44 protein-coding genes (1 of these 44 running past the window's edge) are annotated in these 42,000 nt (G+C 63.4%); 22 read left to right on the top strand and 22 right to left on the bottom strand.

Annotation, left to right across the window (positions count from 1 at the left end):
• The first annotated feature begins 339 nt into the window (after positions 1–339).
• Together INR99_RS07995 and INR99_RS07990 are read left to right on the top strand one after the other, a co-directional pair.
• Entirely contained in the window at positions 340–888 is a 549-nt protein-coding gene (locus INR99_RS07995; RefSeq protein WP_194115792.1) for a YbhB/YbcL family Raf kinase inhibitor-like protein, read from the top strand.
• 3 nt (positions 889–891) lie between these two features.
• Positions 892–1,713, top strand: a complete 822-nt coding sequence (locus INR99_RS07990; protein ID WP_194115791.1) for a helix-turn-helix transcriptional regulator — start codon at positions 892–894, stop codon at positions 1,711–1,713.
• 68 nt (positions 1,714–1,781) lie between these two features.
• Here INR99_RS07990 and INR99_RS07985 read toward each other — a convergent pair whose 3' ends face one another.
• Entirely contained in the window at positions 1,782–2,159 is a 378-nt protein-coding gene (locus INR99_RS07985; protein WP_194115790.1) for a cystatin domain-containing protein, read from the bottom strand.
• Positions 2,160–2,290: 131 nt separating this feature from the next.
• A complete protein-coding gene (locus INR99_RS07980) occupies positions 2,291–3,028 on the bottom strand; it encodes a hypothetical protein (RefSeq protein ID WP_194115789.1) in 738 nt (245 codons plus the stop codon).
• Positions 3,029–3,181: 153 nt separating this feature from the next.
• On the opposite strand from INR99_RS07980, the gene INR99_RS07975 reads away from it, so the two are divergent.
• Positions 3,182–3,694 carry an SRPBCC domain-containing protein gene (locus INR99_RS07975; RefSeq protein ID WP_194115788.1) on the top strand — a complete coding sequence of 171 codons (513 nt, stop codon included), beginning with the start codon at positions 3,182–3,184 and terminating at the stop codon, positions 3,692–3,694.
• A 72-nt stretch (positions 3,695–3,766) separates the two neighbouring features.
• Here the strand turns inward: INR99_RS07975 and INR99_RS07970 are convergent, their stop codons facing one another.
• The 5 genes from INR99_RS07970 to INR99_RS07950 all read right to left on the bottom strand — a co-directional run bounded on the left by INR99_RS07970 (position 3,767) and on the right by INR99_RS07950 (position 7,605).
• Complete coding sequence (locus tag INR99_RS07970; RefSeq protein WP_194115787.1) at positions 3,767–5,080, bottom strand: glycosyltransferase family 4 protein; 1,314 nt, start codon at positions 5,078–5,080, stop codon at positions 3,767–3,769.
• An 89-nt stretch (positions 5,081–5,169) separates the two neighbouring features.
• Complete coding sequence (locus INR99_RS07965; RefSeq protein ID WP_194115786.1) at positions 5,170–5,499, bottom strand: cupin domain-containing protein; 330 nt, start codon at positions 5,497–5,499, stop codon at positions 5,170–5,172.
• A 42-nt stretch (positions 5,500–5,541) separates the two neighbouring features.
• On the bottom strand, positions 5,542–6,231 hold the full coding sequence (locus INR99_RS07960; RefSeq protein ID WP_194115785.1) for a helix-turn-helix transcriptional regulator: 690 nt from the start codon (positions 6,229–6,231) through the stop codon (positions 5,542–5,544).
• Between the two features lie 55 nt (positions 6,232–6,286).
• Complete coding sequence (locus tag INR99_RS07955; RefSeq protein ID WP_194115784.1) at positions 6,287–6,649, bottom strand: VOC family protein; 363 nt, start codon at positions 6,647–6,649, stop codon at positions 6,287–6,289.
• A 95-nt stretch (positions 6,650–6,744) separates the two neighbouring features.
• Entirely contained in the window at positions 6,745–7,605 is an 861-nt protein-coding gene (locus INR99_RS07950) for a c-type cytochrome (protein WP_194115783.1), read from the bottom strand.
• A 128-nt stretch (positions 7,606–7,733) separates the two neighbouring features.
• On the opposite strand from INR99_RS07950, the gene INR99_RS07945 reads away from it, so the two are divergent.
• Entirely contained in the window at positions 7,734–9,146 is a 1,413-nt protein-coding gene (locus INR99_RS07945; protein ID WP_194115782.1) for a DUF2252 domain-containing protein, read from the top strand.
• An 88-nt stretch (positions 9,147–9,234) separates the two neighbouring features.
• On the opposite strand, the gene INR99_RS07940 is transcribed toward INR99_RS07945, so the two are convergent.
• Positions 9,235–10,848: an EAL domain-containing protein gene (locus tag INR99_RS07940; RefSeq protein ID WP_194115781.1), complete on the bottom strand. Its 1,614-nt coding sequence runs from the start codon at positions 10,846–10,848 to the stop codon at positions 9,235–9,237.
• Between the two features lie 133 nt (positions 10,849–10,981).
• On the opposite strand from INR99_RS07940, the gene INR99_RS07935 reads away from it, so the two are divergent.
• Both INR99_RS07935 and INR99_RS07930 read left to right on the top strand, forming a co-directional pair.
• Positions 10,982–11,725, top strand: a complete 744-nt coding sequence (locus INR99_RS07935) for a TFIIB-type zinc ribbon-containing protein (RefSeq protein ID WP_194115780.1) — start codon at positions 10,982–10,984, stop codon at positions 11,723–11,725.
• A gap of 80 nt (positions 11,726–11,805) precedes the next feature.
• Positions 11,806–12,510, top strand: a complete 705-nt coding sequence (locus tag INR99_RS07930) for a TFIIB-type zinc ribbon-containing protein (RefSeq protein ID WP_194115779.1) — start codon at positions 11,806–11,808, stop codon at positions 12,508–12,510.
• On the opposite strand, the gene INR99_RS07925 is transcribed toward INR99_RS07930, so the two are convergent.
• From INR99_RS07925 to INR99_RS07915, 3 genes are all read right to left on the bottom strand, one after another.
• On the bottom strand, positions 12,507–13,454 hold the full coding sequence (locus INR99_RS07925; RefSeq protein ID WP_194115778.1) for a ChbG/HpnK family deacetylase: 948 nt from the start codon (positions 13,452–13,454) through the stop codon (positions 12,507–12,509). The genes INR99_RS07930 and INR99_RS07925 overlap by 4 nt on opposite strands.
• Before the next feature lie 144 nt (positions 13,455–13,598).
• Positions 13,599–13,961: a hypothetical protein gene (locus INR99_RS07920; RefSeq protein ID WP_194115777.1), complete on the bottom strand. Its 363-nt coding sequence runs from the start codon at positions 13,959–13,961 to the stop codon at positions 13,599–13,601.
• A gap of 195 nt (positions 13,962–14,156) precedes the next feature.
• Complete coding sequence (locus tag INR99_RS07915; RefSeq protein ID WP_194115776.1) at positions 14,157–14,954, bottom strand: hypothetical protein; 798 nt, start codon at positions 14,952–14,954, stop codon at positions 14,157–14,159.
• 121 nt (positions 14,955–15,075) lie between these two features.
• Here INR99_RS07915 and INR99_RS07910 point away from each other — a divergent pair, with 121 nt between their 5' ends.
• Complete coding sequence (locus INR99_RS07910) at positions 15,076–15,387, top strand: DUF8200 family protein (protein WP_194115775.1); 312 nt, start codon at positions 15,076–15,078, stop codon at positions 15,385–15,387.
• Positions 15,388–15,608: 221 nt separating this feature from the next.
• Here the strand turns inward: INR99_RS07910 and INR99_RS07905 are convergent, their stop codons facing one another.
• Complete coding sequence (locus tag INR99_RS07905; RefSeq protein ID WP_194115774.1) at positions 15,609–16,409, bottom strand: hypothetical protein; 801 nt, start codon at positions 16,407–16,409, stop codon at positions 15,609–15,611.
• A 170-nt stretch (positions 16,410–16,579) separates the two neighbouring features.
• On the opposite strand from INR99_RS07905, the gene INR99_RS07900 reads away from it, so the two are divergent.
• Positions 16,580–17,386 carry a hypothetical protein gene (locus tag INR99_RS07900; RefSeq protein ID WP_194115773.1) on the top strand — a complete coding sequence of 269 codons (807 nt, stop codon included), beginning with the start codon at positions 16,580–16,582 and terminating at the stop codon, positions 17,384–17,386.
• A gap of 63 nt (positions 17,387–17,449) precedes the next feature.
• Here INR99_RS07900 and INR99_RS07895 read toward each other — a convergent pair whose 3' ends face one another.
• Both INR99_RS07895 and INR99_RS07890 read right to left on the bottom strand, forming a co-directional pair.
• Positions 17,450–17,815, bottom strand: a complete 366-nt coding sequence (locus INR99_RS07895; protein WP_194115772.1) for a hypothetical protein — start codon at positions 17,813–17,815, stop codon at positions 17,450–17,452.
• An 18-nt stretch (positions 17,816–17,833) separates the two neighbouring features.
• Entirely contained in the window at positions 17,834–18,928 is a 1,095-nt protein-coding gene (locus tag INR99_RS07890) for a hypothetical protein (protein WP_194115771.1), read from the bottom strand.
• A gap of 287 nt (positions 18,929–19,215) precedes the next feature.
• On the opposite strand from INR99_RS07890, the gene INR99_RS07885 reads away from it, so the two are divergent.
• From INR99_RS07885 to INR99_RS07870, 4 genes are all read left to right on the top strand, one after another.
• Positions 19,216–21,447, top strand: a complete 2,232-nt coding sequence (locus INR99_RS07885; protein ID WP_194115770.1) for an FdhF/YdeP family oxidoreductase — start codon at positions 19,216–19,218, stop codon at positions 21,445–21,447.
• A 489-nt stretch (positions 21,448–21,936) separates the two neighbouring features.
• A complete protein-coding gene (gene fdhD / locus INR99_RS07880; RefSeq protein ID WP_194115769.1) occupies positions 21,937–22,752 on the top strand; it encodes a formate dehydrogenase accessory sulfurtransferase FdhD in 816 nt (271 codons plus the stop codon).
• Positions 22,753–22,957: 205 nt separating this feature from the next.
• Positions 22,958–23,812 carry an SDR family NAD(P)-dependent oxidoreductase gene (locus INR99_RS07875; protein WP_194115768.1) on the top strand — a complete coding sequence of 285 codons (855 nt, stop codon included), beginning with the start codon at positions 22,958–22,960 and terminating at the stop codon, positions 23,810–23,812.
• Positions 23,752–25,362, top strand: a complete 1,611-nt coding sequence (locus tag INR99_RS07870) for an AMP-binding protein (protein ID WP_194115767.1) — start codon at positions 23,752–23,754, stop codon at positions 25,360–25,362. The genes INR99_RS07875 and INR99_RS07870 overlap by 61 nt, the downstream gene beginning before the upstream one ends.
• A 9-nt stretch (positions 25,363–25,371) precedes the next feature.
• Here INR99_RS07870 and INR99_RS07865 read toward each other — a convergent pair whose 3' ends face one another.
• Positions 25,372–26,646, bottom strand: a complete 1,275-nt coding sequence (locus INR99_RS07865; RefSeq protein WP_194115766.1) for a glycosyltransferase — start codon at positions 26,644–26,646, stop codon at positions 25,372–25,374.
• Positions 26,647–26,769: 123 nt separating this feature from the next.
• Here INR99_RS07865 and INR99_RS07860 point away from each other — a divergent pair, with 123 nt between their 5' ends.
• Complete coding sequence (locus INR99_RS07860) at positions 26,770–27,093, top strand: helix-turn-helix transcriptional regulator (protein ID WP_194115765.1); 324 nt, start codon at positions 26,770–26,772, stop codon at positions 27,091–27,093.
• On the opposite strand, the gene INR99_RS07855 is transcribed toward INR99_RS07860, so the two are convergent.
• The gene (locus INR99_RS07855; RefSeq protein ID WP_194115764.1) at positions 27,094–27,861 is read right to left on the bottom strand and encodes a sporulation protein; all 768 of its coding nucleotides are present in this window, start codon (positions 27,859–27,861) and stop codon (positions 27,094–27,096) included.
• A 211-nt stretch (positions 27,862–28,072) separates the two neighbouring features.
• On the opposite strand from INR99_RS07855, the gene INR99_RS07850 reads away from it, so the two are divergent.
• The 3 genes from INR99_RS07850 to INR99_RS07840 all read left to right on the top strand — a co-directional run bounded on the left by INR99_RS07850 (position 28,073) and on the right by INR99_RS07840 (position 29,977).
• On the top strand, positions 28,073–29,041 hold the full coding sequence (locus tag INR99_RS07850; protein ID WP_194115763.1) for a sodium-dependent bicarbonate transport family permease: 969 nt from the start codon (positions 28,073–28,075) through the stop codon (positions 29,039–29,041).
• A 3-nt stretch (positions 29,042–29,044) separates the two neighbouring features.
• On the top strand, positions 29,045–29,347 hold the full coding sequence (locus tag INR99_RS07845) for a P-II family nitrogen regulator (RefSeq protein ID WP_194115762.1): 303 nt from the start codon (positions 29,045–29,047) through the stop codon (positions 29,345–29,347).
• Positions 29,348–29,497: 150 nt separating this feature from the next.
• Positions 29,498–29,977: a universal stress protein gene (locus INR99_RS07840; RefSeq protein ID WP_194115761.1), complete on the top strand. Its 480-nt coding sequence runs from the start codon at positions 29,498–29,500 to the stop codon at positions 29,975–29,977.
• A 66-nt stretch (positions 29,978–30,043) separates the two neighbouring features.
• Here the strand turns inward: INR99_RS07840 and INR99_RS07835 are convergent, their stop codons facing one another.
• Positions 30,044–30,796 carry a DedA family protein gene (locus tag INR99_RS07835; RefSeq protein WP_194115760.1) on the bottom strand — a complete coding sequence of 251 codons (753 nt, stop codon included), beginning with the start codon at positions 30,794–30,796 and terminating at the stop codon, positions 30,044–30,046.
• A 153-nt stretch (positions 30,797–30,949) separates the two neighbouring features.
• Positions 30,950–32,305, bottom strand: coding sequence for an esterase-like activity of phytase family protein (locus INR99_RS07830; RefSeq protein WP_194115759.1), 1,356 nt, complete (start codon positions 32,303–32,305; stop codon positions 30,950–30,952).
• A gap of 251 nt (positions 32,306–32,556) precedes the next feature.
• On the opposite strand from INR99_RS07830, the gene INR99_RS07825 reads away from it, so the two are divergent.
• On the top strand, positions 32,557–33,774 hold the full coding sequence (locus tag INR99_RS07825) for a branched-chain amino acid ABC transporter substrate-binding protein (protein WP_194115758.1): 1,218 nt from the start codon (positions 32,557–32,559) through the stop codon (positions 33,772–33,774).
• 60 nt (positions 33,775–33,834) lie between these two features.
• Here INR99_RS07825 and INR99_RS07820 read toward each other — a convergent pair whose 3' ends face one another.
• The gene (locus INR99_RS07820) at positions 33,835–34,653 is read right to left on the bottom strand and encodes a response regulator (RefSeq protein ID WP_194115757.1); all 819 of its coding nucleotides are present in this window, start codon (positions 34,651–34,653) and stop codon (positions 33,835–33,837) included.
• A gap of 104 nt (positions 34,654–34,757) precedes the next feature.
• Between INR99_RS07820 and INR99_RS07815 the strand changes: the two genes are divergently transcribed.
• Entirely contained in the window at positions 34,758–35,363 is a 606-nt protein-coding gene (locus INR99_RS07815) for a phosphorylase family protein (protein ID WP_194115756.1), read from the top strand.
• A 102-nt stretch (positions 35,364–35,465) separates the two neighbouring features.
• Entirely contained in the window at positions 35,466–37,064 is a 1,599-nt protein-coding gene (locus tag INR99_RS07810) for a GGDEF domain-containing protein (RefSeq protein ID WP_194115755.1), read from the top strand.
• Between the two features lie 61 nt (positions 37,065–37,125).
• Here INR99_RS07810 and INR99_RS07805 read toward each other — a convergent pair whose 3' ends face one another.
• Positions 37,126–38,424 carry a tryptophan--tRNA ligase gene (locus INR99_RS07805; protein WP_194115817.1) on the bottom strand — a complete coding sequence of 433 codons (1,299 nt, stop codon included), beginning with the start codon at positions 38,422–38,424 and terminating at the stop codon, positions 37,126–37,128.
• 81 nt (positions 38,425–38,505) lie between these two features.
• Entirely contained in the window at positions 38,506–39,240 is a 735-nt protein-coding gene (locus INR99_RS07800) for a substrate-binding periplasmic protein (protein ID WP_194115754.1), read from the bottom strand.
• Between the two features lie 82 nt (positions 39,241–39,322).
• On the opposite strand from INR99_RS07800, the gene INR99_RS07795 reads away from it, so the two are divergent.
• The 3 genes from INR99_RS07795 to INR99_RS07785 all read left to right on the top strand — a co-directional run bounded on the left by INR99_RS07795 (position 39,323) and on the right by INR99_RS07785 (position 41,669).
• The gene (locus INR99_RS07795) at positions 39,323–39,679 is read left to right on the top strand and encodes a cysteine-rich CWC family protein (protein ID WP_194115753.1); all 357 of its coding nucleotides are present in this window, start codon (positions 39,323–39,325) and stop codon (positions 39,677–39,679) included.
• Between the two features lie 93 nt (positions 39,680–39,772).
• Positions 39,773–40,642, top strand: coding sequence for a DUF2167 domain-containing protein (locus INR99_RS07790; protein ID WP_194115752.1), 870 nt, complete (start codon positions 39,773–39,775; stop codon positions 40,640–40,642).
• Positions 40,643–40,709: 67 nt separating this feature from the next.
• Positions 40,710–41,669, top strand: a complete 960-nt coding sequence (locus INR99_RS07785; protein ID WP_194115751.1) for a class I SAM-dependent methyltransferase — start codon at positions 40,710–40,712, stop codon at positions 41,667–41,669.
• Positions 41,670–41,752: 83 nt separating this feature from the next.
• On the opposite strand, the gene INR99_RS07780 is transcribed toward INR99_RS07785, so the two are convergent.
• Positions 41,753–42,000, bottom strand: the 3' portion of a protein-coding gene (locus INR99_RS07780) for a chitinase (protein ID WP_228098144.1). Its footprint extends 1,453 nt past the window's final position; 248 of the gene's 1,701 nt are visible here — the last part of the coding sequence; its start codon lies beyond the right edge, outside the window; the stop codon is at positions 41,753–41,755.

Raw genomic sequence — 42,000 nt, 5'->3', positions numbered from 1 at the left:
CCATCCCGAACAGGACGGTGAAACGCCTCAGCGCCGATGATAGTGCAGATTGCCTGTGTGAAAGTAGGACATCGCCAGACTCCCCAAAGAGAAAGCCCCGATCAGCAATGGTCGGGGCTTTTGCTTTATGCGCGGCGGAAATGGATACCCATTGGGATAAAGCAATACGGCCCTTCTGCCCGGCCGCAGGCCCGGCGCAAGCGCAAGAAGAAAACCTAGGCTTGCGTGCACAAACGCTCGTGGCTGAGCGTTTGTGCACGCAAATCGAGCGTTCACGCACAGTCTGCGGTGTGCTGCGCGCCTAGACTGGTGGCTCCTCATATGCACCGGAGTTACCTCATGTCCCGCACTCGTCTTGTTACTCTTTCGCTGTTGGCCGGCCTGTTGAGCGGTGCCGCGCTGGCTGGCGGCTTCACCCTCGGCAGCCCGACGCTGCAAGCCGGCAAGCCCATGCCCGCGCTGCACGAGTTCAACGGGTTTGGCTGCAAGGGTGACAATCAGGCACCGGTGCTGCAGTGGCAGGGCGCGCCGGCTGGCACCCGCAGCTTTGCCGTTACCGTGTACGATCCCGATGCGCCGACCGGTAGCGGCTGGTGGCACTGGCTGGTGGTGAATCTGCCGGACAATGCCACGCAAGTCGATGCCCGTGCGCTGCCGGCCGGTGCGCTGCAGACACGCACCGACTACGGCAGCAGCGGCTTTGGCGGTGCCTGCCCGCCGCAAGGTGATGCGCCGCACCGCTACCAGTTCACCGTGTGGGCACTGGATACGCCCACGCTGCCGCTGGATGCCAATGCCAGCGGTGCGCTGGTAGGCTATATGTTGCGCCAGCATGCGCTGGGCAAGGCCGAGCTCACCGCCACTTACCAACGTCCCCGGAGCGAGTAAAGCATGAGTGAATCATCCGTCCAGACTGCCGCAGTGCAACTGCGGGTGGTGCAGCAGGGCACCATCACGGCCAGCGCGCCCCAGCATCTGCGGCGGGTCATGTGCTGGCAGCCGTTGCTGATGCGCGTGCGCCGCGGGCGGAAGGTTCTCTACGATGGGGATGCCAGCCAGTCGGCCGGAGTTGGCCAGCTGATCGCGGTGCCGGCCGGCATGGAGCTGGAGCTGCTGAACCAGCCCGAGGGGGGGCAGTATGTCTGCGAAGTGCTGCAGCTGGCGCCGGCCTTGCTGGCGCACTGCCGCGACAGCCATCCGGAGGTATTCGGCACGCTGCTTGCTCAGACAGCACCGGCGCTGATCGCCCCGCTGGATGCGCTACCGGCGCGGCTGTGGGATGAAGTGTTCGGCGCAGCGGCGCAGCACGAGCCCGATGCCTTGCTGCAGCACCGCGCCGAAGGGCTGCTGCTGGCACTGGCTCTGGGCGGTCATGGTGCCAGCCTGTTCGTTGACCGGACCGCGCCGCTGACCCGCCGCGTGCAGCAACTGCTGCAGCTGCAGCCCGGGCGCAACTGGTCGGTGGATGAGCTGGCCGGTGCGCTGGGAGTTGGCGCCTCGACGCTGCGGCGACAACTGGCACAGGAGGGCTGCGGTTTTCGCGAGCTGCTTGAGCAGGTGCGGCTGAATATCGCGCTGGGGTTGCTGCAGGGCTCGAGCCAACCGGTCGCGCGCATCGCCGAGCAATGCGGCTATGCGTCGCCCTCGCGCTTTGCGGTACGTTTTCGCAGCCGTTTCGGCATGAGCCCGCAGGCCTTGCGCGCCAGCTGTTGATGTCAGATACCCTTGTTGGTATTTGACTTTGGGCTGGGTTATTTGGGGCGCAGGGGCTGATACCCCGCTTATTGCTTGCCGGGGCAGAAGGGCGATACCGGCGCCTTGCTGGCCCGCTGGGTGACCTGATAGTGGCCGTCGAGCTTGCGCCAGACGACGGCATGCCAGACTTCGCCGTTATCCAGCTGGAACTTCACCGCGTAATTGGTGCCGGCCACAACCTGCGTGCGCACCTCCAGGATCTTCTGCAGTGTTGCGGTTGTGTTCAGTTGCTGCAGGGCTGCCTGCACAGCTTCGCGCGCCTCGGTGCTGACGGTCTGCTGCTGGCTATAGCCGCCCACACCTGCGGAAGGCGGGCAGCTGGCGGGCGGACTGGCCGGTGGGGTGGCCTGCGCGCAGGCAGCGAGGAAGGTGGCACTGAACAGCATGGCCAGGATACGGTGCATGATGGATTCTCCTTGCTGGTAGTTGCGGGGCTGGTACTGCATCAGCCGATACCAACAGCATACCAGCCGGGGCAGACTGGCCAGAAGGTAAAATTACACCCCAGTAAGCTTTATTCCTGCCTGGCCCTGCTTCAGCCGCCGAAGAGCACGGCATCCGGAATCGTGTAGCGTTCCTTGCCGATGCTCACGCGTGTTTCATCGCCGTGATGCGTAGCCTTGAACGGCGTGTGCCGGTCGGCCTGGCTCTGGTCATAGCCCGTGGCCTTGCCTTGCTCGAAGAAAATCACGCGCTGGCCGCCATCGGGCCGGGTGACGGTAAGCGTGCCGCTGCCTTTGCCCTGGCGTTCCACGCCGAAAGTACAGCTGGCGGCCTTGCCTGCAATCTCGCAAGGTACCGGGCCGGTGGCGTGATAGGGCGTTCCGCTAACCTTGGCATCGTGGCTCACGGCGGGCTGGCTGCCAGTGATGGCGACCTTGAGGGTGAAGTTCGCGCTTTCATTGCGGCGGGCGGCGCTGCGCATCAGGTAGACCCGGACGGTGTATTCCCCGTCGTCGGGCAGCAGTTGGCTGGCCGTGTTGCCGCTGGTCGAGCTATTGAACAGCGCGACGTCGCTGCTACCGGGGGGCAGAATATTGAAGTAGTTCGCGCCATGATTGCTCTTGAGCTCGACCTGCATCTGCTGGCCGGCTTTGGCTGTCAGCCTGTAGTCGATGTACTGGTAACCCTTGATCGAGTCCTTGAGCACCGCCCCGGTGCTGCCCTTGGCAAAGTGGACGGGTTTCACCAGCGGATCCTGTGCCAGCACGGCAGGTGCGCTCAGGGTCAGAAACAGGCCGGTCAGAATGGTAACGAGCAGACGGGAAGACATGACGATGGACTCGCAGCAAGGGATGTGCTGATTCTAGTCCAGCCGGTTCCCGCCGCCAGCGGTGATAGGTCACAGGCATGGTGTGAATTTCGCACAGCCGGCCCGCCGCCGCGCCCTGTGCTAGAACTCAGTCACCCCCTTCAGGAGATCGCCATGCCGCACCCCCTTGTTTCTGCCGATCCTGCACTGGATCTGCTTTTCAGTCGCGACGTGCCGCTGACCCCGGACGAGATCTGGGCCGGCTGGACACAGGCCGAGCATCTGCTGCACTGGTTTACCCCGGCGCCCTGGCAGACGGTCGAGTGTGTCATCGAGCCTCGCGCGGGCGGGCGCTTTTTTTCCGTGATGCGCTCGCCCGAAGGGGAAACGTTTCCGGCCGAGGGCTGCGTGCTGGCCGCAGATCCCGGGCGGCAGCTGGTGTGGACCAATACCCTGCAGGCGGGCTACCGCCCGGCGCAACTGGGCAACGGTCTGGATTGCAATACCTTCCCGTTTACGGTGACCCTAGCTCTGCAGGCCTGCGCCACCGGCACCCACTATCGCGCGCTGGTGCAGCACCGTGATGCGGCCGGGCGGGAGCAGCATGCCGCGATGGGGTTTCAGGAAGGCTGGGGCAAGGCACTCGACCAGCTGGTGGCCTACATGCTGGCCCGGCGCGAAGGCTAGAGCCGGGGGGTGATGGTATTTGTCTGGGCTCCTTGATAATTGCTGCTCTCAGGTCAATACACGGTTATGTATTTAGCTGGCGGCACTGGCGGCAAGCAGCGTGGCCGGGCTTGGCCGGCTGGATTGCAGGACACTGGCAAACGCCTGCTCGTGGGCTGCCAGAATCACGCGCCAGTCGAATTCCTCCTGCGCCCGCTGCCGGCCGCGGGCGACCAGCCGTGCCGCCAGTGCCGGATCGGTGCGCAGACGGCGGAACTGGCGCAACAGATCTTCCGCATCGTCGCTGGCAAACAGCAGGCCGTTGTCGTCGTCGCGGATCACGCTGGGAATGCCGCCGCTGCGGCTGGCCAGCACCGGCACGCCCGCGGCATTGGCTTCGCACAGCACCCGCCCCATGGTTTCGGCATCAGCTAGCCCGCTGATGCGATTAACGCTGATGCGGCTGGCAAGAATGAAGACGTCACAGGCGGCGAAATAGTGCTGGATCGCATGCTGCGGCACGCGGCCGGCGAAGGTGACCGCGTGGTCCAGATGCAATGCGCTGACCTGCTGCTCGCAGCGCCGGCGCTCGCGGCCGTCACCCACCACCAGCAGATGCAGGCGTGGTTCGACGGTGCGCAGTGCGGGTAGCTGCGCGATCAGGAAATCGATGCCTTTCTTGGCGACCAGCCGGCAGGCCGTCAGCAGGATGACCGCATCCTGCGGCAATCCCAGTGTTGCGCGCAGCGCCGGCGAGGCCGTCGCAAAGCGGGCGCAATCGACCCCCCCGGGCACGACGCGGATCCGCGGGGCATCGGCGCCGGTGGCGAGCAGGAGCTCGCGGGTGTAATCGCTGTTGGCCAGCAGCAGCCGGTTGGCCCGGGCGCTGCGCCGCATCAGCTGCTGGCGCGCCCGGCGCAGCAGTGCTTCCAGCCATTCCGGGGTGTTGCAGCGGCGGTAAAGGCGGTGCAGCGGGCCTTCCAGGCGCGGGTGGCTGACAATGCCGCTGCCCAGCCGGTAGGGGTAGGCAATCCATGGCCGCTGTACGTCGTTGCCGACCGAGCGACAGATGACCGGCACGCCCAGGCGCTCGCCAAGCAGGCCGTAATACACATTGGCAGCGTAGATCAGTGCCGGAGCCTGTCTGCCCAGCTCGCGCTGCAGCAGGCGCAGGTTGTGCCAGAAGCCGATGCGGCTGAGCACCCGGTGCACCGGATAGCCGCAGCCGGCATCGAACTGCGCTGCCGCGGCCTGCTGTTCCGGCAGGTCCGGCCGGTAGGTGTACACCACCAGCGACCAGCCGCGCTGCAGCAGGTGTGCGGCGAGTGCTTCCGCGTGGGTCTGCATGCCGCCAAAGGCCGGCGGAAATTCGGTGAGGATCAGGGCCAGACGCGGTGGCTGGGACATCGGGTCTCCGCAGGTGGGTATCGCTTGGCAGGCTTACATAATCGGCAGCTTTAAGGTCATACGCAATGATGTATGGAGAAACTGTCGCATCAGCTGGTGCTGTTGGCGCAGGCCGGATACAGATGCACGGCCAGCCACAGGGCTCCGTCACTGGCGGATTCGACCCTGTGCGGCGTACCGGCGGGCAGGAACAGATAGTCGCCGCCGCGCAGCGTGCGCCGCTCGCCGGCGACCTGCAGCTGTGCTTCCCCGGCGAGCAGCACCACCCATTCATCCTGCTGCTGGCAGTATTCCTGCTGCACGATGCGCGGCGAACTGACAATGCGCTCGATCAGCAGCGGGCCGTGCGCCAGCAGCGTGTCAAAGCGCTCGCCAGACGCTGGCGCGGCGCGATTGTGAAAGAGATTGCCATTGGGCATGTGCGGGCTCCTGTTTATCCCAGTCAAGCCGATGCCTGCGCTTCAGTCCAGCCGGTCCGGCCGGATGCCTTCGCGGTGCAGATAGTCGGCCAGATTGCGCCCGGGCGTCACGGCGAAATGCCGGCCGGTCAGCTGCAGCTGGCGGATGCGGTCGAGGCGGAAATGGCGGTAGTCATCACGCAGCCGGCACCAGCCGACCATGGTCCAGCCGCTTTCCCAGTAGAACAGCCCCAGCGGCTCGATGTCACGGCGGCTGCCCGTGCCATCGGCGCGGGTATAGGCGAAATGCACCACCTCGCGCGTGCGGATGGCTTCGCGCAACAGTCCCAGTGCTTCCAGCGTGCCGTTGCAACGGATGGGGGGAACATATAACGCGGTATCGTGCAGTGGCTGCCCCGTGTCGCGCAGCGCCGTCTCGATGCGCGCAAGCGCCTGCCGGGCGGCCAGTGCCAGAGCCGCGTCCCCGCGCTGGCTGACCAGCCGGCAGCCCAGCCGCAAGGCGTCCAGTTCGGCGATGCCGAAGCTTAACGGTGGCAGCTCGTTGCGCGTTTTCAGCCGGTAGCCGACGCCGGCTTCGCCCTCGATATCCAGCCCGGTGCACATCAGGTCGGCAATATCGCGGTAGATGGTGCGCTCGGACACATGCAGCGCCTGCGCCAGCCAGCGCGCAGTGGTCAGCGGGCGGCTGCGCAGGAACAGCGTGATCTGGTAGAGGCGGTCGGCGCGGCGCATGGTGTTTCCGGTCGGCAGGATGCGGCACAGTATGCCGCATCCACGCCTGCCCGGATCAGGGTTCCTGGTGCAGGCCGATGCGATTGCCCTCGCTATCGATGAAAATCGCGATGTGGCCGATTTCCGGCGAGATTTCGGTCTTGGGCAGGGTGATGGATGCGCCCAGCGTCTGCAGTCGGCCCAGCAGCGTATCCAGCCCGTCCTTCGCATTCAGATAAGGCAGCACGCCGCTGGCGGCCGGGCTTATGCTGTCGGATTGCACCAGCCCGCCACCGACGCCACCTTCCTGATAGGGGAAGATGGCCATGCCACCACCGCAGTCGGTTCGCTGCAACGGGGTGGCAAACAGTGTTTCGTAAAAACGGATGGCGCGGTCCAGATCGAGGACGGGAATTTCGAACCAGTTGATGGCATGCATACGATTACTCCTTTGCGTGGTGTGACTGCCAGTTGCAGTAAGGCCAGCATGCCACCGGGCTACTGACACCATTGTGTCAGCAGCCGCGTTGGAGTTCAGGGCTTGTGGCCCGGTTGCGGTTTCAGGCTGCGCAGGTAGGCAATCAGCGCCTGCATGTCGGATTCGCTGATGTTGGCGTAGAAGGGGAAGCCCATCGGCGGCTTCAGCGGCCAGCCCTGATTATCCTTGCCGCTGCGAATCGCGGTGGCGATGTCGGCGTCGCGCCAGTCTTTCAGACCGTTGGCGTGCGGGGTGAGATTGGGTGCAACGCTCACGCCCCAGGGGCCCTTGAATTCCTGCCCGCCGGCACCCAGCTGGCTGAAATTCAGCATGCCCTTGGCATCACGCGGGGTGTGGCATTCCATGCAGTGGGCAATGGTGGCCAGATATTCGCCATACTGCGCCGACTTGCCGGCAGGTGGTGCCTTGACCTTGCCGACTGGCGGGCCGTAGTTCGGCGGCAGCGGCATGCGGTATTCCGATTTCGGCACCACATTCACCACCGGCGGCTGGGCGCGCAGGTAGGCGACGATGGCCTCCAGATCGGCGTCGGACAGTTTGCGGTAAAAGCCGATCGGCATCGGCGGGCCGATCAGTGAACCATCGGGGCGAATGCCTTCACGGATCGCTTTCTTCAGTTGTGCATCCGTCCATTTGCCGATGCCGGTGGCTGCGTCGGGCGTGATGTTGCTGGCGTAGGCCTTGAACGGCGCTTCATCAAAGAGCATGCCGCCCGAGAGCCCCTTGTCCGGCAGTGGTGCGCCCTGCGCATCGCGGGCCATGTGGCAGTTGCCGCAGGCGACCGGGCCTTCCATCAGGTATTTGCCGCGGGCGAGTCTGGCGGGGTCGGTCGCCGCGCTGGCCGTGGCCGAGCCGGCCAGCGCAAGGCCGGCCAGCAGTGTGAGGGTGCTGTTCATTGCTTATCTCCAGTCATGTCATCAGCCTTCTGCGGGCTGTGCCTTGTTATAGGTAGACCAGATGCAATTCACCACCCGCATGCGACGGGAATGGCTAGACTGCAGCATCACCCTTGCCGGTCACCGCCATGCCGCAACTTGCCCCCGATCTGCTTGCCCGCGCCCGCCTGCGGCGTGCCGAGGTGCCGCCCGCCAGCCACTCGGCCGTGGGGGCGGTGGAGCGTGATCCCCTGCCGCTGCTGCACGCCAGTAGCGGCGGGCGCATTGCCCGGCTGGTGCCGCTGCGCTACGGGCGCATGCGCAGCTCGCCATTCGCGTTTTTCCGCGGCTCGGCGATGCTGCAGGCGCATGATCTGGCGGCCACGCCCTACAGTGGCATCATCCAGCAGCTCTGCGGTGATGCTCATCTGGCCAATTTCGGCGGCTTTGCATCACCAGAGCGGACGCTGCTGTTTGACCTGAACGATTTCGACGAAACCCATCCCGGCCCGTGGGAGTGGGATCTGAAGCGGCTGGCGGCGAGCTTCGTGCTGGCCGCGCGCTACCGCAGCGTCAGCCGTGGCCGCATCGATGACATTCTCGACCGGCTGGGGCGCAGCTACCGCGAGCACATGCGCGAATACGCCGGCATGAGCGCGCTGGATGTCTGGTATGACCGCATCAGCTACGAACGCCTGCTGGAACGCATCGATGACGCGGATGCGCACGAGCTGGTGAAGAAATCGATGAAAAAGGCCAGCAAGCGTACCCACGAGCGGCTGTTGCCGAAGATCGCCGGCAAGGTCGATGGTGGCTGGCGCATCAATGACGAGCTGCCCAGCCTCTTTCACATCTTCGAGGCGCAGACGCTGTTCAGCGAAGAAGAGCGTCGCGTGTTGCTGGGCAGCCGGCTGGCATTGCGCCAGAAGCTGTTCGACGAATACCTGCAGACCATTTCGATCAGTCACCGCGAGCTGCTGCAGCGCTTCAGCATGCAGGATCTGGTGTGCAAGGTGGTCGGGGTCGGCAGTGTCGGCACGCGCTGCATGGTGCTGCTGCTGACCGACGCGCAGGAGCAGCCGCTGTTCCTGCAGATCAAGGAAGCCCGCCCCTCGGTGCTGGCCCCCTATGTGCCGCAGGGACGCTCGGAGTATGCCAACGAAGGCCAGCGCGTCGTCGTCGGCAAGCGGCTGATGCAGGCCTACAGCGACATCTTTCTCGGCTGGTCGCATGCCGGCGAGCACCACTTCTATTTCCGCCAGTTGCGCGACATGAAAATTTCGCTCGACATCGACAACTTTACCGCGCCGCTGCTGGAGGAATACGCCGGGCTGTGCGGCTGGGTGCTGGCGCGGGCGCATGCGCGCAGCGGCGGGCTGGCCGGCGAGATTGCCGCCTATCTGGGCGGTGACGATGCCATGGTCGATGCGCTGCGGCAGTATGCCCTGGCCTACGCCGATCAGGCCGAGCGCGACTATGCGGTCTTTGATGCCGCCTGCTGCCGTGGCGAATTCGTCGCGCTGGATGATGGCGAGTTCAGCGAGGTCTTGCGTCGGTCTTGATGGGTATTAATCTGCAAGTTCCGTGAATGATGACTTGCAGGGCAATACCTGTTGATGTATCTGACGGAGCTGCCGCGCGCAGCGGCCCTCAAGCCGCGCCGTTCTTGCGCAGCAGGGTGAGGAAATCCGCCAGTGGCATCGGTTTTCCGAACCAGTAGCCCTGGGCATATTCCACGCCCAGGGCGGCGAGCTTGTCTGCCTGCTGCCGGTTCTCCACGCCTTCGGCGATGATGGCCGCATCGACGGCATGCGCGATGGCGACAATTTCCGGAATCAGGCTGGCGCGCAGCGCATCGTCTTCCATGTCATGCACGAAGGAGCGGTCGATTTTCAGGAAATCTGGTGCCAGCCGTTTGACCGTCCCCAGATTCGAGTAACCGGTGCCGAAATCATCGACCGAAATCAGATAGCCCTCGCTGCGCAGGCGTGCCACGTCCGTGAACAGATCCGCATTCATCCCGTATTCGGTGACCTCGACATTGATGGCCAGATCATCCCGGCGCAGCGGCTGCAGCAAGCCCTGCAGGCGCTCGGCCCGGATATTGTCGGGGAAGAAATTCAATGCCACCTTGAAGGGGCGCGGTACATCGACCAGAGCCAGGCCGCTGGCCAGCTCCTGCAGGGCCTTGCGGCTGACCGCACTGTCGAGCGCCCAGCCCAGCTGCTGCTCCAGAATCAGCGGAATCACCTTGTCCGGGAAGAGAATGCTGTCGCCATCGCGCAGGCGCATCAATACCTCGCAGCCGGTAATGCGCCCGCTGGCCAGCTCGACAATCGGCTGATACAGGCAGAGCACCTGTTCCGGTTGCAGCAGGTCTTCCAGCCGGTAGGCCAGACCGCGGTAGCGCTGGCCGCGCAGCCACACCAGCAGGCCGGCCAGCCCGCCCAGTGCGCCCGCCAGCGCCAGCAGGGCGGCCACCAGCAGCCGGTTCTGCTGCAGCATGCGTGCCAGCGGCAGGTAGTTCTGAATGAAGTAACCGGTGCGAGGCACATTGCTGCCGACGATCAGTTCGGCTTTGGCTGCATCGAAGCGCACCCAGAAGTGCTGTTCGGAGCTATAGCGATATTCCGGGTAGACCGGCATGTCCAGGCGCTGCTGTGCCAGCCCGGGATGCGCCCATACCAGTTGCGGATTGCCGGCCTGCGTGGTTTTGAAATCCAGCCAGATGGCATCTACCTGTGCCCGCTGCAGCAGCGTGTCCCCAATGCTGGAATCCAGCAGGACGACATGCCGCCCCGAGCTGACCATGTTCAGTGCACTGCGCCGGCCACCGGCGCTCACCGGGAAATTGAACCAGCTCTGGCGATCGGCAAAGCGGATGTCGGATGGTGGCAGCGCCAACGCTTCGCCAATGCCAGCGGCGCTGGCCAGACAGCCCAGCCGGCCCTCGTCATCCAGCAGGCCGGCATCACGGATGTAGTGTTTGTCGAGCAGCTCGCTGCGCAAGGCGGCCTGCAGTTCGGGCGAGCAAACACCGCGGTAGCGCAGGCGCAAGCTGGCCAGTGTGGCTTCCGTTTCCTGAGCGACCTCACCCAGGTGCCGGCTGGCGAGCTGCTGGCGCTGCTGCAGCAGGCCTTTTTCGTATTCCACCAGCCCGGTGATGCCCAGCAGCAGTACCAGCAGGGCGGCCAGCAGGCCGCTGAGCCAGCCGGCCAGTGGTGCATGCCGGCCCAGCCAGCGCGTAAAGGTGCGGGAATTCATGCCTTGCTCCGGAACGGACTTCTTCAATCATGACATGGTTTGTCAATTTTTGGAGATCCCGGTTGCATATGGCTGTCCGGATTGCCGCTGCGCCCATTACAATTGGGCTCATCTTGCGAAGGAGGGCGCACGGATGAACTGCACCGGATGTGGCGCGCCACTGGCCACCGACCAGCTGGTCTGCCCGTTTTGCGGCCTGCACAATGCGGTTGACCTGCTGGCGATCCGCGATTTCCGGCTGCTGGCCGAGCACAGCGAGCTGCAATGTCCCAATGGCTGCGGCGATCTGCAGCGGCTGCAGCTGGGCGCCGGGCTGGAGGTCACGGTCGGCTTCTGCCCGCAGTGCAAGGGGCTGCAATTCGCACCCGGCGCGGCGGTGATTGCCCTGGAAAAAGTGGCCGGGCAGGTGCGCGAGGTCAACCACGATCGCATCAGCGCCATTCTGGCCGAACGTGTCCCGCGCGAAACGGTGCGCTACCGGCCGTGTCCGGCCTGCCGGGTGATGATGAACCGCCGTGCCTTCAATGCGCATATCCCGCTGATTATTGACGAATGCCGCGAGCACGGTACCTGGCTGGATGGCGGTGAATTCACCGTCCTGGCCGAGTGGATGGAAGCCGGCGGCGCGCAAATGGCCAGGCAGCAAGCCGAGCGCAATGCCCGGCTGGAAAGGGTCGTCGGCAAGGTGCATAGCCCGGTGGTGATCGACCCGGCCAATGCCGCACCGTTTACCCGCAGCCCGCCCCGCCCCTTGCTGCCGCCCGTGCTGGGTACGGCGCTGCTGGGCACCGCGTGGTACGCGGTCGCGTCGGGCAATGCCTTGCTGCTGCTGCTGATGGTGCTGGTCGCCGTGCTGTGGTGGCGCTGGTTTCGCTAGGGGGCCGAGATGCGTTCATTCGATCATCCCCGGAGTGCGGGCAGGGCCAAAACCGGGCTTGGGTTGCGGGGGGGCCCGCGATGAACTGCAGTGGATGCGGTGCACCGCTGGCGCTAAACCAGCCGCTCTGTCCCGCTTGCGGTCTGCACAATGCCGTTGACCTGCTGGCGATCGGTGAATACCGGGTGTTGGCCGAGCGCAGCAGACTGCAATGCCCCAACGGCTGCGGTGATCTGCAGCTGCTGCAACTGGGGGCTGGGCTGGATCTCGCGGCCGGATTCTGCCCGCAGTGCAAGGGGCTGCAGTTTGCCCCCGGCGCGGTACAGCGCGCAGTGGACCGCGTCGCCAGGCAGGCGCGCGAGATCAACCGTGAGCGCATCTGCACGATCCTGCACCAGCGTGTGTCGCAGGCCAGCGGGCGTTACCGCTCGTGTCCGGTGTGCCGCCTGGCGATGGACCGTCGGGCCTACAGCCCGAATATTGCGCTGCTGATCGACGAGTGCCCCCGCCATGGTACCTGGCTGGATGCAGGCAAATTCACCGTGCTGGTGGAGTGGCTGGAAGCCGGTGGTGCGCAGCAGGCGCAGGAGCAGGCCGACAACATCCAGAGGCTGGATCAGGCCATCGGCCACGCGCCGCGCCAACCGCGCAGGCGCGTGGCGCCGCTGACCGTGCTGCGCATCGTTCTGGCTGGCGCCGCCTTGAAGGGGCTGGCCACCGGGGACTTTATCCCACTGGTGGTTCTGACGCTGATTATCGGGCTGGGTTGGCGCTGGTTGCGTTAGGGTATGGCGATGCAGGCCTTATTTTTATTGGCTTTTGTTGGGATACCCTTTTCGGTGTTGGCTGCCGGGCGAAATCCGCTGGTCTTGAAACCCATGCGTGCAATCAGTTCGCCATACTCCCGGCTGGCAAACAGCGTGTAATCGCCAACACGGTAGGGCCAGCTGCTGGTAATCGCGCGCAGCTCCGGCGTATCGCAAGCCGGATGGCCGATCAGACAGTACACGCCGGGACGGGTAAAGCCGGACAGAATCTGCTCGGCGCGCGCGAGCCGGGCCGGCAGTTCGGCGTCGCGATCCAGCGGCAGCAGATCCATGCCTGCCAGCGGCAGCAGGTCACCCCGCGCGACAGCATCATCGATCAGTGCCACCGCCTCGCTGGATAAGGCATCGCTCATGCGGGTGATCTGCGCCATGATCTCTGCGGGCATCTGCATCAGCAGCACCGGCAACTGCAGCTCTCGCCCCAGATCCAGCAGATGCCGCAACAGCGCCGGATGCCACAGCGTCAGCATGTGGCTGTCGAGGTGGGTGAGAGGCAGGCCCAGCTGCTGCGCGTAGCGGATCTGCGCCTCCAGCTCGGCGCGTGCGGCATACAGGTCCGCATGGGCGTAGGTATCGGCCGCCAGCCGGTGCAGTGTGCCGTCAGCCGTGGCCAGTCGTGCCGGATGGTCGGGGCCGGTCAGGGGGCGCCAGCGGTAATGTGGCCATTCGCAATTCAGCGTCAGGTGCAGGCCCATGTCAGCGCTTGGGCCCGCTTCGCGCACGGCAGCGACGGCGGCGGGAAACCACGGGCAGGGGGCCATGGCCGAGGCCGAGGTCAGGTTGCCGCCGTGCAGCGCGCGCCAGGCGCTGACGGTGGCTTCGCACATGCCGATGTCGTCGGCGTGGGTGATCAGCACGCGGTCTTCGGCCGCAAAGCCCAGATACTCCTGCAGGGTACGCATCACCGGTCTCCGGAGAGGATGAATCTGCAGGCAGTATGCGCCGCTTGGCCGCCCAGGTTTTATCCTGACTTGCGCACCGTTGACCGGCCGTGTAGGTCGGCGCTTACTGGCATGATGCGGGGAAGCGGGCTGATCGGGTGGAGGTCAGGACTGCTGATCGATGTCGACCAGCGATTCCGCACCCTTGGTGGTCACGGCATAGCCGCCTTCGGGCAGCGCTTCCAGATGGCCCTTGCGCAGCAGGAAATCGCGCGCACGCAGATCCACGCCAGCCTGCGGATTGCGCTGCAGCAGGCGCAGCGTGTCGATGCAGCATTTCAGGAACAGCGCCTGCACGCCTTTTTCGGTGATCTCGGGGATGCCGTTGCGGTTGTACTGCGTGTACTTCAGGCCGGTGAGCTGCTTGATGTGCTTGAACACGCGCGGGCTCAGGCGGCGGCTGCGCAGACCGCGGGAGACTTCGGTCAGGGCTTCGAGGGCATCGGTGGACAGGGCTTCGTTTTTCAAAGGGCAAATCCGCAAGAGGGCAATCGGGCTGCCATGTTACGCGCACTTGGCCTTGCCCGCATGTTTCACCGGCGTGCGGCAAATATCCGTGCTTTCTGATTTGCCACGCCGCTGCCCCCGGCTTTATGACCGCTGACGGGGTGCCAGTAGCCGCTGGCTTCTTGCTCGGTGTGCTTCCGGATCTAGCCCGCCGGGCTAGTCGGGCTGGCGGCCGGCTTTCGCCGTGGCGGAGGCCGGTGCACTGGCGGAGTTGTTGCGCTGGCACAGCGCCGGGTGAGTTTCCGGCGCGTTCAGGCAATCGATGGACAGTTGTTTCTGCTCCCACTCACCGTTACGCGGTTCGCAGTAATTGATGCTGATCGAATTGAGCTGCCGCTGCTCGTCCAGCTCCATATCGAATTTGGCGATATGGGACAGGCCGAGCGCAGACATGCGGGTGTACTGTTCCCCGCAGAAATAGCTGCCCCGCCAGCCTTGTCCGTCACTTTGCCAGCTGATTTCCCAGCGCCATACCAGTGAGGCGGCGTCGGTGTGGCTTACCCGGGTATCGGCCGCCATCGGGATGCCGTGTACGGTCGTACCGGTTGGCAGGGTGCAGTAAGCAAGATGCACCTTGCCCTCTTCCAGGCGCGCCGTTACTTTTTCCAGGCAGGGCCAGCCCTCGACCAGCTGCGGGTGCGTGAGGAAGAGTTCGGTGTCGGCGCGATTGTTCAGGCCGATCAGCGATAGCCCATCCAGCCACACCGGCTGCAGCGCATAGGCATGGCTGATGTCGGCGGGGCTGGATTCATAGCGGAAGGTGATGCTGCCGGCAGGAAACCACACCCCGTTGAGCGTGAAGGGGGCGGAAGCGACTGCGGAGGCCGGCTCCTCGGGATAGTAACGGCCATCGCCGGGATTGCCGCAGCCGGACAGCAGCTGTAGCAGTGCCAGCAGCAGCGTGATCAGCAGCAGATGACAGGGGAAGGGCCAGTCAGGGCGGGCAACTCGCATGCGTCGGAAAGGATGGTGCAAGGCTGGGCAGAATAGCATGCCGGCAGCGCCTGCAGCGGCTATAACCAACAGGTCGCCCCGTGTTTGTGGGCTGCCTCTCATTCCCTTACTGGAGTTCCTCATGTCCCGTCTGCTGCTCAGTTTGCTGCTTGCCGCCAGTCTGCCCGCATTTGCCGGCAATCCCGATACCGAAGTGCATACCTGGTACGCCGGCACCACGTTCTCGGGAACGGTGAATACCTTCGGTCTGAGCTGGCAGTGTTCCGGTGGCACCTGCCAGCTGACGGGCCCCTACGGGCGCGGGCTGAACATGAAGGTCTGCCGCGAGCTGGCGCGCCAGGTCGGCCCGCTGGAGTATTACTACAACGATGCAGGGATGACGTGGTCGAAAAGCGAGAATGCCGCACTGCTGAAGCAGTGCAACGCGCGCTGAGCGCGGCCGCGACCGGTGCATGGTGATGGGTATAAGGCTGTGGCTTTTTTGATGGCCAGGGTTTTGGCGGTATACCCATTGCCATGGGGCTGGTTCACAGCCCTTTCAGATATTTGTCGTAGATGGCCTGATAGCGGCCGGTTTTTTCAGCTGCTCCAGCCCGGCATTGAAGTCATCCCGGATCAAGCGGTCACGAAACACCGGGCGGTAATCCAGCGGGTTCAGCGTGCCGGCTTCGCGCGCCTGCTGCTGAAGGGCAGGTGATCCGGCAGCCACTGCTCGCCCTGCCGCGTCAGCACGGTGCTGTCGGTGTTGCGCGGGGTTTGCGCGTCGGGGTCGTTGTAGCCTTCCCACTGGATCTGCACGCGATCCGGCGCCAGCCAGCGGGCCTTGACCGGCACCACATACTGCAGCCCCACTGCAGGGGCGGCGCTGCAGTCGCTGCCGGTGGCGCTGGCCGCACCCAGCCCGCCGCCCACCGGCACCTGCTGCGCCTTGCCCGGCTGGCCGCGCGCGGGGATGCGATACATCGCCAGCGGCGGGCGCTCGCAGCCGAAAATGCTGCCGCTGCCATCCAGCCCCAGCGCCCACTGGCGATCCGGTGAAATGCCCAGCTCGCCGATCATCTCGAAGCGCATGCCGCTGGCATGGTCGATGCGCTGCACATTGCCCCATTCGTAGCCGGTAAACGTTACCGCATGCAGGCCGCTCACCGGCTCATAGCCCGCGTAGGTGTAGGCCGCGTACGTCTCGCCTTCGCGGCGGTTGTCCTTGAACTGCACCGACTTGCCGTTGGCCAGTGGCACTGTCAGCGTCTTGCCCTTGCGGCTGAAATTCGGACTGCCTGCCTTCTGCAGGCATTTTTCCAGATCGAACCAGCCCGCCTTGTCCGGCACGGCGCTGCCCCCCTGCGCCGGCAACAGGCATTGCGCTGGCGTGGCCTGTGGCTCGGCGGCCTTCGCCGTGGCCAGCAGCAATGCCGGCAGGAGGAGGGAGGGCAGGAATCGGGCAATAGGGGGCATAGTATCGGGTCGGGGTAAGGGGAAACTGGTGCGGGCAAGGTCTGCACATCCGGCACTATGCCGCGTGTGCCGGCCAGCTGGCGAGCGCCAAAGGTTAACGATTATTTATTTGTTGTGTAAGTTAAGGCATAGTATCGCCTTATTCCAGTAACGCAGGTCATTGCATAATCATGTCAGCCATTACACGACTTTTCGGCGCGCCGGCGCTGTCCCGGCTCGCCCTTCTGGGCGCCTGCTGCGCGTTTTCCGCTGCGGCGCTGGCTGAAAGCTATCTCGGCCTGAACTTCGGCATGAGCAAGAAGCAGGTCGAGGCCCTCTATGGCACGCTGCAACCCTCGGCCACGTCCTCGTACAGGAATGCCTACAGCCTGCCGCTGAATACGCCGCTGACCGGCCTGCCCAAAGCATTCGAAAGCCGCAAAGCCAGCGAGATCAACGTCTACTTCGATCAGGCCGGCAAGCTGTGGTCGATCTATGTGCAGACCGAAAATGCCCCTTCGCAAAGCATGCTGGCCGAGCACCGCCAGATCATCGCAGCCTACCAGCAGCAACATCCGGTGCAGGAAAATGTAGCAGTTGACCCGGCCGTGCCGCTGATTTCGCTGCGCGACTGCCATTATCTGCAAGGCATCAGCCAGGGTGAACTGCAGCGCGAATTCGGCAAACAGAAAGTGCAGGCCTTCCAGAAGCGCCTGAAAACGCTGAATGCCGACGAGCGCCAATCCTGGGGCAGCCTGTGCGGCAATCTCAATTACATCCGCACCCTGCTGGGCGAGCCGGGCAAGGTACAAACGATTTTCAGCGTGGCGATTCCTGATAGCGGCATCCCGCGCGAGGAAGAATTCTTCCGCCAGTTTGCCGCGCTGCTGGATGGCCAGCCGCTGCAATCGTCCACCGAATTCATCATCGCCCAGACCACACCCAAGGCGCCGACGCTGGATGCCATGCGTGATCTGTATCGCAAGCCCGCCGAATAAGCGGCAGCGGCAACAAAAAACCGGCCTTGTGGCCGGTTTTTTTATGGCAGCCATGCCGGGCGATCAGGTATCCATGAACACCGGCACACCGCGGATGCCGGCCTGCGTCGCGGCGAACACCAAGCGCTTGAACTGCGCCGTACAGGCATCGTCGCCGGGCTGCGGCAGATTGCTTGGCTGCGCGCGGTAGGCGAAATCGTCGTCCAGATAGCCGAGGAAAAAGCCCAGCATCTTCGCGTGCGCCGGCTGCAGGTGGCCGACGGGAATGATCATGTGCAGGATCTGGCTGGACGAAATCACCGTCTTGCGCGCGAAAAATCCGCCCCACTTGCGCACCGGCGCCGTGCAGCTGGCGTACAGCTCTTTGCGGCTGCGCGCCGCGTCGATGCACGCGCCGTCATAATCGAAATCCGCAATCGCCTGCAGCAAGAGACGGCCGCGTCGGGATTAGATAGTTTTTACTAGGTTCGGATTGTTCTTTTGTTTTGAATTATTTTTAAAGGTAGCTTTGCTCCATATTGTTTTTGCTGTTTCGTGAATTATTTTCCGATTGAGTAGGTAGTAAATGAACGATGTGAGGGTGAGTGCGATTATTGTCTGTGTTGTCTGGTGGTTAATTGTTAGTAGTGTAATAAAAAAATAAAGCGTAAAAATAATTATTGAGTGACGGGTTATTCGTGTTGTGAGTTCGCCGTGCTTGATTATTTCCCATTCTTGCTTTATTGCTGATTTTGTGTGTTGCCTGATGTTGCCTAATAATTTTTCGTTATTTTTTCTGTTATAAGTTTTGTTGTTTATTTCTTTCTCATAATATGAGATGGCGTCTATAAGCCGCCTGTCGATGCTTTCAGGGTGGTTGTCCTCGTTTAATTCTATTCTGAATTCTCGTAATGTTGCACCGACTCTTTTTGGTTCTCGGGATTCTAGTTTTTTTGCGTATTCTCGGATTCTGTCGATCCAAGCCTGTCTAAACTCGGCTATTTTTTGGTCTCGAGCTATAAATGCGCCGAGAAGGGCGAAAATTGGTACGAATAGTGCTATCAGTATTGTGCAGATTGTATTGAAATTGATGTTTGTATTTGTTGATCTTGTTTGTAGGGTTTCCTTGATGGTGCCAAGTTCTTTCTGGCATTCGGTTGTATTTTTTGTTGCAATGTTAAGTTGGTTGGTGAGTATAGATTCTTTACTTGCGGTGGTCGGTAGTTCGAGTATGGCTTTTTTGAAGTCGCTCAATGCTTCAGGCGAGGTTTTTCCAATCGATTTGTTGTTGTTTAGTATTTTTTCGCAGGCCGTGATTTGTTCGAATATGATAAATGCGCTGGCATAATTGGGGTTGCTGGTGCTGAAGGCGTTGTCGATTTGGGTTATTTTGTCTCTTATGAATTCTCCTGTTGTTTTTTTTTGGGCGGCCAAGGGCGGGTTTATGAATAAATATAACATTGCAATTGCAGCGGCGGCTGCGAATGTTGTTTTAATTTCTTGTGAATGTTGTATTGCCATTTTCTGTATTTCTGATTTGGTAGATGATTTTTCTTGGCTCATTGCAGGTTAGTTAGTTTATTTTGTGCGATCAAATGATTGTATTGTTATTTGAGTTGTGGTGTCGGTTTGAAATGCGTGTGTGTGGTATTTTTGCCGCTACACCAGTTGTTCATTTGCTGATGCTTGGGAGGTATTGGGTGTACGCCACCAGGCTATGATTGGCGCGCGTTTCCAGTAAGTACATTCAAGCGTATGCTTTACTCGCTGCTTAGCCGCGGCCAGTCCATTGCCACTGAATACAGCGCTCCAGTTACACTGCCCACTTCCACCTTTGCCGGGAGCTGCACATGTCCGAATCGAAAACCCCGCCGTCCGGTGGCTGGGGGGCGTTGAAGGCGACGCTGGCGAGCATCCAGCCGGCCAATGCGGCGCGTGCGGTGATTGCGCTGGCGAATGCCAACCAGCCCGGCGGCTTTGATTGCCCCGGCTGTGCGTGGCCGGACAAGCCGGATACCCGGATCAATTTCTGCGAGAACGGCGCGAAGGCGATCAACCACGAGCTGGATCGCCGGCTGGCCGATGCGGCCTTCTTCGCGCGGCATACCGTCTCTGAAATGCTGGGCTGGGACGATTACACGCTGGAGCAGCAGGGGCGGCTTTCGGAACCCATGCGCTATGACGCGGCCAGCGACAAGTACCTGCCGATTTCATGGGACGCGGCCTTTGCGCTGGTGGGCGAGCATCTGCGCGCCATCAAACCGGACGAGGCGCATTTCTATACCTCGGGGCGCACCGGCAACGAGACGGCGTTTCTCTATCAACTGTTCGTGCGGCTCTTTGGCAGCAACCATTTCCCCGATTGCTCGAACATGTGCCACGAGCCCAGCGGGCGGGCGCTGAATGCCAGCATCGGCGTGGGCAAGGGCACGGTGACGCTGGACGATTTCGAGCACGCCAGCGCGATTTTCCTGTTCGGCCAGAACCCGGCCACCAACCACCCGCGCATGCTGGGTACATTGCGAGAGGCCGCCAAGCGCGGCTGCCAGATCGTGGTGATCAACCCGCTGCGCGAGGCAGGCCTGCTGCGCTTTCAGGACCCGCAGCAGCCGCTGGAAATGCTGACGAACGACGCGACCAATATTGCCAGCCACTATTTCCAGCCCAGGCTCGGCGGAGACCTCGCAATCGCTAAGGCGCTGATCAAGGCCGTGCTGGAAGCCGGCGCGCACGACGAGGCGTTTATCGAGGCGCACACCGAGGGTTTCACCGCGCTGGCCGAGGACGTGCTGGCCACCGGCTGGGATGCGCTGGCCGAGGCCAGCGGCCTCGCCCGTGAGCAGCTGGACGCGCTGTGCGCGCTGTATCTGGCCAGCGACGCCAGCATCTTCACCTGGGGCATGGGCATCACCCAGCACCGGCATGCGGTGGCGACGATCCAGATGCTGGTGAACGCGCTGCTGGTGAAGGGCAATCTGGGCAAGCCCGGCGCAGGTGCCTGCCCGGTGCGCGGGCATTCCAATGTGCAGGGCGACCGCACCATGGGCATTAACGAGCGCCCGAGCACCGCCTTTCTGGAGCGCCTCGGCAAGGTGGCGGGCTTCACGCCACCCATCGCGCACGGCCGCAATGTGGTCGAGACGATTGCCGCGATGGAAGACGGCCGCGGCAAGGTATTCATCGCGCTGGGCGGCAATTTCGCCGCCGCCACGCCGGATACACCGCGCACCTGGGCGGGGTTGCGCCGCCAGAGCCTCACCGTGCACATCACAACGAAATTGAACCGATCCCACCTGCTGCCCGGCCGCGACGCGCTGATCCTGCCCTGCCTGGGCCGCACCGAGGTCGACGAAACCGGCGGGATGGCGCAGCAGATCACGGTGGAAGATTCGATGAGCATGGTGCACCTCACGCGTGGGGTGAAGCCGCCGGCGTCGCCGCACTTGCTATCCGAGCCGGCGATTGTCGCCGGCATCGCGAAGGCTACGCTTGCCAACAGCCCGGTCGATTTCGACGGACTGGTGGCCGATTACGACCGCATTCGGGATCTGATCGCGCAGGTCGTTCCGGGTTTTCAGGATTTCAACGCCCGCGTGCGTGCGCCCGGTGGCTTCTATCTGGGCAATAGTGCGCGCGAGCGGCGCTGGACAACGGCGGCAGGCAAGGCGCAGTTCAAGGTGCACGCGCTGCAGCCGGACGTGATTGCCGAGATGCAGGCGCTCACACCCCATAAGCTGCTGGCGCTCGCCACCGTGCGCAGCCACGACCAGTACAACACCACCATCTACGCGCTGAACGACCGCTACCGCGGCATCCGCAACGAGCGCCGCGTGCTGTTCGCCAATGCCGCTGACATCGCCGCGCAGGGGCTCGCGCCCGACCAGCGCGTTGACATCGTGTCGGTGTGGACCGACGGCGAGCGGCGCGTGGAAGATTTCCGTCTGCAGCCACACGACATCCCGCGCGGCTGCCTCGCCGCCTATTTCCCCGAAACCAACCCGCTGGTGCCGCTGGATTATCACGACGTGGAAGCGATGACGCCGGCGAGCAAGGCGATACCGGTGTATCTGGTGGGGGGCTGAGGGAGGCCGTCTGGCCTGCGCTGACGGACATTCAGTGCGTCATTCCGGTGTCCCAAGGGGCTTTCCTCCGGTCAGAGCTGGAATCCAGTGGCATGTATGGATAGGCTGCTGAAGGTGGTGATCTGTTTAGCGCCTTCGGCGCGGCGTTAAACTGCCGGTGTGCCGGCGGCACGTCGGGGGGCTTGTCTTGCCAAGCCCCCCGACACCCCCAAGGCGCGCCCGTTCCGCAGCCCGCCTGTGGCGGGTACCCTGCGATACTCGCAAGCAACAGCGCGGGTTCGAAACTCGCCCTGCGGGCTCAGACATCTCACCCGCGAAACCCTGTTGCCTGCTCCGTTTCTCGGCTGCTGCAAGGGCAAGGGGGTGCTAATAGCTGCAGTGGATCTCCCCAAGCATTCGGGCTGGTCTGCTGCTCTGGTGTGATTATGTTGGGTATGCTGCTGTGGTGTAGTAATTTAATGGACTCTGCCTGTATGCGGTATTGGGTATATGCACGATAAGTTAGCTCCCGGCATCAGGACCACCCTTGCCCTGCGCCTGCAGCATGGCGAATCCGCGCCCGCCGACGAGCTGCTGGCCGATGAGGCGCCGCTGGCGCTCCATTACAACGGCGTCGAGCAGTTGGTGACACTGTGCACGCCGGCCAGCCTGGAAGAGCTCGCCATCGGTTTCACGCTCAGCGAAGGCGTCGTGCCGGCCTATCACCAGATTCTTGACGTCACGATCAGCCGCGAGGCCGACTGCTACCGTGCCAACATCCTCATCCCCGAACAGTACGCCGCACAGCTGCGCGCGCAGGCGCCGCGACTGGCGAGCCGCACAAGCTGCGGGCTGTGCGGCAGCCGGTTGGAGCAGGTGTTGCGCCCGCTGCCGGTGATGGAATCCGGCGTGAGATTCGCCGCCGATTACATTCATGACGGCCTGGTGCGGCTGGCGGAAAAACAATGGCTCAATCAGGCCTGCGGTGGCCTGCACGCGGCGGGCTGGCTGGGCGATTTCGACGCAGGCCTGCTGGTGCGCGAGGACATCGGCCGGCACAACGCACTGGACAAGCTGATCGGCGCGCTGGCCCACCAGCGCGAGCGCGGCGACGGCGTGCTGCTGCTTACCTCGCGCGTGTCGTTGGAAATGCTGCAGAAGGCCGCCCGTGCGGCGATGCCGGTGGTCGTCGCCATTTCCGCACCGACCGCGCTGGCGGTGGACTGGGCGCAGCAGGCTGGCATCACGCTGGCCGGCTTCGCCAGGCAGGGACGGATGACGGTGTACACGCACCCGCAGCGGATCGTGGTCGGGGCATTGGACTGACTTATACCCTTGTGGGGATAGGCGCGGTGGCTTTTTGATGTATGGGCTATGGTTGGATACCCTGCCTTTATGCTTTGGGCGCGGATTGTCCCGCCGTCCTCCATCCTGATGCCCGAGTGATTCGCGTCACGCCCGCTCCCCCGTTGATGGTGCGTTGCAAAAGGCGATGCGACAATGCCTGCTCCACCCTTAGACTGGATACGCCGTGACCGTTGCCGATTCCCCCTTGCGCCGCATGCCCGGCTGGCTGCAGCCGCGCCGCGGCTTTTCGCCGGCGCGCTTGCAGGCGACGGTGGCGGGGCGGCTGGTGCTGATTACCGGGGCGTCGTCCGGCATCGGCGCGGCGTGTGCGCGGCTGCTGGCGGCGCATGGCGCGTGCGTGCTGCTGCTGGCGCGCCGCGAGGACGAGCTGGCCGCGCTGTGTGCCGACATCCGCAGCGCAGGCGGGCAGGCCGAATATCGCGTGCTCGATCTGAATGATCTGGCTGCTGCCACCGCGTTTGCTGCGAGCCTGACGGCAACGCCACCTGATTTCATCATCAGCAATGCCGGCAAATCGCTGCGCCGCAGCGTGATCGACAGCTGCACGCGCCCGCAGGACATCGGCCGCTGTCTGCACGTCAATTTCCACGGCCCGGTGCTGTTGCTGCAGGGCCTGCTGCCGGCGATGCGTGCGCGTGGCAGCGGCGGCATTGTCAATGTGTCCAGCGTGGTGACGCGCCTGCCGCCAGCGCCCTTGTGGTCGGCGTATCAGGCCAGCAAGGCCGGTTTCGATCTGTGGTTTCGCACTGCCGGTGCCGAGCTGGCGGGCGACGGCCTGCGGCTGGGCTCGCTTTATCTGCCACTGGTGCACACACCGATGAGCGCGCCCACCGGCATTTATGCGCGCGTGCCGGGGATGACGACGGATGATGCGGCGGCCTGCGTTGCGCGGCTGGTGTGCCGGGGGGATGCGCGGCTGGCGCCGTGGTGGCTGTGGCCGCTGGAAGTGCTGGCGCCGTGGCTGGGCACGGGCTGGCGGTGGCTGGCGCGCCGGCAGTTCGCGCGGGGGCGGCACTGATGCTGGCCAGCGTGCGCGCCGTCTGGCGCATCCGCCATGCGCTGGCGCAGGCCGGCGTGTTTGCACCCGGCTTCTGGCGCGTGTGCGGCTGGCTGTTGTTGGCAGCGCTGTGCGAGGGGCTGTCGCTGTATACCCTGCTGGCGCTGGCCGTGCGGCGCGATGCCGGCGCGCTGGCGCTGATCGATGACGAGGGCGAGCTGGATTACGCCAGCCTGCAGGCGCAAACGCTGGCGCTGGCCAGTGCCTTCCACGTGCGCGGCATCGGCCGTGGCACGAAGGTGGCGCTGCTGGCGCGCAATCATCGCGGCTTTGTGCTGGGCCTCTTGGCCGCCAGCCGCGTCGGCGCCGATGTGCTGCTGCTCAACAGCCGCGCCGATGCGCCGCAACTGGCTGGCTGGCTGCGCCAGTTCAGCCCCGATCTGTTGCTGCTCGACGAGGTGCAATGCCCGCTGCTGCCGCCGGGCTATGCCGGCCGCGTGCTGGTGGCCGACCGGGCACTGGCGCATCCCGTTCCCGGCCTGGCGCACTGGCTGGCAACGCCGCCGCGCGCGCTGGGCTGGCGCTGGCCCGGCGGGCTGACGCTGCTGACTTCGGGCAGCACCGGCGCAGCGCGCGGCATCCGGCGCAAGCCCGATCTGGCACAGGTGGCCGGCGTGGTGCAGGCGCTGCTGCAGCAGCTGGGGCTGGCCTGCGGCCAGCGCACGCTGGTGAGCGTGCCGCTGTTTCACGGCTACGGGCTGGCATCCCTCGCGCTGGCACTGGCCCTGTCGGCGCCGTGCATCATCAGCCGCCATACCCGTGGCGCCGCGCTTGCCGGGTTGCTGCGCCGCCAGCGACCCGACGTGCTGGTGACCGTGCCCACGCTGCTGGAGCGCCTGCTGGCCGAGCCCGACTGGCCCGCGCCCGCGCGGGTGCTCAGCGGCTCGGCGCCGCTGCCGGCGGCGCTGGCGAGTGCGGCGCTCGCGCGTCTTGGTCCATGCTTGTTCAATCTGTACGGCAGCAGCGAAACCGGCATGCTGGCACTGGCCACGCCGGCTGATCTGCAGGCCAACCCGGCGTGCGTGGGACGTCCGATCAGTGGGGTGACGCTGCGGCTGTTCGACCGTGCCGGCCAGCCGGTCGCTGCGGGTGAATCCGGTGAAGTGACGGTGAGCAGCGACTTGCTGTTCGACGGCTATCTGGGGCAGGCAGGCCGCGGGTGCGGCGCGTGGCGCACCGGCGATCTGGGGCGCTTCGATGCCGCCGGGCGGCTGATGCTGCTGGGCCGGCTGGATGATCTGCTGATCATCGGCGGTGAAAACATCGTCCCGCAGGAGGTGGAAGACCGCTTGCGCGCGCTGCCCGGTGTGCGCGATGTGGCCGTCGGGCTGTTGCCCGGCACGCACGACCGGCTGGCCTGCTGGCTGGTTGGCGCGGCGCCGGCGCTGGCCGAGCTGAATGCCGCGCTGCCCGGCCACTGGCGGTTGGCAGCGTGCTTTGCCGTCACGACCTTGCCGCGCAATGCAATCGGCAAGCTGCAGCGCCGGCAACTGCCGCTGCTGATGGATTGAATCTGGCGCTTAGGGTAGGCGGCTTAGTGCCTGTTCCAGCTCTTGCGCCATGTCCTGCCCGGCGGGTGCCGTCGCGAAATGCGTGCGCTGCGTGCGGGCCTGCTGGCGAAATGCCGCTTGATCGAGCAGCCTGCCCAGTGTGCGCGCCAGCCGCGCCGGGCTGAGGCGGCTCGCGGGCAGGCGCAGGCCGCAGCCCAGTGCGGCGATGCGTGCGCCGTTGTCGAACTGGTCCCAGGCAAACGGCGTGATCAGTTGCGGGATGCCGGCACGCAGCGCTTCGGCGGTGCTGCCGATGCCGCCGTGATGCACCAGCGCGGTCGCGTGCGGCAGCAGTTGCGCCAGCGGCACATACGGTTGCCACAGCACGCTGGCTGGCAATTCGGTCGGGATTTGCGCACGCTCGCGGCTCAAGAGCAGCGCACGCTGGCCCAGCCGCTGCGTGGCGGCGAGCGCGCAGGCAAAAAAGCGCGCCGCGTGCAGATTGCCGGTGCCGGCGGTGAACACCAGCGGCGGCTCGCCAGCCGCCAGAAACTCCGCCAGTGCATCCGGCAAGGGCTGGCCGGCGTCGATTTCGAACAGTGGAAAATCGCCGCGCAGCAGCGGCTGCGGCCAGTCGGGCTGCGTGGGCGCGAACCAGTCGGGAAACAGCGCCAGCGACAGATCGGGTGCGTGCGCCAGGTGATTCATGAAGGATGTGACCGGCGCCAGCCCCTGCTCGCGGCGCAGCGTGTTGACCTCGCCCAGCGCCACCGGGTCGATCCAGCCGCGCTCGACCAAGCGCCAGTAGGCACGCCGCCAGCTCATGGGAACCCAGCTCGGTACGCTCAGCGGGCCGATGGTTAGCGGGTCGTGGCAGGTTTTCAGGTTCGACGGCGCCAGGATGCCGGCCACGATATGCGCCACCAGCCCCTGCTCGCGGGCGATGGCAGCGGCGGGCACGGCAAACGGGTGACAGATCACGACGCTGGATGCCGGTGCGCCAAGCTGGCTGATCGCCGTGCCGATCTCGCGCAGGCCATCGGCGTAGTTGGCCAGCAGCGCGGCAAACGATTTCTGCGGGTGCCAGATGTCGGGATTACGCAGCAGCGCCAGATAGTCTTCGTCATTGCCGAGCGCGATGCAGCGCAGGCCGGCGGCCGCCACCCGCGCCGCGTAGTAGCTGTGCGTGAGCACCGTGACCGTGCGCCCCAGAGCCTGCAGCTGGCTGGCGAGGCTGACAAAGGGATGCAGATCCCCGGTCGAACCGACGGTGATCACGAGGTAGTGCGGGGCCAGATCCGACATCGGGGACTCGGGGTGTAATCGCGATCCGGGAAGTGTATCGTGAACGGGTATTGGCTGACTGCGCCACGATTGCGCTGGAGGTGGATTCGCAGTGCAGGTGTATATCCACAAGGGTATGTTGCTATGGATAAATTAAATACTGCCGCTTCAGCGGTATACCCATGGCAGCATCTGCTGGATGAAGGGGCCGGGGCGGCTGCGGCAGCACGCACCAGCGAAGCCAATCTCAAGCCTCTTTTCAGTCAGGTATTGGGGCAGCGCTTCAGCCAGCTGTTGACGCAGTTGCGCGTGACGCATGCGGGCAATCTGTTGCGGGGCAGCTTGCAGAATCTGGATGCGATCGCGGCCGAGAGCGGCTTTGCCAGCAGCAGCAACTTCCATCGCCTGTTTGCCCGCCAGACCGGGCTGACGCCGGCGGCATTCCGCCGCCAGCGTGTAGGCGCTTGATCAGCCGATGCAGGCGCGCAGCTCCTGCTCCCAGTTCACGTTTTGCCAGTTTTGCCCCATCACGAAGCTGCGGTAGCTGTCGCCACGGAAGCGGCGGTCGATTTCGACCAGTACGTACACGCCATCCGGGCGCGGGATGCAGGTGATTTCGACCTCCTGCACGCCGCCGAAGCTGCCGCCCACGGGGCGGAATTCGAATTCCTGATAGCAGCCCAGGCTGCTCTGGATGTTGCCGATGCGTGCGGCGCCGGCTTCGACGTCGGTGCTGGCGTGGGCGTAACCCAGCCGCGCCATTGCAGCGATCAGCGCCTGCATCTGTGGCAGCGGGCGGATGTCGAGGAAATCGCGGTCGCTGGCGTCGACTGCCGAGGCAATCGCCAGATCGGTGTGAATCCACACGGCGGCGTTCACGCGCGGGGCCCACGGGCTGCCCGGGCTGGCCAGCAGCTGTGCGTTGTTGACCGGTGTTTCCAGCGGCAGTGGTAGCGCGAAGGGGATGATGACTTCCTGACCGGCGGCCAGCGTCGTGGCCCCGGCGGCACGGTAGCTGCCGAGTGCACGGGCGGTGCGGATCTTGGCGTCGCCGGATTCCTGCTCGACTTCGGCCATCAGCACCAGATCAACGTGTTCGAGGCGCTGCTCGACCTGGCCACCGCGCAGCACGATCTGGCCGGTGAGTGTATCGCCGGGCTGCAGGCTGGGATTGCTGATGACGGTATCGACCGTGGCGCCGCCTACACCCATGGCGGCAAGCATTTTCTTGAACATCGTGCGGTTCTCTCGGTTACTGTGAACACAGCAAAGGCTGCGAGCGTCAGAGTGGTGCCGCGATAAATGGTTCCACTTGATGGTGTGGTGGCTTGCTACGTAGTTTGGCTACATTGTTGGGCGGTAAATCCGTCTGTTTTTCATGGTTTTTTATTGTGCGAAGATGTAGTAAATTCGGATTTAATCGAACAAAAATGAGAAAGAAATCTACATGCAAATCGATCCGGTAGTGCTGTTCTTCCTGTTGGGGCTGGCGGCGGGCTGGGCCAAGTCCGACCTCAAGCTGCCCAGTGCCCTCTACGACACCCTGTCGGTATTTCTGCTGCTGGCTATCGGCATCAAGGGCGGGCTGGAGCTGGCCAAGCAACCGGTGCTGCAGATTTTGCCGCAGGCCTTGCTGGTGTTGCTGATGGGTTTCCTGATTCCGCTATTGATCTACCCGCTGCTGCGCTGGCGCTTGCCGCAGGTCGATGCGGCCAGTATCGCTGCTCACTATGGCTCGGTATCGGTGGTGACCTACGCGGTGGGTGTGGCCTACCTGACCCGCCAGGGGGTGAGCTTCGAATCGCAGACCACGCTGTTTCTGGTGCTGCTGGAAATGCCGGCGCTGATCGTCGGGGTAGTGCTGGCGCGGCTGGGCGCAGCCCGTGCTGCGGGCGAAGGGGACGGCACGGCCGTGGCCGGCCACGGCTGGGGCAAGCTCTTGCATGAGGTACTGCTGGGCAAAAGCATGGTGCTGCTGCTGGGCGGGCTGGCGATCGGTGCACTGGCCGGGCCGGACGGCATCAAGCCGCTGGACAGGCTCTATCTTGATCTCTTCAAGCCGGTACTGACGCTGTTCCTGCTGGAAATGGGGCTGGTGGTGGCTGGCAAGCTGGGTATCCTGCGCAAGCAGGGGTTCTTTCTGGTGGGTATTGGCGTGGGGCTGCCGCTGGCATTGAGCTGGGTGGGTATCGGGTTCGGGGTATTGATGGGGCTTTCACCCGGCGGCGTGACCATGCTGGGGGTGCTGGCCGCATCCGCATCCTACATCGCCGCACCGGCCGCAATGCGGATGGCCGTGCCGCAGGCCAATCCGGCGCTGTCGCTCGGCGCGGCGCTGGGCATCACCTTCCCCTTCAACCTGCTGGTGGGCATTCCGCTGTACCATCAGTTTGCGACCGCTGTGACCGGAGGCTAAGCCATGCAGTTTCATACCCGTACCATGCTGACCATCGTGACCGAGGCCGGTCTGGAAAATGATCTGGTCGAGCTGTTCGAAGCACGCCGCATCCGCGGCTGGACCATTGTCGAGGCACGCGGCAAGGGCGCACATGGCGAAAAGCACGGCAATTTCGACGCCAACCACAATATCCAGATCGAGCTGATCGCCGATGCGGCGAGCGCCGAGGCGCTGGCGGAAACCATCCAGCAGCGTTACGGCGCGCATTTTGCGCTGGTGCAGTGGCTCTCCGAGGTGCGCGTGCTGCGCGCGGAAAAGTTCTAGCCCTTTCGCGCATGGGCGTAAAGGCAGGCTGCCGCAAGGCGCCTGCCTTTTTGTTGCCCGCCTTCTGCCGCCGGCCACGGGCGCGGCAGCAATCGCCTGCTAGACTGAAAGCATCAGCCATGCACGGCAAGGGCCGTGATCGGAGGTCGTATGTATCAGCGCATCATGGTGCCGGTGGACGACAGCGCGGCGGCGCGCGCCGCGTTCGATCAGGCACTGGGACTGGCCAAACTGACCGGCGCGCAGCTGTATCTGCTGCACGTGCTGGATGTGTCGCGCGCCAATCTGGCCCCGGTGGGGTTGCCGGGGATGGAATTCATCCATTACAGCGAAAACGAACAGGCGGCGACCGAGCGTGACCAGCGCTTGCTGGCCGAGCTGGCCCGTGAGGCCGAGCTGGCCGGTATCGGCTGTGAAACCCGCTTGTTCAAGAGCTGGGGCGGCAATCCGGCCAAAACACTGCTGGCCGCCAGCGAGGAATGGGGCGCCGACCTGATCGTGATGGGGACGCACGGCTACACCGGCTTCATGCATTTACTGTTCGGCAGTGTCGCCGAAAGCCTGCTGCATTATGCGCATGTGCCGGTGCTGCTGGTGCGCAAGGACGACGAAGAGTCTGACGACGACTAACCCCCAGCCTGCCTTGCACCCAAACGGCCGGCTAGCCCGGCCGTGGTCGTTGCTGCGCCGGGCGAACTAGCTCACCAGCTGCCATAACCGCTCGCCGTAGGCGGGCGCCAGCGGGTGTTGCACGGTGAACCATAGTGCGAGCGCGCAGGCGATGCTTGCCACCGGCACTCCCCAGCCCAGGTGGCGAGGCAGTGCCCGTTGCTGACGACGCCGCAGCAGGTGTTGCGTCAGGCTGCTGAGCAGCCAGGTGGTCAGCGCCGCCAGAATGGCGGTGATCAGCAACTGCATCGGGAAGGAAATGCCGCTGTGCTCCCCCAGCCCGACGGCCGCGCCGGCGAAAATGCCCGGCAGCAGATAGGCGGGGGTCCACAGCAGGCAGGCCAGCGTGCAGGCCGGGACAAAACGTCGTGGCGGCATCGCCAGCATTCCGGCTACCAGCGGCAGCACCGGGCGGGTCGGGCCGATGAAGCGGCCGGCAAACACGCCGCCGCCGCCGTGTTTGCGCAGCACGCGCTTGGCCTGTACCAGGAGACCGCGATGCGGTCGTACCCAGCGATGCCCCTGCAGCCGGTGACGGTAGCGTTTGCCCAGCCAGTAGGAAATGCCGTCGCCCAGCATCGCCGCGATAAAGCCAATCAGGCAGGCAAGCCAGAAATCCATCTTGCCCTGACCGATCAGCGTGCCAATGGCAACCATCAGCACTGTGCCGGGGACCAGCAGGCCGACAATGGCCGTCGATTCGGCCAGGACAACGAGAAACAGCATCAGCAGGGCCAGCTCGCCGGAGTGCGCCAGCGCGGATTGCAGCAATTCTTCCATTGCGGACTCGCAAAAAGACAACGCCCGCTTAGAACAAGCGGGCGCTGGCTGGTTCCCTGCTGCGGCTTGCCGCAGGTCGGGATATGTTTCGCGGCAGGTATAGGCCTGCAAGTTAATGATTCAGAGCTCTACGGGTCTATCCTGTGCCATGTATTAGCGCGGGAAGTAGCTGCTCAGGCCTTGCTTGAGGTGCAGCAGCCACAGTTCGGTGCTGTCCTGGTTCGGCTTGAGCACATAGCGTCCTTGCGCGAGTTTGCCATCGACCAGCACGGCGTCTTCGGCATCCTTGCTGCTGGCGCCGTCGATTTCCGCTTTCAGGCCAAAATCATTGTCGTTGATCACTGCGATGCGCCCTTCCACCAGCGCCAGGCCTTCGGCCTTTTCGGCTTGCCAGCCCAGTTCGCGCAGATCGGCGATGCGCTGCTTGCGGATCAGCTTCAGCCCGGCCAGTTCGTCCTTGCTGGCGTATTCGAATTCGCGCCCGTCGGCCAGCTTCTTGCTGCCCAGATCGTCGGCGCCGGCAATGTCGAGCACATACAGCACATTGCGCATTTTCTTGTCCGCGCCCTTGCCCTGTTCAATGGTCAGAAAACGGGTGTTGTCGATGGCCACCAGATCGCCCAGCTTGGCATCCCCGTTCTTCTTGTACACCGGATCCAGCGGGTAGGCGAACATGCGGCTTTGTCCGGTGCCCGGATCATATTCGACCATGCGGATCAGGCCGGCTGTCGACCGGGTTTCCTTGTTGAGGTCCAGCGTCGACTGCACCACGGCATATACCTTGCCGTTCGGTGCCACCGCCACGCCTTCGAAACCACGGTTCGGCTGGCGGCTGGCCAGTACGTCCGGCAAGCCCTTGCCCGGAGCCAGTTGCTGCAGAATCTGGCCGGTGGCCGGGTCAACCTGCAACAGGAATGGACCGTATTCATCGGCAAGCCATAATTTGCCTTCCTTGTCGACCGATACCCCTTCCGGATCAATGCCGCGCGGCGAGGGCGCCAGGGTGGTCAGCGTATCACTGAGCGCCACTTCACCGGTGCTGCCGGTGGTGCCGGCCGGCAGCGGCAGGCCGCTGGCGGGCTCTTTGTCGAAGTGCAGCGGCTGGCTGCGGATGACGGTGGCCTTGTCGGCCAATGACACGCGGATTTCCACCAGTTGCGGCACAAAAGCCGATGCCGGGAACACCTTGCTCGCGAGTTTCTTGTCGCCCTGCGCCACTTTCGGTGCATCGCCATTCGGCCCGCGGTCACTGATTGCCCAGAAAATCAGGCTGCCGTCCTTGTCGATTTTCTTCAGTGCCAGCCCCGACCCCGGGGCAAACGGAAAGCCGCCGGGAAAGGCGGCCTTGAATTCACCGTCATATGGAATGTTGAAACTGGCAGGGCTTTGCAGCGGATAGCGCTCGACCATCGCGACGGCCGTGTGCTCAGGGTTGCTCAGCATGAAAGAGTCGGCGGCACAGGCATGACCGGCCAGCAACAGGGTAAGCAGAGATAGGGGGCGCAGCATGGCCACTCCGGACGCGAAATGAAGAAAAGCGCTGACTGTAAGCTGCAAAAGTGACCGGACGATGACAGTTGCTGCTGCTTGCTTACGGAACAGTTGCGCGAGGCGGTGCACTGTAGTGTTGTTTTGCTGGCACATAAGCAGGACATCGCAGCGTGCCAGTTTGCGCAAACCAACACGTTCGCCTAAAAAGGTCGGCAGTGCATCAGCTTGCGATGCTAGAACCAGACCAATTGTATTTCCGGAGATCGATTATGAGCATTGCCCGTTATGGCCTGATGGCCGCCGCCGTAATGTCGCTGGCCGCGTGCGGCGACAAGAAACCCGAAGCCGCTCCCGAAGCCAGCGCACCGGCTGCGAGCGCACCGGCTCCGGAAAAGAAGGCCGAGAGCGATGTGATCGTGATCGGTCACGCTGGTCCGCTGACTGGCTCCATTGCTCACTTGGGCAAGGACAATGAATACGGCGTGAAGATGGCCATCGACGAGATCAATGCTGCTGGCGGCGTTGAGATTGGCGGCAAGAAGATGAAGATCGAAATGATCTCCGAAGATGATCAGGCTGATCCGAAGGTTGCAACCACCATCGCCCAGCGTTTCGTTGACAAGAAGGTCAACGGCATCATCGGTCACCTGAACTCCGGCACCACCATTCCGGCGTCCAAGATCTACAGCGAAGCCGGCATTCCGCAGATTTCCCCGTCTGCCACTGCCGTGGCCTACACCGCGCAGGGCTTCAAGACCGCCTTCCGCGTGATGGCCAACGATGCCCAGCAGGGCAAGGTGCTGGGTGAATACGCCGTGAAGAAGCTGGGTGCCAAGAAAGTTGCGATCATCGATGACCGCACCGCGTATGGCCAGGGTCTGGCTGACCAGTTCGAAGCCGCAGCCAAGGCTGCCGGCGCCGAAGTGGTGAAGCGCGAGTTCACCAGCAACTCCGAAACCGATTTCAGCTCGATTCTCACCAACATCAAGTCGGTCAAGCCGGATCTGGTGTTCTTCGGCGGCATGGATGCGCAGGGTGCGCCGATGAAGAAGCAGCTGGCCAAGCTGGGCATCAAGGCCAAGCTGATGGGCGGCGATGGTGTTCAGACTCCGGAATTCATCAAGCTGTCCGGTGCGGATGCCGAGGGCATGGTTGCCTCGATCCCGGGTGTACCGAAGGAGCAGATGCAAGGCGGCAAGGAATTCCTGGAAAAGTTCAAGGCCAAGAACAATGTGGACGTGCAGCTGTATGCCCCGTTCTGCTATGACGCCGTGATGGTCATGGTTGATGCGATGAAGCGCGCCGGCTCGGCGGATCCGGCCAAATATCTGCCGGAACTGGCCAAGACCCAGTACAAGGGTGTAACCGGTGATATCGCTTTCGACGAGAAGGGCGACATCAAGAACGGCGCGGTGACCCTCTACACCGTCAAGGGCGGCAAGTGGGAAGTGCTGGATGTGGTTGGCGGCGCAGCTGCAGCTAAGTAAGCACGATAGAACCAACAAAAAAGGAGCCGTGAGGCTCCTTTTTTGTTGGGTGCGGTGGCCTCAATCGTGCTGATTGCGCCCCTGCAGCACCTTGCCCAGCAGTGCGCGTACGGTGGCCGGTTCAAAGGGCTTGTCGCAAATGCCGGAAACACCAGCCTGTTCCACTGCCGCTAGCCGGCCGGCATCCTGCTCGGATGACACCATCAGTACCGGTATATCGGCCTGCCAGCTGTCGCGACGGATGTAGTCAAGCAGCTGTTTGCCATCCATTTCCGGCATGTTGTAATCGGTGATGACCAGATCGAATCCTCGGCCTTCCAGCTGCGCCATCCCTTCGCGCCCGTTGCTGGCTTCACTGATGTCGCGCAGCCCCAGATGTTCCAGCACCTGGCGCATGTATGCCCGGGCTGCACGGGAATCATCGACCAGCAGCACCTTCACTGTTTCCAGGTGCTGGTAATCACTGTCATACGCCAGATCGTCCGAAAGAAAATCCAGAGTGGTACTCAGCGCACGACTCAGCTGGGCTTCGGTAAAGGGCTTGGGTACGATGGCGCAGACACCGAGCTGGCGCACCGGCTCGAGCATCTGCGGGCGGGTTTCGCTGGAGACCAGCACAAAGGCCAGTGACTGGATGTCCGGCAGGCCCCGCACCCGGGTCAGCAGTTCAACGCCCGTCATGTCGGGCAGATACATCGCTGAGAGCATCAGCTCGTACTGGCCGCTGCGCAGTTTCTCCAGCGCCGCCTTGCCACTGCCGACCAGCTCGATACTGCTGACGCCGAGCTGGCGCAAGTAGCCGCTGATTACCGATGATTGCACCCCGGAGGGTTCGACCAGCAGGATGTGGATCTGGCTCGCTGAATAATGTTTCGGCATGGTCCTGTCCCTGTTTCAGACTTGTATCTTAGGCTGTGTTGATCCCCGTTTCTGCCCGGAATGCGTACACTGGCATTCCAAACGTTTCCCATTGCGCAATTGTCATGAAGATCACCGTGTTGTTTCCTACCGCGACCGAGGCCCGATTTTTCCAGCGTAGTGACGTGCAGGTGCAGGTCAGCGGGATCGGGATGGCGCAGACTGCGGCGGCGACCATGAAGCTGCTGCTGACTGCGCGCCCCGATGTGCTGATTCTGGCCGGTATTGCCGGCGTCTATCCCGGTTCGTCATTTGCGCTGGGCGATAGCGTACTGGTTGCGCGCGAGCACGAGGCCGATCTCGGTTTTTGCACCCGCAGCGGCTTTACCCAGCTGGCAGATCTGCAGCTGGATATGGAGTTCAGTGCACCGCGCGAGTACCTCTGCCCGTGGCTTGATGGTTCCGAGCCTTTGCCTCATGGCAGCAGCAATAGTGTGAATGCAGCACTGGCGCCCTTCATCCGCACGGCAGGGGTGGATGTGGAAAACATGGAAGGAGCCGCATTCTTCCGGGTCTGCCAGCAGGAAGGGCAGCGCTTTTTCGAACTGCGCACGATATCCAACCGGGTGACACTGGATGACGAGCCCTGGGATATGGACGGCTCGATCCGCAATCTGGCGCGGGCGCTGGATCAACTTATCGATTGGCTGCAGTCCGCAGGCCCGGTCTGATCCACGCTTCCAGGGCAGGGGCGTGACGTATGTCGTTAAGCGCTTGATCATATGTTCATAATCTGGCTAACCTAAAGATTACATTGTATTTCAGCCAGTTTCATGTCCTCTGTCGATAGACTGTCGGGTCGCGCGAGCGGCTCTGCCTACTTTCCTTCCGGGCCTCCCCGCTTTGGCCCGGGCTTGCCGCTGCGCGTCTTGCTGCAGGTCGGCAATCCAGCCGCCCGGCGTCTGTGGCTCTGGTGGGGACTGACCATCATTGCCTGCATTACCCTGGGCGTGCAGGTTGTCCAGTCACACTGGTCGGGTGTGCCGCTGCGATTCGGCGGCGTGGATTTCTACATTACGGTCTATCCCCCCTTATTGCTGTGCGTGCTCTGGACGCTGTGGTTCGGCGTGAGCTGGGGGGCGATTCCTGCGTATTGTTCATCCCTCGTCCTGGCGCTGTATGCCGGGATGCCGCCGGGATGGGCGTTGCTGTTCGCCTTGTCCAATCCGCTGGGTTTGCTGGTGTTGGGGACCGTTTACCGGGCGATCCGCATGCCTGCTGCATTTGCCGGCTTTGGACAGTGGTGTTTTTTCATCACCCTGCTATTCATTGCCAGCGTGTTCGGTGCGACCGGCTCCTTCATCTGGAGTTACGCCAACCAGCTGGACACAACCGATGCCTACGCCATCTGGCAGGGCTGGTGGCTGGGCGGATTCCTGCAGGGACTGCTGCTGAATGGCCCGGTCTTGCTGGTATGCACGAATGCGGTGATGCGCTGGCGTAACCGGGCATACCCACCACCACCGCCTGCCATGATGGAGAAATGGCGCTTGCTGCTCACCTCGCTGCTGGTGATCGCCGGCGTACTGGCCTTTCTCTGGTTGTCCTTCTTCCTCAGCAATGGCAGTGCCCGTATTGCGCATCCCAATTCCGTGCTGGAGTGGCAGAACTCGGCGCAGCAGTTGCGCGATTCGACCATCGCAGTGTACTGGGTGCTGACGGTGCTGTTTCTGGCCATGGTCTTTCTGGGCTATCAGTTTTTCAGTCACTGGACTGGCGAGCTGGAACGGGTCGCCCAGTCACTCGCCCGGGAGCGGGATCTGGCTGAACTCCGGCACCAGGAAACCGAGCTGGCCCGGGAGCGCCTGGAGCAGGCCAACCAGCAACTGGCGATCCGGATGGTCGAGGTGGAAAGCTTGCAGCACCAGCTGCTGGAGCAGGCCACTCGCGACCCGCTGACCTATCTGTTCAATCGCCGCTACCTGCACGATACGCTGCCAGTCGAATTGCAGCGCGCCCAGCGGCAGGCATATCCGGTGTGTGTGGTGATGATCGATCTGGATCATTTCAAGGCAGTAAACGACCGGCATGGCCACGCTGTGGGTGATGCAGTCCTGCTGGCGCTGGCCGGCGTGCTGCGCACGGGCCTGCGTGCCACCGATTTCACCGCACGTTATGGTGGCGAGGAATTCTGTCTGGTGCTCGCCGATATCCAGCCCGATCAGGCACTGGAGCTGGTGCAGCAGTTGCAGCAGCGTTATGCCGGTTTGCGGGTGCGCGCCAGTGACGGGGAGCTGAGCGGGATGACGTTTTCGGCGGGCATTGCCTGCTATCCGCTGGACGGGGATTGCGAAGATGCCTTGCTGCGGGCGGCCGACCGCGCCTTATACCGGGCCAAGGCTGAAGGACGTGACTGCGTACGCCTTGCTTGATTAGGGTATGTCGCCAGGTTCCTTTTTGGGAAAGAAATCTGGCGATATGGGGTGGTGGGTATTATTCCTCGGCAAATGCCGCTAGCGCGTCGGCAACCTGCGCGGCAGTGACGGCATCACCCAGTGCCACCGGGGCGTCGGCGAGTGCCGCAGCACCTTCCTGCTTCAGTCGGCCAACCCATTGACCCGCATCGCGGCCACTGTCAAAACCATTGCTTTGCAGCAGCACCTGGCCGTCGTGGCTGGTCAGTTTGAAGTAGAAACGGCCATCGGCCTCGCGGTACTGCTTGAACAACGGCAACGCTGCCTTGCTCTTCTGCGCGCTGGCTGCCGGCTTGGCCGCCGGCTGGAAAGTGCGCAGGCCGACGGCGTGCCGCAATTCGTTCAGGAAGGGCGTGGCAATTGCCCGGGCCTTTTGTGCACCGATCTGCAGCAGGGCTTCGATCTGTTCGGGATTGGCCATCAGCGCTTCATAGCGGGCGCGCATCGGGGCGATTTCGCGCTCGATCAGTGCCACCAGCTGCTGCTTGGCCTCCCCCCAGCCCAGACCGCCTGCCAGTGCGGCACGGAAGGCGGTCGCCTCGTCGCGGCTGGCGAAGGCTTCATAAATGGTGACCAGATGCGAGTTGTCTGCATCCTTGGCTTCACCGGGCAGTTTCGAGTCGGTGACAATGCGGGCGATGGCGTCTTTGAGCGACTTGCTGCCGCCTTCGAACAGCGGGATGGTGTTGTCGTAGGACTTGCTCATCTTGCGCCCGTCCAGTCCCGGCAGCGTGGCGACGTGTTCTTCGATGTGCGCTTCGGGCAGCACGAACAGCTCGCGCCCCTGGCCGAACAGGTGGTTGAAACGGGCCGCGACGTCACGCGCCATTTCGATGTGCTGGATCTGGTCGCGGCCGACCGGAATCTTGTGCGCGTTGAACATCAGGATGTCTGCCGCCATCAGGATCGGGTAGCAGAACAGGCCCATGGTCACACCGTGATCGGGGTCTTCGCCGGCCGCCTCGTTGATGTCGGTGCTGGCCTTGTAGGCATGTGCGCGGTTCATCTGGCCCTTGGCGGTCACGCAGGTCAGCAACCAGTTCAGTTCGGTGATTTCCGGCACATCGCTCTGGCGGTAGAAAGTGACCCGCTCCGGGTCGAGGCCGGCGGCCAGCCAGGTTGCGGCGATTTCCAGGCGCGAGCGCTCGATGCGGGCAGGATCATCGCACTTGATCAGCGCGTGGTAGTCGGCCAGAAAGAAAAACGCATCCACATCGGCCTTGCGGCTGGCCTCGATCGCCGGGCGGATCGCCCCGACATAGTTGCCAAGATGGGGGGTGCCGGTCGTGGTAACGCCGGTCAGCACGCGCGTGGTCATAACTCCGTCCTTCATCGTGAACTGCAGTGAAGGGCGCAGTCTAGCAGTTGCCTCGTGATTTGGCAGCCGCAGCCAGACGGCTTACTGATTTGGCGCAGCTGGCTTCCACCGGGCCAGCGCCGCAAAGATGCGCTCGCGTGTCTGGGGGCTGATGCTGCCCTTGCGGAATGCCAGATAGAGGGGGTCGCTATTGATTGGCTGATCCAGCACGATGATTTCGTCGCTGCGCCTGTCCAGATCAGGGCTGTTGCGCAATACGTCTTCCAGCCCTTTGCGACCGGAGGACATCAGGATGCAGTCGATGTTGCCGGCCAGCAGGTTGCGCACCCGGACTTCCAGGCTGCCGTCGCGTGTCATGCTGATATCGCCCGCGCGGATCGCTGCATCAATGTTCTCGCCATAGCTGACACCCAGATGGCCAGCGACCTTGCGTCCCCGCAGGGATGCCGGCCCCTTGTCGCAGGCGGGGCGCTCGCGCCGGGTCACGACCAGAATCTGCGAGTCGTAGATCAGGGGGGAATAATCAAAGAGTTGCTGCCGCTCGCGAGTCAGGGAAAGTCCGATGATGCCGCCCTCACCGGCCAGTGCGGCCTGATAGCTGCGTTTCCAGGGCTGCAGCACCAGCCGCAGCTCCAGACCGGTGCTTTGGCGGACGTGCTCGACCAGCGCTACCGCCAGCCCCCGGTTTTCGCCATTTTCCAGCCATGACACCGGCCTGTAGGCCACATCGCCATAAATGACCAGGTCTTCCGCGCGGGTGGGCGTGCCCGGCAGGGCCATGAAAAGGCATAACAGACATAGAAGCGGGCGCGGCATGTCGAACTCCACTGGCTTGGCCGGGGCGTTTCCAGTCTAGGGTAGAATCTGCGGTGTCAGCGGCAATCAATGGACTAACGGCATGAGCGGGACCTGGGATACTTTGGTGCATGTGCCTTCCCCCTGCATCAAGCGCTGCGCGCTGGATGCCGATGGGGTGTGCACAGGCTGCCGACGCACCAGCGCCGAAATCAGCGCCTGGTCTGCGATGACTGCCGCCGAACAGCAGGCTGTCTGGCAACGTTTGCTGGCTTTGCCTCCCCGTCCGGAGCGCAAGCGCTGCAGCCGCTGCAGCGCGGAGTTCGATTGCGGGACGGGTGCTGCAGACGGCCGTTGCTGGTGCACGGAGTTGCCGGCCGCGTTGCCTCTGGATAGCGGCGCAGACTGCCTGTGCCCGGCCTGTTTGCGGCAGCGGCTGCAGGAGTCCGGTCGACTGTAATGCAGCTCACCGCGGTGCTTGCGGATCGTTTGACAGGGGCTATTAAGCAGGCGAAGAATGTCATTTCCAATTCAAAAATATGAAAGGTATTGTATGGGAATGATGAGGCTGTTTGCCGCAGGCTGTCTGGGCCTGCTGCTGGGAGTGGGGCATGCCCAGGATGTCGAGAGCGCCTTCAAGGCCGCGTATGCCGCCGCCCAGCGCGGACCGGCTGAGGTCACCCTGATTGATCAGGCCAGACTCAAGCTGCCTGCCGGGTATGCCTTTGTCCCCAAGGCGCAGGCGTTAGCCCTGCTCGACGCCATGGGCAATACGCCCGGCAACGATTTGCTGGGCATGATTCTTCCCGAAAATGACAAGGCCAACTGGTTCATCGATGTCAGCTACGAGGCATCGGGCTACATCAAGGATGACGATGCACGCGACTGGAATGCCGAAGAACTGCTGACCAGCCTCAAGGAGGGGACGGAAGAAGGCAACAAGGTGCGCAAGGAGCGCGGGATTCCCGAGTTCGAAGTGATCGGCTGGGTGGAAAAACCCGGTTATGACACGGGCAGCCACCGACTGGTCTGGTCGGCCAACACGCGCAACAAGAATGCACCGGCTGGCGAAGAGCAGGGCGTGAACTACAACACCTACGCCCTTGGCCGCGAAGGCTATATCAGTATGAATCTGGTGACGGGGATGAGCACGGTCGAGGCCGAGAAACCGGTGGCCAAGCAGTTACTGGGCGCACTGGAGTTCAATAGTGGCAAGCGCTATGAGGATTTTGATGCCAGTAATGACAAGGTCGCCGAGTATGGCCTGGCGGCGCTGGTCGGCGGCGTGGCCGCCAAGAAAATGGGTCTACTGGCAATCATCGGCGCATTTCTGGCCAAATCAATCAAGCTCATCGGTGTTGCTGCCATTGCACTGATCGCCGCGATCAAGCGTTTCTTTGGCGGCAAATCACAGGAAAGCTGAAGGCGGTTCTGTCGCGCTGCACCGGCCATACGCTAGTATGGCCGGCTCTGGTCTGGAACGAACTACCATGCCTTCCTCCTCGGTTTCTCCACCTTTCCTGAGCGGCGAGCAGAAGCTTGCTCTGTTGCAGTCGCAGCCGGGGCTGACCGCACTGGCTGAAGCTTGCCCGGAAGACTGGCTGGCAGTGGAAGACGAGCTTGCGCAGGTGTTCTCGCGCCGGGATCCGGCGGAACTCAAGGCGCTGATCGAGCGCGCCTCGCACCAGCAGCAGGCCGGAGAGCGCTTTCTGCGCGGAGAGCGTGATGGCCGGGCGTTCGCACTATTTGCCAGCCAGCAGGTGCGGCTACGCCTGACCGAACTGGCGCTGCGGCAATATGCGTTTTCGGCCGCCACCGGCGTGACCAGGGGCAAGGTGCGCTTCAATCTGTGGAATGGCCTGCTGGCACAAAAGCTGTTTTTCGAGCGCGATCTGGTGCGCAAGCCCGTATCGCTGCGGACATTCCGGCTGATCTGGCCGCTGATCGGGCAGAAGCGGCTGCTGATGCCGCTGGTGGAAAAGCGCGGGATCTGGTGTTTCTACAGCCGCGAGCTGATCGCCGGACTGGCCGCACTGATTGCGGGGCGCCGCACCTTGGAAATCGCCGCAGGAGATGGCACGCTGAGTCGTTTTCTGACTGCCGCCGGCACGGACGTCACCGCGAGCGATGATTACAGCTGGCAGGGCGCGGTGAATTACCCCGAGTTGGTGCAGAAACTGGATGCGCTTGCCGCCGTGCAGCGCTTCCAGCCGCAGGTGATGATCTGCTGCTGGCCGCCTTCGGGCAACGTCTTCGAAAAACAACTGTTCCGTCAGCGCTGTGTCGAGACTTATATCGTGATCGGTAGCCGCTCGCGCTTTATCACGGGTAACTGGCGCGAATACGAGGCGCAGACCGCGTTTGTCTGGGGCGAAGTCCCCGAGCTAAGCCGGCTGGTGCTGCCACCCGAATTGCAGGCGGGCGTCTGGGTGTTCGAACGCAAACAGTAAATGGCAACCAGGCAGTACAGAACGGGCAGCCCGCAGGGGCTGCCCGTGTGTTTTACTTCTGGTCTAGTTACGGCACTGCCGGCTTACTTGGCCAGCTTGTCGAAGTAGGCGCGGTGCTGGGTGCTGAATTCAAAATTGTTGAACTTGTCCCAGTTCACCGACCAGGTCATCAGGCCGCGCAGGTTCGGGTAGACGGCATGCGGCTTGTAGTTGCCGCAGCCGGTGCCCTTCATCAGGCAATCCAGAGCCGTTTGCACGTCGGCGACGCTGGTGAAGCCGCCGCCGGCATTGCCGTTGGCCGGCAGGCCGATGGCAATCTGCTCCTGACGCA

Source organism: Chitinilyticum piscinae (assembly GCF_015223195.1).
GTDB classification, from domain to species: Bacteria; Pseudomonadota; Gammaproteobacteria; order Burkholderiales; family Chitinibacteraceae; genus Chitinilyticum; species Chitinilyticum piscinae.
Note: the sequence above shows the minus strand (reverse complement) of the source record. Positions and strands in the feature narration are given on the sequence as shown.

Bases quoted from the DNA above. Each gene is read 5' to 3' on its own strand.
- INR99_RS07850 (WP_194115763.1), top strand. From the start codon at position 28,073: ATGCAAATCGATCCGGTAGTGCTGTTCTTCCTGTTGGGGCTGGCGGCG.
- INR99_RS07975 (WP_194115788.1), top strand. From the start codon at position 3,182: ATGCCGCACCCCCTTGTTTCTGCCGATCCTGCACTGGATCTGCTTTTC.
- INR99_RS07930 (WP_194115779.1), top strand. From the start codon at position 11,806: ATGAACTGCAGTGGATGCGGTGCACCGCTGGCGCTAAACCAGCCGCTC.
- INR99_RS07785 (WP_194115751.1), top strand. From the start codon at position 40,710: ATGCCTTCCTCCTCGGTTTCTCCACCTTTCCTGAGCGGCGAGCAGAAG.
- INR99_RS07855 (WP_194115764.1), bottom strand. From the start codon at position 27,861: ATGTTCAAGAAAATGCTTGCCGCCATGGGTGTAGGCGGCGCCACGGTC.
- INR99_RS07905 (WP_194115774.1), bottom strand. From the start codon at position 16,409: ATGCCCCCTATTGCCCGATTCCTGCCCTCCCTCCTCCTGCCGGCATTG.
- fdhD (WP_194115769.1), top strand. From the start codon at position 21,937: ATGCACGATAAGTTAGCTCCCGGCATCAGGACCACCCTTGCCCTGCGC.
- INR99_RS07790 (WP_194115752.1), top strand. From the start codon at position 39,773: ATGGGAATGATGAGGCTGTTTGCCGCAGGCTGTCTGGGCCTGCTGCTG.
- INR99_RS07830 (WP_194115759.1), bottom strand. From the start codon at position 32,305: ATGCTGCGCCCCCTATCTCTGCTTACCCTGTTGCTGGCCGGTCATGCC.
- INR99_RS07910 (WP_194115775.1), top strand. From the start codon at position 15,076: ATGTCCCGTCTGCTGCTCAGTTTGCTGCTTGCCGCCAGTCTGCCCGCA.
- INR99_RS07980 (WP_194115789.1), bottom strand. From the start codon at position 3,028: ATGTCTTCCCGTCTGCTCGTTACCATTCTGACCGGCCTGTTTCTGACC.
- INR99_RS07805 (WP_194115817.1), bottom strand. From the start codon at position 38,424: ATGACCACGCGCGTGCTGACCGGCGTTACCACGACCGGCACCCCCCAT.
- INR99_RS07950 (WP_194115783.1), bottom strand. From the start codon at position 7,605: ATGAACAGCACCCTCACACTGCTGGCCGGCCTTGCGCTGGCCGGCTCG.
- INR99_RS07810 (WP_194115755.1), top strand. From the start codon at position 35,466: ATGTCCTCTGTCGATAGACTGTCGGGTCGCGCGAGCGGCTCTGCCTAC.
- INR99_RS07985 (WP_194115790.1), bottom strand. From the start codon at position 2,159: ATGCACCGTATCCTGGCCATGCTGTTCAGTGCCACCTTCCTCGCTGCC.
- INR99_RS07970 (WP_194115787.1), bottom strand. From the start codon at position 5,080: ATGTCCCAGCCACCGCGTCTGGCCCTGATCCTCACCGAATTTCCGCCG.
- INR99_RS07865 (WP_194115766.1), bottom strand. From the start codon at position 26,646: ATGTCGGATCTGGCCCCGCACTACCTCGTGATCACCGTCGGTTCGACC.
- INR99_RS07835 (WP_194115760.1), bottom strand. From the start codon at position 30,796: ATGGAAGAATTGCTGCAATCCGCGCTGGCGCACTCCGGCGAGCTGGCC.
- INR99_RS07940 (WP_194115781.1), bottom strand. From the start codon at position 10,848: ATGAATTCCCGCACCTTTACGCGCTGGCTGGGCCGGCATGCACCACTG.
- INR99_RS07795 (WP_194115753.1), top strand. From the start codon at position 39,323: ATGAGCGGGACCTGGGATACTTTGGTGCATGTGCCTTCCCCCTGCATC.
- INR99_RS07925 (WP_194115778.1), bottom strand. From the start codon at position 13,454: ATGCGTACCCTGCAGGAGTATCTGGGCTTTGCGGCCGAAGACCGCGTG.
- INR99_RS07945 (WP_194115782.1), top strand. From the start codon at position 7,734: ATGCCGCAACTTGCCCCCGATCTGCTTGCCCGCGCCCGCCTGCGGCGT.
- INR99_RS07965 (WP_194115786.1), bottom strand. From the start codon at position 5,499: ATGCCCAATGGCAATCTCTTTCACAATCGCGCCGCGCCAGCGTCTGGC.
- INR99_RS07935 (WP_194115780.1), top strand. From the start codon at position 10,982: ATGAACTGCACCGGATGTGGCGCGCCACTGGCCACCGACCAGCTGGTC.
- INR99_RS07890 (WP_194115771.1), bottom strand. From the start codon at position 18,928: ATGAGCCAAGAAAAATCATCTACCAAATCAGAAATACAGAAAATGGCA.
- INR99_RS07900 (WP_194115773.1), top strand. From the start codon at position 16,580: ATGTCAGCCATTACACGACTTTTCGGCGCGCCGGCGCTGTCCCGGCTC.
- INR99_RS07815 (WP_194115756.1), top strand. From the start codon at position 34,758: ATGAAGATCACCGTGTTGTTTCCTACCGCGACCGAGGCCCGATTTTTC.
- INR99_RS07800 (WP_194115754.1), bottom strand. From the start codon at position 39,240: ATGCCGCGCCCGCTTCTATGTCTGTTATGCCTTTTCATGGCCCTGCCG.
- INR99_RS07915 (WP_194115776.1), bottom strand. From the start codon at position 14,954: ATGCGAGTTGCCCGCCCTGACTGGCCCTTCCCCTGTCATCTGCTGCTG.
- INR99_RS07990 (WP_194115791.1), top strand. From the start codon at position 892: ATGAGTGAATCATCCGTCCAGACTGCCGCAGTGCAACTGCGGGTGGTG.
- INR99_RS07845 (WP_194115762.1), top strand. From the start codon at position 29,045: ATGCAGTTTCATACCCGTACCATGCTGACCATCGTGACCGAGGCCGGT.
- INR99_RS07825 (WP_194115758.1), top strand. From the start codon at position 32,557: ATGAGCATTGCCCGTTATGGCCTGATGGCCGCCGCCGTAATGTCGCTG.
- INR99_RS07960 (WP_194115785.1), bottom strand. From the start codon at position 6,231: ATGCGCCGCGCCGACCGCCTCTACCAGATCACGCTGTTCCTGCGCAGC.
- INR99_RS07860 (WP_194115765.1), top strand. From the start codon at position 26,770: ATGGATAAATTAAATACTGCCGCTTCAGCGGTATACCCATGGCAGCAT.
- INR99_RS07840 (WP_194115761.1), top strand. From the start codon at position 29,498: ATGTATCAGCGCATCATGGTGCCGGTGGACGACAGCGCGGCGGCGCGC.
- INR99_RS07955 (WP_194115784.1), bottom strand. From the start codon at position 6,649: ATGCATGCCATCAACTGGTTCGAAATTCCCGTCCTCGATCTGGACCGC.
- INR99_RS07820 (WP_194115757.1), bottom strand. From the start codon at position 34,653: ATGCCGAAACATTATTCAGCGAGCCAGATCCACATCCTGCTGGTCGAA.
- INR99_RS07885 (WP_194115770.1), top strand. From the start codon at position 19,216: ATGTCCGAATCGAAAACCCCGCCGTCCGGTGGCTGGGGGGCGTTGAAG.
- INR99_RS07995 (WP_194115792.1), top strand. From the start codon at position 340: ATGTCCCGCACTCGTCTTGTTACTCTTTCGCTGTTGGCCGGCCTGTTG.